We start from the raw sequence: 57,671 nt of genomic DNA, 5'->3' as shown, positions 1-57,671 counted from the left end.
CGCCGAGAAACAGGAACACCACCACGATCACGATCAGCACCGCTTCGAACAATGTTTTGATCACCTCGTTGATCGAGGCCTGGATAAACAGCGTGGCGTCGTAGGCGATTTCACCTTTGAGGTTGGGCGGCAGCTGGGCTTCCAGGTCCGGCATGATCTTGCGCACTTCCCTGATCACGTCCAGGGGGTTGGCGCCGGGCGTGGCCTTGATGCCGATGTACACCGAAGGGGTGCCGCCGAAAGAACTGATCGAGTCGTAGTTTTCCGCCCCCATTTCAACCCGCGCCACATCGCTGAGCAGTACGCGACTGTCGCCCTCGACCTTGAGCGGAATCGCGGCAAAGGCTTCGGCGGACTTGAGTTCGGTATTGGCGTTGATGCTGGTAACGACGTACTCGCCTTTCACTTCGCCGGCGGCGGAGAGGAAGTTGTATTTGCGCACTGCGTCGGTCACGTCGCTGGCACTCAGGCCGAAACCGGCGAGCTTGACCGGGTCCAGCCACAGACGCATGGCAAATACCTGGTTGCCGAGAATCTCGGCTTCGGCCATGCCCGGCAGGGTCGCCAGTTTCGGCTGGATCACCCGCGACAGGTAATCGGTAATTTGTGGGTTGCTCAGCTCCTTACTGAAGAAGCTGATGTACATCAGTGCCGAGGCGTCGGCGGCTTCCTTGCTCAGTACCGGGTCTTCGGCGTCCTGGGGCAGTTGGTTCTTCACCTCGTTGGCCTTGGCCAGCAATTCGGTGAACAAGCGGTCGCTGTTGGAACCGATGCGCGCGTAGATCGAGATCACCGAGAAGTTCTGGCGACTGACCGAGGTCATGTAGTCGATACCCTCGGCACTGGCCAGACTTTGCTGCATCGGTTGGGTGATGTAACCCTGAATGGTTTCGGCGTTGGCCCCGGGGTACGCCGTGGTCACCGTGATCAGGGCGTTTTCCATTTGTGGATATTGGCGCAGCGGCAACTTGCTCCAGGCCTGGAAGCCCAGCAGCACAATCAACAGGCTGACCACGGTGGCGAGCACTGGGCGGCGGATGAACGGGTCGGTAAAAGCCATGGGGATTCCTTGATCAGTCCGCGCGCGGCGGGCTGTTCTTCTCGGCTAAGGTCTTGTCGTCGCTGATCGCAATGTGTGCGCCGTTGTCCAGTTTGATCTGGCCGGCCGTGACCACTTTTTCGCCGTTCTGCACGCCTTTGGTGATCATCACTTGCCCATCGCGGCGCTCGCCGGTTTCGATGAAACGCCGTTCGGCGATCAGGACCGGTTGGCCCTTGTCGTCTTTTTCCAGGCTGCCGTCTTCGGCTTTTTTCTGTGCGACGACATAGAGCGAGTTGCCGTACAGCGTGTAAGTGATCGCGCTTTCCGGCACGACGATGCGCGGCTGCGGGTCAGGCAACAACACTTGCAGGCTGGCGAACATCCCCGGCAGCAGTTTGCCGTCGGGGTTGGCCAGGGTCGCGCGGACCTGCACATTGCGCGTGCTGTTTTCGACTTTCGGGTTGATCGCGCTGATGGTGCCGGGGAAGGTTTGTGTCGGGTAGGCCGCGACAACGATCTGTACCGGTTGGCCGAGGGCGATTTTCGGTATCGACTGCTCAGGCACGAAGAAGTCGACATAGAGGCTGCTGAGGTCTTGCAGGGTGGCAATCATGGTGCCGCTGGCGAGATAGTCACCGATATCCACGTGACGAATGCCGATGGTCCCGCTGAAAGGTGCCAGCAAGCGTTTTTTTGCCAGCGCCGCCCTGAGCTGATTGACCGTGGCCCGGCTCTTTTGCAGCACCGCCGAGAGCCGGTCGAATTCGCCTTTGGAAATGGCCTGGCTGCCCACCAGTTGGCTACCGCGACCGTAATCGAGCTGCGCCAGCCCCAGGTCAGCCTGAGCGGTTTCAAGCAAGGCGGTTTCTACCACGCTATCAAGCAGGAGCAGCGATTGGCCGACCTTTACCTTCTGACCGGATTCAAACTGCAAATCCCTGACGGTGCCGGAAGCTTCCAGGCTCAGATCGACACCTTGCAGCGCCGTGAGGGTGCCGACCGCCGGCAGGCGCGCTTGCCACGGCCGTTCGGTGGCCGTGGCCACGGCGACACTGATCGCCGGTTTCGGCACAGCAAAGCCTTGAATCATCGTATAGATGGAGAAGGCTTTGTAACCGGCCAGGACCAGCACGATCAGCAAAACAACACCCAACATGATCAGCATGCGGCGACGCAGCATATTTCCACTTCCTTGGAGAAAATCAGGTGAGACAGTCGGGCACATTACTCCGAGTGGGAGGTTGATTCCAACTGGCAGAACTAACAGGGTGTAAGGCTATCGATTGGCGTTGGCCTGAAAAGATCGTCCGAACGCTGCCCGAGCCTTCGGACGATCTTTTCGGCGTTATTCACGCCATCAGGTGCAGGTGGTTATCCCAGAGCCCTGCGGGTAGGTCGAGGGGTTTTGCAACAAGGCTTGTCTGGCGGCAGTCGTAGAACCGGCAGCGCCCCTGACCCGAGGTCACGACAAAGCCATCGGCTACCGCGCCGACCCCGGCGCAATCGGGAAGCGGCGCGTCCAGGCGCACTTCACCGCTGTCCAGGTCCCAGATGAAAAAGCGGTTGCCCCGTGGCGCGGTCAACGCCACCAGGCGCAGTTCACTGTGCACCGCGACACTGGCGGTGTAATGCCCCATGGCCTGCAACTGATGCTCAGGCACCGGGAAGGCCATGAACGGCTGGCCGGGACGCTTGATCGCCAGCAGCTCCGACGACTCGTGAGACGGCCCCATGAACTGCTGACCGGCGACGATGGTGCCGTCGCTGGCAATCCCCAAATGACGCACGCTGTTCATCTGCTGGGCGAGGGTTTCCTTGCTCAGCAGGGTGCCATCGCGTTGCATCAGGACCAGGCTCGGTTCCATGGCGTTGAGGTTCATCTCGACGCGGCTTTCGGCCTCGGTGCGAATGCCACCGTTGGCCACCACCAGGGTTTCGCCATCGGGCATCCACGACACCTGATGCGGACCGACACCGTGAGTAGAAATCTCGCCGCTGTGGATAAGTCGCTCACCTTCGAACTTATACACACCCAGCAAGCCACGGCCTGGATCGGAGGTGTCGTTCTCGGTGGCGTACAGCCAGTCGCCGCTCTTGTGAATCACCGCGTGACCGTAGAAGTGCCGGTTCGGCAGCGACACCACGGTTTGCAGCAGTGTGCCGTCGCGCAGGTCGATCAGGTAACTCTCGGTGCCGGGACGACGGGCGACGAACAGCGCAATCGGCAGCGTCGGGTGATTGATGATGTCATGGCAGCGCTGGCCGACCTGAGTGGCGAACACCCGTGTGCCGTCCAGCCGATAGCCGACGGCGTAGTGTTTGCCGTCGGTGTCATCCCGCGCCGAGAGCAGCAGCGGGCTCTTGTCCTTTTGCTTGAACAGCGTCCAGCCACCCAGTGTCACCGCACCCAGCAGCAAACTACCTAACGTCAGAGCCTGGCGTCGCAGCATGGAACTTGCCCTCATTAGTCACCGTCGTTGGCGTTGAAGCCCAGTTGGATGCCCAGCGCCTTGGCCAGTTCGCTTTCGTGCAGGCGGTGGACGACGTTGAGGCTGTCGTAGAGGTCGTTGAGTTGCTGGCGACCGGCATCGTCGTTGAGCATTTCAGTCAGCGAGCGCTGATTGCTGGCGAACAGTTTCAGGGCGGCAGCGTAAGCGGCGTCGATCTTGTCGGCCAACGGTTTTTGCTCGCTCGGCAACAGGCCGCGCAGGCCTTTGTTGTCGACGCCTTCCCACACCGTTTTGGCGGCGGCGAGGCTGGCCTCCAGGCCGGTCAGGGATGACTGGCTGCGCCATGCATCGGCCTGGAACGGTTGCGGGACACCCTTCGTCTGACGGCCCATCGGCGTGCCGAGTTTTTTCTTCAGGCTGTCGAGGGCGGTGACTTGCACGCGCAACAGATCGGCGATTGCTTCGTGGGAATCGGCGTAGCGCTGGTTCGGGAATTTGCTCATTTGCGCGAGCATGCCGTCGGTGTTGTTCCAGGTTTTCAGAATCTCTTCGGCCAGTTGTTTCTGACGCTCGCCAATCGCGATCAGCAGCGGGCAGTACTTGGCTTTCTGTTCAGCGTTGGCCACATCGGGCTTGCTGTCGAACAGGATGTATTCGTAGGCGGAAAGGCCTTGAACCACAACGCTGGACTTGGCCAAGGCAGCGGCATCGATCTGCGGCTGTGCGGTGACCAGTTGCTCGACCTGACGGCCGACGAGGTTTTTCTTGTCCGGCCAGAACTGCACCTGCCAGGCGCGATTGCCTTCGGCCAGCGGCCCGATCAGCAACGGTTGCAGCTCGGCCCAGGCTTTCTGCGCATGAAGGAAGTCGGCGCGGGCGGTGTCGAGATTTTCCTTGCCTTCGCAGTAGGCCAGAGCACTGACGGCCAGTTGGCGATCGGCTTCAACCCAACGCGTGTAGGTCGGCAGGATCACCGACTTGGCGATGGCCGCTGACGTGACGGCCTGCGGATCCTGCGGTGAACAGGCGCCCAAGGCTAGTGCGGCAAGGCTGGTGAACAACAATTTGGGACGGAACATGTCGGGCTCCCGCTATGGAATACGTATTAAAGAGAATTCAAGAACGCCAGCAACGCAGCGCGCTGATCGGCACTGAAAGACAAAACCTGTTGCTGCGCCGCTGCGGCTTCGCCGCCATGCCAGAGCACGGCTTCGAGCAGATTGCGGGCGCGGCCATCGTGCAAAAACTGGGTGTGGCCACTGACCGCCTGCGTCAGGCCGATGCCCCACAACGGCGGGGTGCGCCAGTCGCGGCCACTGGCCTGGAATTCGCTACGGTTGTCGGCCAGACCGTCGCCCATGTCATGCAGCAGCAGATCGCTGTAAGGGCGAATCACTTGATTGGCCAGTTCAGGTTCTGCGGCATTGGCGGCGGTGGTGTATTTCGGGGTGTGGCAGGACTGGCACCTGGCCTGGAAAAACAGGGTCTTGCCGGCCAGCACCTGGGGGGCGCTGACATCGCGGCGGGCCGGTACGGCGAGGTTACGGCTGTAGAACAGCACCAGACGCAGGATGTTATCGCTGACTTCCGGTTCGCCATCCGGGCCGTTGCCGTTGGGCGCTTGCTTGCAAGCAGTTTGCGCGGCGGTGCAATCGTCGACGGTTCTCAGGCTCGTGGTCAGACCCATGTCGCCAGAAAACGCGTGAACGTTCTGTTGATTGAGGTTCGGTTGCCCGGCCTTCCAGCCAAATCGCCCAAGGACGGTTTTTTGCTGCGCGTCATCCCAGACCCGGTTCGGGCGTCCGGCGATGCCGTTTTTATCTTTTGCCTGTGCCTCGGCGTTGGCCAGGATTGCCTCATCAGGAATCGCTTCGAGCAGGCCCAGGCCAATCATTGGCGGTGCAACCCTGGCCGAGAAACGCGTGTCAGGGTGCATCGGGCCGTAGCCGAGCTGGGTGATCTGCAACGTCGGTTTGCGCAACTCGACTTCGGTGCCGTCCTTGAAGCGAATCGGAACGGGCGTGTAATCGACGCGCACTTTGCCTTCCGGCACGACACCCGGCACGGACATGTCCTGGAGTTGTCCGCCGTAGACCGGCTCCGGGACGACACCGAGATGCTCGATGACCTTGGCATAGGCCGGCGCATCGGGAATCGACAGGCGCACCAGCATCGACACGGCGTTCTGCGCATCAGGCGTGGGCGGATGACCGCGGCCGTCCTTGATGTGGCAGCCCTGGCACGCGTTGGTGTTGAACAACGGCCCGAGGCCATCCCGGGCGGTGGTGGTCGACGGCGCGATCACCCAGGGATTACGGAAAAAACTGTTGCCGACACTGAAGTCCACGCGCCGTGAGGGTGGCAGGTTGGCGGACGGTAGGGAAAATGAGTTCTGATCGGATTTGCGCACGGTTGCGCTGCCACCGGACCGGGCTTCACCGGGTTCGGCTTGGGTAAAACGCGGGGCGTCATCGCAGGCACTCAGGCCCAGGGCCAGAAACAGTGCGGACAAGCGAAGAGGCAGCGAGGGCATCAGACATCCAGCAAGACGAGCAAAACAAGGGGCGCAAAGTCTAACAGGGCAGGGGAGATTGAATAAGAGGAATTATCGTTTACTTGATGTGGGGCAGGGTTTATCTGGAAACGGTGATCCCCTGTGGGAGCGAGCTTGCTCGCGATAGGGTCATCACAGCCAACATCAATGTTGAATGAGCTACCGCTATCGCGAGCAAGCTCCCACAGAGGATTGTGTTGTGGCGAACAGGATGAAAAAAGGCAACCCGAAGGTCGCCTTTTTATTCAGACAGCGTTGATCAGAACTCGTGATCAGCGTTGTCCGGGTTCAGGTCGCTGATGCCCAGTTTGCCAGCGGCGGCTTCGATCGAACCGGTCTGCTTGACCAGGGAGGCGATAGCGTCGCGGACGATCTGGTTACCAGCGGTGTTACCGGCGGCGATCAACTGGTCGTAGTGCTCACCCTTGTTGGCGTGATCGACCATGATCTGGATTTTGGCTTCGGTGGCCGCCAGGTCCGCTTTCAGCGCGGTATCGGCAGCCGGATCAGCCTTGGCCACCAGGGACGACAGGCTGGCGCCGGTCATTTTGGTGCCGTCGGTACGGGTGTATTCGCCCAGGTACACGTTACGAATGCCTTTGGCATCGTAGAAGTGCGAGTTGTGGGTGTTGTCGCTGAAGCAATCCTGTTCGTCTTCCGGGGAGTTGGCTTCCAGGGAAACCTTCATGCGCTCGCCCGCCAGTTCGCCCAGGGACAGGCTGCCCATGCCGAACAGCATTTTGCGCAGGCCGGTTTCGCCAGGCTCGGCTTCCAGGGTGGCGCGGTAGTTGTCGGCCACGTTCGGCTTCCAGTTACCGACCATTTCTTCCAGGTCGCTGACCAGCAATTGGGTCACGGACTTCAGGTAAGCGCGACGACGATCGTTGTGACCGCCCGTGGCGCCGGCGCCTTCCAGGTAGTCGGACGCAGGACGATTGCCAGCGCCAGGGCCGGTGCCGTTCAGGTCCTGGCCCCAGAGCAGGAATTCGACGGCGTGGTAGCCGGTGGCGACGTTGGCCTCGGAACCACCCAGCTCGTTCAGGCTGGCAAGTTTTGCCGGGGTGATGTCTTTCACATCGACCTTGTCTTCGCCGACCTGGACTTCGGTGTTGGCGATGATGTTGGCGGTAGCGCCCGGGTTACCCAGTGCATGTTCGTAGGTCTTGTCGACGTAATCAATCAGGCCTTCGTCCAGTGGCCAGGCGTTAACCTGACCTTCCCAGTCGTCGATGATCGTGTTGCCGAAGCGGAACACTTCGCTCTGCAGGTAAGGAGCGCGAGCAGCAACCCAGGCAGCCTTGGCGGCTTTCAGGGTGTCGGCGTTCGGCTTGGCGAGGAACGCATCGACGGCGGTTTGCAGGGTTTTCGCGGTAGATTCGGCATCGCTGTAAACGGCGAAGACCATGTCGGCGTAATGCGCGACCACGGCTTTGGCGGCGGCTTCGTCGACTTTGCCGGCGGCTGGGGCTGCAGCAGTTGTGCTGGTGGCGGGCGTAGGCGTTGGCGCAGCGGCGTTCTTGTCTTTGCCTTCGCCGCAACCGGCGAGGGAAATAGCGATGGCCAACAGACTGGCGGTAGCCAGAGGCATACGAATCATGGCGAACATCCTGCTTTGAAAGGGGGTGGAATGGCGCCGGAGGCGCGCAAAGCTGCGACATAATGCAAATCTTTCGCATTATCTGTAAAGGGTTGTGCTTGTAAATATTTCTTATTCAGGCGGGAGTCGTGCCGTAGATCAAGAGATCGCAGCCTCGTTTCACTCGACAGCTGCTACAGAGTGAAACGAGGCTGCGATCCTTGGATCTTTTACAAAATAGCCGCGTTACTGCGCTGGGCCTGTTTCAGATAGGCACCCAGTTCCCGCGCCGGCAGCGGCTTGCTGTAGAGATAGCCCTGACCTTCGTGACAGCCCTCGGAGATGATGTAGGCCTCTTGCTCGGCGGTTTCCACGCCTTCGGCAATCACCTGCATGCCCAGGCTCTTGCCCAGCTGGATGATGGCCCGAACGATGGTCGCATCGTCGTCGTCATCGAGCAGGTCCTGAACGAAGCTCTTGTCGATCTTGATCTTGTCCAGCGGCAGGCTTTTCAGATAGCTCAATGACGAGTAACCGGTGCCGAAGTCGTCGATCGCGATCAGCGCACCGGAGCGGCGCAGGCTCAGCAGGTGCTGGGCGGCCGTGCTGATGTCTTCCATCAGGCCGGTTTCGGTGACTTCCAGCTCCAGGCTGCGCGGTGGCAGGCGATACATCTGCATCAAATTGTTGACCACCCGTGGCAACTCGGCATGGTGCAACTGCACCGTGGACAGATTCACCGCCATGCGCAGGTCGACGAAACCCTGGTCATGCCAGTCGCGCAATTGCTTGCACGCCTGATCCAGCACCCATTCGCCGATGGCGATGATGGTGCCGTTCTGCTCGGCCAGGGGGATGAACAAGTCCGGCGGAACCAGCCCGTGCTCGGGATGCTGCCAGCGAATCAGCGCCTCGACACCCACCACCCGGTGATCGCGATAGCTGATCTGCGGTTGGTAGACGAGGTAGAACTGGCCACGGGCCAGGGCGTCGCGCAGGTCTTTTTCCAACTCGCGACGGCGGCGCATTTCGGTGTCGACGCTGGCGATATAGAACTGATAACGGTTGCGCGAGCGAGTCTTGGCCAGGGTCATGGTCTGCTCGGCTTTTTGCAGCAGTTTCTCAGTGCTGTCACCGTCCTCGGGGAACAGGGTGATGCCGATGGTGGCGCGCAGGCGAATCTCCTGATGATCGAGGGCAAATGCCGCTTCCAGGTCATCGAGAATGCTTTGGGCCAGTTCGGCCGCTTCGTAGGGTTGTTCGATGTCGGCCTGAACCAGGGCGAACTGGTCGCCGCCGAGGCGGGCGAGGGCGCCAAGGCGTCCGCTGTGAGCTCGCAGGCGATCGGCCAGGGCCAGCAGCAGTTGGTCGCCGGTCTGGTAGCTGAATTGTTCGTTGATGCCCTTGAAGTCGTCCAGGCCGACCACCAATACCGCGACACGACGTTGCAACTTGCCGGCGTCTACCAGGATTTTGTCCAGTTGCTGCTGCAATTGTTGGCGGTTCGGCAGGCCGGTGAGGAAGTCGTACTGGGCCATGCGTAGCAGGCTGTTTTCCGCTTCGTGGCGCAAATGGGTGTTGCGCTCGATGGACTCGAGCAACTGGTTGGCGGTGTTGATCCAGATTCCCAGTTCGTTCTTTTCATGCCCCTTGAGCAGCGGGATTTTGTGTTCGCTGGGGCGATCCGGATTGATTTCCGTGAGGTGTTCGATGATCCGCGACAGCGGCTTGGTCAGCAGCCAGTGATAGACCAGGTACAGCACCAGCCCCATGGCCATCGCACGCAACACGCCGGAGATGAAGATGATCACCGAACTGACGATGAAACCTTGGCCGTAGGTGGCGGTGTCGAGGGTGATGCTCAAGTCGCCGTAATACTCGCTGTAAGGGCCGCGACCCACCAGTTGGGTGGTGAAGGTGCGTTCCTTGCCGAGGATCAGGTCGGTCAGCCAGCGACTGTCGGAATGCTGCAGCTCGCGAGACTTTTGCGCGAGCATGGCTTCGTTGGGATGGCCAATGGAGGCCTTGCGCACAGCGTCGTCCTGAAAAAGGCCTTCGATAACCTGCATACCCATTTCCCGGTCCAGGCTGTAGACGGCCTGGGTCGAGGGGTCGCGGAACATGTCGAGGATGCGTTGGGCATCGCCGGCAACGGCCTGGCGTGTTTTATAGGCATCAAAAACGATCTGCGCGCAGCTCAAGACCACACCGACGATCAATGCCGACAGGAGCACGACCCGGAGCAACTTCACCGACAAGCTGTTCTTGAGTTCCAGCTTCAAAGAGTCATTCCTTGTTCCGTGCGGGTAGCGTCAAGTTGCCATGAGTATTGGCAATCCGGTGATGGCAGTCAAAGGGACAATCAATCACATGGGGTTTTGCCCGTAGCTTGGCTGAAATGCTGTGGTTAGAAGTGTTTGCCTATTCGTACTGTGTCGGTTGTTGGGTCCTTCAACTTGAGGGGGATTTGGACATATTTTCCGTTTGGTTGATGTTAGACGGCTGTGGCGTTGGAGCAAGGGGCTGAAGGCTGGTTTCATCGTGGGAAATCGGCCTGGTTTCTGCGGATGTACACGTTTTGAATGTGGGAGCGAGCTTGCTCGCGATGGCGGCCTGTCAGCCGACCAATCTGTTGGTTGATCGGGTACATATCCATTTCTGCGGTAACGGCCACTTAGGGTTTCGCCCTTACGGCGAGTCCCTTTTGGCAAACGCCCCAAAAGGAACCAAAAGGTCTCGCCCCGAGCGTCCGGCCCCTCGCTTAGGCTCGGCGTTCCTTCGTTCCGGCATTCATCTGGGGGCATCGCCTCCGGTCGGCTTCGCTTCGACCTCCTCTCGATGTGTTCGACTTCGTCGAACGGCGCTGCGCGCCTGCCCCCCAGATGAACACCTCCACTCAGCCTCCCGAAGGGGCGGGTGGATCAAGATCAAGGGCTGCAGGCGAGCTAACGCTCGGCCTGTTGAGTGGTGAGAAGCGAAAGGCGTGCCCGATCCATTGTGGGAGCGAGCTTGCTCGCGATGGCGGCCGCACAGGCAACGGATGCGCCCGTTTAAACAGCGGTAAAAAAACCAGACCTTTCCCACGAGGTTTTCAGGTTGCCCGTAGGAAGTGGGTTCAATAACCTTTTGGGGGTCGCTGAAAAAATCTGCGACCGGGTGTGAGATCCCAGACTAAGCAATTGGAAACCAGTGCAAGGCCCTCCATAATTGCCGGCAGCTTGAGGCTGTCAGCGATGTTTTATGGCGGCTGTGTGCGGGCGGACTTCGGTCCGGCCGGGTTCCTTTTGCCGGTGATCTCACCCTGCACATAGCTGCCACCTCTTCTTCGAGTGAGATCGGGAATCGATGGCGAACACCTCAAAAGGAAATGTAAGTGGATAAATTAATCCCAGACCCACCCTACAAACCCGATCCCATGTTCATGATTGCCCCAGACATGGATACCGAATCCCTCCTGGCCCACGCCTGTGAGTCATTGGCTTCAGCCAACGTCTTGGCCAGTGATTTCGCCACCTACCTGACCGGCTCCCAGCGCAGTACGGCGTTGGCCATTGCGCAGATCGTCATGTTGGCGGACTTAGCCGTTAATCGGGCGCTGGATATCGTCGACCCGCAGGCGACCTGACATTCGCCAGGCAATAAAAAACCCGGCAAAAGCCGGGTTTTTTGACTGGCGTCGATCTTAAGCGGTGAAGGTTTTGCCTTCGAACTGCTCAGCCACGAATTTCCAGTTGACCAGGTTCCAGAACGCTTCGACGTATTTCGGACGAACGTTGCGGTAGTCGATGTAGTAAGCGTGTTCCCAGACGTCGCAGGTCAACAGCGGGGTGTCGCCGTTGGTCAGCGGGTTGCCGGCGCCGATGGTGCTGGCCAGGGCCAGGGAACCGTCAGCCTTTTTCACCAGCCAGCCCCAACCGGAACCGAAGGTGCCGATGGAAGTCTTGCTGAATTCTTCCTTGAACTTGTCGAACGAACCGAAAGAAGCGTTGATGGCTTCAGCCAGTGCGCCGGTTGGTTGACCACCGGCGTTTGGCGCCAGGCAGTTCCAGTAGAAAGTGTGGTTCCAGACCTGAGCGGCGTTGTTGAAGATACCGCCCGAGGAAGATTTGACGATTTCTTCCAGAGTCTTGCCTTCAAACTCGGTGCCTGGCACCAGGTTGTTCAGGTTCACGACATAGGTGTTGTGGTGCTTGTCGTGGTGGTATTCCAGAGTTTCCTTGGAAATGTGCGGCTGCAGGGCATCGTGTGCGTACGGCAGCGGCGGCAATTCGAAAGCCATGATGATTCTCCTAATCAGGTCAGTTGCGGTGGGCGCAAGGCCGATCACGGGCGGCCAGACAAGCGCCGGGGAGTTTGTACTCTTTGCGGCGCATCGGATCGGATCATAGCACCGGGGGTGCGGCATAACCACGCAACAACTGTGTGGGATAGAGGTTCCAGAGCCTTTTGGAATAAATCAGGCGCTGGTGATTAGTTGGGCTGCCACTGTGAACATCATCACGGCCACGAGCAGGTCGAGAATTCTCCAGGTGCTCGGTCGGGCCAGCCACGGCGCTAACCATGCGGCGCCCAGCGCCAGGGTGAAAAACCACAGCAACGACGCACTGGCCGCGCCCACGACATAAGCGCCGGGTTCGGTTTGTTGGGCACCGAGGGAGCCAATCAGCAACACGGTATCCAGATAAACGTGCGGGTTAAGCAGCGTTACGGCCAAAGCGCTGAGCATCACCGCGCGCAGCGAGCGCACGGTCTGGCTTTCGCCCTGTTGCAGGCTCTGTTTCGAGCAGGCCCGACGCAGCGCCAGGCTGCCATACCAAATCAGAAACGCCGCGCCACCCCAGCGGGCGACTGCCAGCAACGTCGGGTTCTGCGCCAGCACCGTCGCCAGGCCGAATACCCCGGCGGCCACCAGCAAGGCATCGCAGGTCACGCAAAGTGCGGCGACGGGCAGGTGATGTTCACGCCGAAGGCTCTGGGCCAACACAAACGCATTCTGAGTACCGATCGCCATGATCAGCCCCGCGGCCACCAACAGGCCGTTCACATAGCTTTGCCACATAAGATGTTTACTCCGCGTTAGCCGCCAGATCCCGCAGCACGTGCAGGGCGCGTTCGGCATCGGCCTGGCCGACGAATAAATGGTCGTGGTAATAGCCGGCGATCACGTTGCAGCTGATGCCGGCCTGGCCCAATGCCGTGGCGAACGCGGCGGTCAGGCCCACGGCTTCGAGGGCCGAATGCACGTTCAAGGTGATCCAGGCCGCGACGTAATCGAAACTGAAGCCGGCCTTTTCGGCGTGGGATCGCTCCAGAATGACTGTCAGGCCTTCCTGCTCGCGGAAACTGCCGACAATCTCAAGGCCTGCCGGCAACTGGCCGTCGCGCAGGGTGCAGAACACGTATTCGCCGACGTTGAGTTGCGGGCTCATGCTGCGCAGCAGGGTTGCCAATGAAGTTTCGCCAGCCATGTCGATGATCCTTGTTCAAGAGTTCTTGCTGGCTATTCTCCGGTGCAAAGCTGTATAAGAAAAACCAATCTTACTGATCGCTCATTAGGAAAACTGATGTTCGACTATAAATTGCTTTCTGCCTTGGCCGCGGTGGTTGAGCAGGCCGGGTTCGAACGTGCGGCTCAGGTGCTCGGCTTGTCGCAATCGGCGATCTCCCAGCGCATCAAATTGCTCGAGGCGCGGGTCGGCCAACCGGTGTTGGTGCGGGTGACACCGCCGGCCCCGACCGAAATCGGCCGACGGTTGCTCAACCATGTGCAGCAGGTGCGTTTACTTGAACGGGACTTGCAAACACTGGTGCCGGCACTCGACGAAGAAGGTCTGCCGGAACGTCTGCGCATCGCCTTGAATGCCGATAGCCTTGCCACGTGGTGGGCCGTGGCGGTCGGGGACTTTTGTGCGGAACAGCATCTGCTGCTCGATCTGGTGGTCGAAGACCAGACTGTCGGCCTCAAGCGCATGCGCGCCGGTGAAGTTGCGGCGTGCGTCTGCGCCAGCGAACGCCCGGTAGCCGGCGCGCGCAGCGTTTTGCTGGGGGCCATGCGTTACCGTGCGTTGGCCAGCCCGGCATTTATTGCCCGGCATTTTCCTGGAGGTGTGCGCGCCGATCTGTTGTCGAAAACGCCTGCGTTGGTGTTTGGCCCGGACGATTTCCTACAGCATCGCTACCTCGCGTCCCTCGGCGTCGATGGCGGATTCGAACACCACCTATGCCCCTCGTCCGAAGGCTTCATCCGCCTCACCGAAGCGGGACTCGGTTGGGGCCTGGTGCCTGAACTGCAGGTGCGCGAGCAACTGGAGCGCGGTGTATTGGTAGAGCTTTTGCCCGATAAGCCGATCGATGTGCCGCTGTACTGGCATCATTGGCGCAATGGCGGTCAGTTGCTGGGGTTACTGACCGATCAGTTGGTGCGTTCGTCGAAGCAATGGCTGGTGCCGTTGGACTGACGGGCAGCGTCAAGACCTCACGCCTTACGCAATATGCAAAACGCAAAACGAAATATTCGGAGCAATTCATGAAGATTCTGGTTACCGGCGCAAGCGGCTTCATCGGCGGGCGCTTTGCGCGTTTTGCCCTGGAGCAGGGCCTGGACGTGCGGGTCAACGGTCGCCGGGCCGAAAGTGTGGAGCATCTGGTGCGCCGTGGCGCCGAGTTCATCCAGGGTGACTTGAGCGACCCGGAACTGGCACGCGACCTGTGCTCAGACGTCGAAGCCGTGGTGCATTGCGCCGGTGCGGTCGGTTTGTGGGGGCGTTATCAGGACTTCCATCAAGGCAACGTGCAGGTCACGGAAAACGTGGTCGAGGCCTGCCTGAAACAGCGGGTTCGGCGACTGGTTCATTTGTCATCGCCATCGATCTACTTCGATGGCCGCGATCATTTGGGGCTGACCGAAGAACAGGTGCCCAAGCGTTTCAAGCATCCTTACGCCGCGACTAAATACCTGGCCGAGCAAAAAGTTTTCGGCGCTCAGGAGTTCGGCCTCGAAACCCTGGCCCTGCGCCCGCGTTTCGTGACAGGGGCTGGCGACATGAGCATCTTCCCGAGACTGCTGAAAATGCAGCGCAAAGGACGGCTCGCGATCATCGGCAACGGCCTGAACAAGGTGGATTTCACCAGCGTGCAAAACCTCAATGAAGCGTTGCTCAGCAGTTTGCTGGCCAGTGGTTCGGCGTTGGGCAAGGCCTACAACATCAGCAACGGCACGCCGGTGCCGTTGTGGGACGTGGTCAATTACGTGATGCGCAAGATGGATGTCCCACAGGTCACGCGCTACCGTTCCTACGGCTTGGCCTACACCGCAGCGGCGCTCAACGAGGGGGTGTGTAAGTTGTGGCCGGGTCGTCCCGAGCCGACCCTGTCCCGCCTGGGCATGCAGGTGATGAACAAAAATTTCACCCTGGACATCAGCCGCGCCCGGCATTATCTGGACTACGATCCCAAAGTCAGTCTCTGGACCGCCCTCGATGAATTCTGCGGCTGGTGGAAGGCCCAGGACATTCGCTGACGCATGGGTTAGCGCCGCCACACTGAACCGAGTTCGGGGTTGTGGGTCAATCGATGCGGCAGTGGGGGTTATACTGCGCCGCATCAAGCCATCACCGCGTTCCACAAAGGTTGACTCAATGTCCATGCGTAACGATGCCAACGACGACTTCGACGATGTACCGAGCCTGCGTGCCGACAGCCTCGACGACGATTTTGTGCCCACTGCTCGCACCACCGTGCATTCGCGGACCACGCCAGTCGTCAAAGTCAAAAGCCCGAGCACCGGCCCGCTGTGGGCGTTGGTAGGTGCCTTGTTCTTTGCCTTTGCAGGCCTTGCCTGGTGGAGCTTTCAGCAGCTCTCGCTGATGGAACAGCAATTGGTGGCAACCCAGGAAAGTTTCGCGCGTATCAGTGAGGATGCGGCGGGGCGCTTGCAGGACATTTCCGGCAAGGTTGTCGCCAGTCAGACCAATGTCAGCAGCGACAGCGAAGCCTTGAAGCTGCAAATCAAACAGCTGGAAAGCAAGCTCCAGGATCAAAGCAAACAACAGCAAGGCGTCCTCGGCCAGACCACCGATCTGGACAAGCGTCTGGCGCAGATGACTGCCCAAGCCACTGATCTGGATAAGCGCTTGGCGCAGATGACCGCTCAGACCACTGAGCAACAGACCGCCACCATTCAATTGCAGGCTCAGGTCAAAGTCTTGAACAGCGATGTAGCCGTGCTGAAAAGCAACCCGGCGGACACAGACAAATTCGACGCGCAACTTAAAAGCCTTGGCTCCGACATCGTTGCACTGAAGAAACAAGGCAACCCGAGCGCCGCCATCGAGCGTCTGGAGCAGGAAGTCGTTGTGCTCAAAAGCCAACAGGACAATCGCCCGGCCGCGACGTCAGGCGGGACCAATACCGCCGAATTCGACGCCTTCCGTAGCCAGGTCACCCGCAACATCAACACCCTTCAGGCGCAGATCCAGAATTTGCAGCAGCAGCTGCGCGCCCGGCCGTAAGAGTCAGCCAGCTGCTATGTATGGACTCGCCCCCGCGCTCAACCCGCTCTTGAAACACCCCATCAGTTGTGTCCAACTTTTGGGGTGCAGACCAGAGTGTGGTGACGATCGGTCGGCGGGGTTATCGGACTTTATCCTCGCGCCCACGCAACACCATGTTCGGCATGGCAATCGCTGCCGCCAGCCCCAGCAGCGACACCGCCGCGCTGACCATCAACAAATTCCGGAAGGTCAGCAGCAACTCAGCGCGCAAGGCGTTCTGCGCATCCCCCGGCGCGGCGTTCAAACCATCGAGCAAGACGTTCCCCGAACTGCCCTCGGCAATCATCGAAGAGCCGGCCAGATGGGCAAAGCTTGAGTCCTGCAACAATGCCAACAGCAGTGCCGACATCAAGGCCACTCCCACCGCGCCGCCCAGTGAGCGGAACAGGTTGGTGGTGCTGGTGGCGACACCGATATCCCGCTGTTGCACCGAGTTCTGCGTTCCGACCAGGGAAGTCGGGAACTGCATGCCGCTAGCGATCCCGCTGATCAACATGAACAGACTACTGAGTACAAATGCCTGGGGAGGGCTGAACGCCATACCCAGAATCGAGATCGGCATGATTAGGGCCCCGGTCAGAATCATGGGTTTGTAGCGCCCGGTCACCGAGGTTCGGCGGCCGGCGAAATACGCGCCAATCGGCAAACCTATCGCTAGCGGCAACAGGCGCAGCGCGGCGCTGTCGGCCCCGGCGCCGGTAACGCTCTGGAAGCGCAGCGGCATCAACACAATCAGCGAGATTGCCTGGAAACTGGTGAAGAAGATCGTGCACCAGCACAGGATCGCGTTGCGGTTGGCGAACAAATGCATCGGCAGCAGCGGCTCCCGGGCCCGGCGTTCATGCCAGACGAACAACGCCAGTACCAACACCGCACAACCGAGCAGGCCCAGCACTTCGGCACTGCGCCACGAATGGCCCTGACCGACCTGGGTGATGCCCAGCAACAAGGCGGTCAAGCCGATGATCATCAGCACCGTGCCGAGGTAATCGATGATCGGTTTGCGTTGCGGCACTGGCAAACCCACCAACGTTCGATTGGCCACCAACCAGGCACCGAGGCCCAACGGCAGGTTGATCAAAAATACCCAGCGCCACGACAGGTACTCGGTCATGTAACCACCGAGTACCGGGCCGGCCACGCTGGCCACTGCGTACATGCTGCTGAAATAGCCTTGATAGCGGCCGCGCTCCCGGGGCGGCACGATGTCGCCGATGATCGCCTGGCTGACCGAAATCATCCCGCCAGCACCGATGCCTTGAAGAATTCGCGCCAGCACCAGCTGCTCCATGCTCTGGGCCATGCCGCAGAAAAACGAAGCGACCGTGAACAACCCCATGCCAAACAGCATCAACGTGCGGCGACCGTACAGATCGCCCAATTTGCCGTAGATCGGCACGGCCACCGTCATCGCCACCATGTAGCCGGAAATCACCCAGGCCAGCAGGCTGACGTCCTTGAATTGTGCGGAAATGGCCGGCATCGACACGGCGACAATGGTCTGGTCCAGCGCGCCAAGAAAGATCGCCAGCATCAGGGCGATCAACACGCTGCGAATGGCCGGTTTTGGCGTTTCAGGTTGGTTGAGATTGGTCACGGGTCAGACCCTGCGGCAGTGATTGACCCGCAAGGTGCAAGGCGAGCGGGGATGCTCGCCAGTGTAAGTCGGTAGCAGGCTATTCGATAGCCTCGTATGGAAGGCCGACGTAATTTTCTGCAATGGTTTTTCGACCGGCCTCGGAGTCGACGAAGTACTCCAGTTCCGACTCGGCAATCCGCAGGCTGAAGGCGTCGTTATCGTCGAAGCGGTGCAGCATCGAGGTCATCCACCAGGAAAACCGTTCGGCTTTCCATACCCGGCGCAAACACACCTCGGAGTACTTCTCCAGCAAATCCACACGGCCTTCTCGGTAAACCTTCAACAGAATGTTGAACAGCGTGCTGACGTCGCTGGCCGCCAGGTTCAGCCCCTTGGCGCCGGTGGGTGGGACGATGTGCGCGGCGTCGCCGACCAAAAACATCTGTCCGTACTGCATCGGTTCGACGACAAAACTGCGTAACGGCGCGATGCTTTTTTCGATGGAAGGCCCAGTGATCAACGACGCTGCCAACGTGCCAGGCAGACGGGATTTGAGCTCATCCCAGAAGCGCTGATCAGACCAGTTCTCGACGTGCTCGTCGGCCGGCACCTGGAGGTAATAGCGAGTGCGGGTGGCCGAACGCATGCTGCACAGGGCAAAACCGCGCTCATGCCGGGCGTAAACCAGTTCTTCGTGAACAGGCGGCGTGTCAGCGAGGATGCCGAGCCAGCCAAACGGATAGACCCGCTCGAACACTTTCAGGCACTCGGCAGGAATCGACTGCCGGGCCACGCCATGGAAACCGTCGCACCCGGCGATGTAGTCGCAATCGAGTCGATACAGCTCGCCGTCCTTCTCAAAAGTCACGAACGTCTCTTCGGTTTTCATCCCGTGAGGAACGACGTTGCCGGCCTCGTAAATCGTCTGCGCACCGGCCTCCCGACGAGCGGCCATCAGGTCGCGGGTGACCTCGGTCTGACCGTAGATCATCACCGTTTTGCCACCGGTCAGGGCTTGCAGATCGATGTGTACGCGGCGTGCGTCGAGGGCCAGTTCGAAGCCAGTGTGGACCAGCCCTTCGGCGTCCATGCGCTGACCCACGCCGGCCTGGCGCAACAGCTCTACCATGCCTTGTTCGAGGACGCCGGCACGGATTCGTCCAAGCACATAATCCGGGGTCTGGCGTTCGAGAATGAGGGTGTCGATGCCGGCGTTGTGCAGCAATTGGCCGAGCAATAAACCGGACGGACCGGCGCCGATGATGGCGATTTGGGTTTTCAGTATTTTCATTGTTTTTATGACTCGCAAGCTTCACGCGACCAGGGCCGGTGAATAATTTTTATGGATCGAGTGCTTGCATTTTTCTCTCGCGAGTCTGTCAATTGAAGGGGAAAACTGAGCCGATACCTGTACATTCTGCCAATCGGTGCGATTATCGCCCGCCTACCCCTCCGAGGCCTGGATTGAAGTGATGAACAAGCCTGACCTACCTTCGATTCCAGTGTTCAAGCTCTACGGTGAAAGCCTGGATTGGCCGACACCGGACTTGCTGCACTGTGAAACCATTTCCAAACGCAGCCGCGAACACCAGTGGGAAATCAAACCCCACCGCCACGCCGATTTGTGCCAGTTGCTCTTCGTATTCAAAGGTCAGGCCGAGCTTGAAATCGAAGGCAAACGTACGCAACTGACCGAACCGACAATCCAGATCCTGCCACCGCTGTCGGTGCACGGCTTCCGGTTTTCCGAAGACGTCGAGGGGTTTGTCGTGACCCTGGCTGCGCCGCTGGTCGCTCATCTTCAGGCGCAACTGGGCAACTCGGTGAACGCCCTGGCCCAAGCCGAAAGTTATCCGGCGGGCAAGGAAAGCGACTACCTCAACAGCCTGTTTTCAGCGCTGCAAGACGAATACACCGGCCACCAGCCGGCTCGCGAAATGCTCATGCATTCGCTGGTCAGCGTGATCATGGTGTGGGTCAGCCGCCAGGTGATTTCCCGTCGCAATGCCAGTCAGCGTCCGCAGCGTGCCCGGGAGTACCTCAACGGGTTTATTCAGTTGGTGGAAGAGACCTATCGCCAGCACGTCAAGGTCGAGGACCTGGCTCATCGGCTGGGGATTTCCGTGTCCCACCTCAACGGCACCTGCCGTGAGCTGGCGGGACAACCGGCGTTGCAGATCATGCACGAGCGTCAGTTGCTGGAGGCCAAGCGTTTGCTGACCTACACCAGCATGACCATTTATGAAATGTCCGACGTGTTGGGGTTCTCTGATCCGACCAACTTCACGCGCCTGTTCCGGCGTCGAGTGGGGATCTCGCCCAAGGCATTTCGCGACCGCTTGAAGGCCGATCAGGACAACGAGGCCTGATCCCCTTCGTTACTTGAGGGCGTTGAGGGTCGCGTTGTGGGGAATGCAGCGCTCGAAGTTACAGCTCGCGTATTCACGGGGCAGTTGTCGCAACTGCTCGACGCGCCAGGCCGCGGTGCCATACAGCGCAAGCGTGGCCGCGCAGGTGATGAAAATCGCGAGGTATCTTCTTGTTTTGATGTTCATGGCGTTGACCTCTGAACGAATACCCTTCGGTACTACTTTCAGCATAGGTCAGTGCGAGTGAGTTGCCACCAAAGCGGCGTTTGCATGTAACTCGGTATTCAGAACGCTGATACCCCCTGTGGGAGCGAGCTTGCTCGCGATAACGGTTGATCATTCAATAACGATGTTGACTGACCCACCGCTATCGCGAGCAAGCTCGCTCCCACATGGGGCCGCTTAAAGACCCACATCCCACGCCGGTTCTTCGGGAAACCTCAGCACCAGAAAATCCAGCATGCTGCGCAACGTCGCCGGCATGTGTTTGCGTGAGGCATACACCGCGTAAACGTTCATTTGCCGGGGTTCAGCATGGGGCAGCAGGCGGATCAGTTCGCCGCTGTGGATATGCACGCCGGCCTGATAACTGGGGAGCATCGCCACCCCGGCGCCGGCCATCGCCGCGCGCAACAACGTGCTGGCTTCGTTGGCGCTGATGTTGCCCTGCACCGGCACTGACACCTGCTCACCGTCCTCCTCGAAATGCCAGAGGCTTTTGCCGAAGTAGGAGTGGGTCAGGCAATTGTGCTGGCTCAGATCCTCGACCCGCAGCGGTGTCGGGTGTTCGAGCAGATAAGCGGGGGAGGCGCAGATCACCGAGCGGCAAACCGTCAGGCGCCGCGCGATCAGGTTCGGGTCCAGGTCGTTGCTGGTGCGGATCGCCAGATCGATGCGCTCATCCACCAGGTTCACCGTGCGGTCGAGCATCTGCAGGTCGATGCTGACGCCGGGGTAACGCTTGACGTAAGCGGCCATGGCATCGGCCAGTTGTGCCTGACCAAACGAAGTGCTGACGCTGATCCGCAACAGGCCGCGCGGCGCATCGTCCGGCTCGCTGACGGCGGCTTGCATGTCCGTGGACAGGTCGAGCATCTGCCGGCATCGAGGCAGGATTTCACTGCCGGCGGCGGTCAGGCTCAGCTTGCGCGTGGTGCGGTGCATCAGGCGTGCGCCGACCCAATCCTCCAGCTCCGCCAGATAGCGCGAAACCACGGGCCTTGACAGGTCCAGGTGATCGGCGGCGGCCGACTGGCTGCCGAGGTCAACCACTGTGACGAACACCCGCATTGCTTGTAGACGATCCATCATTTGCTCACTTTCAGAAACAAACTATGTCCCAGCATCGCATTTTTTGTACTGAGTCATGCAACTAAGCTCTGGTCCATCGCCAAACACGGCATTCGGACCACGGAGTAACAGATGATCGGCTTCACCTCGCTTAAACGTATTTTACTGGCTACTGTCACCCTCGGTTTCGCCGCCCACGCGGCCGCTGCCTCGACCCTGACCCTGGACGTCTACAACCCGGGCGACAAGGCTATTTTTCCGGTGACCTCGGTGTTGGTCAGCGGCGAGAAAGACGCGATTTTGGTGGATGCGCAATTTGGCAAATCCCAGGCCGAGCAAGTGGTCGAAAAGATCCGCGCCAGCGGCAAGCAACTGACCACCATCTACATCAGCCACGGTGACCCGGATTACTACTTCGGCCTCGACACCCTGACTGCCGCATTCCCCAACGCCAAAGTGCTCGCCTCGCAGCCGACCGTGGATCACATCCAGAAAACCGTCGATGGCAAACTGGCGTTCTGGGGGCCGAAAATGGGCGCCGACGTGCCAGCCAAAACCATCGTGCCGGATGTCCTCAAGGGCGACAGCCTGATGCTCGAGGGGCAGAAGTTGCAGGTAGTGGGGCTGGACGGCAAACAGCCGGATCGCAGCTTTGTCTGGATTCCGTCGATCAAGGCCGTGGTCGGTGGTGTCGTCGTCGCGGAAAACATCCATGTGTGGATGGCCGACACCCAGACGCCGCAGTCCCACGCCGATTGGTTGACTACGCTGCATGCCATCGAAACCCTGAAACCGAAAACCATCGTGCCGGGTCATTACCTCGGAGAAAGCGCCCGCTCCCTGGCTGCCGTGCAGTTCACTGCCGAATACATCAAGGCCTTCGACGAAGAAACCGCCAAGGCAAAGGACGCTGCCGCGCTGATCGCCGCGATGAAAAAACGCTACCCGAAGCTGGGTGAAGAAAGCTCCCTGGAACTGAGCGCCAAAGTCGCCAAGGGCGAGATGAAGTGGTAACCCGATTCACCTACTCACACTGATCCACACTGGAGAACGTCATGAGCAAGATCGCAATCATTGGTGCCACCGGTCATGCCGGTAGCCAACTGCTGGAAGAAGCCCTGCGCCGTGGTCACAGCGTTACGGCGATCGCCCGCGACACCTCGAAGATCGGCCTGCGGGCCGGTGTGGTCAGCAGAAATGTGGATGCGCTCGACGCTGAAGCCTTGCAAGCAGCGGTCGCTGGCCATGACGTGGTGATCAGCGCTGCGCACTTCGCGACGCTTCCTGCCAGCGCTGTAATCGGGCCGGTGCAGAAGGCTGGTGTGAAACGTCTGCTGGTGGTGGGCGGTGCCGGTTCGCTGTTGCTGCCGGACGGAACCCGCGTCATCGACAGCGAGGGTTTTCCGCAGGCGTACAAGGCTGAGGCCAGTGCCGGTGCGCTGTTTCTGGAAAACCTGCGGCAGGAAAAACAGCTGGACTGGACCTTTGTGTCGCCGTCGGCAGAGTTTGTCGAAGGTGAACGCACGGGGACGTTTCGGGTTGGCAAGAATGATTTGCTGGTGAGTAGCGAAGGGCGGAGCTGGATCACTTTTGCCGATTATGCGATTGCGATGATCGATGAAGTGGAAGTGCCGAAGCATTCTCGGCAGCGGTTTGCTGTGGGCTACTGAGTTCACGGAAAACTTGTGGGAGCGAGTTTGCTCCCACAGGGTTGTGCGCCAAACCTTCAGGGCTCAGCGACTCTGAGCCTGCTCCACCAACCATCCCATCAATTCGCGTAACTTCGGCGAAGGTGTCGGTTTCTCCGGGAAAACCAGGTAATACGCCAACCCCGTCTTTACCTTCAATTCAAACGGCATGACCAGCCGCCCGGCACTCAAATCATCGCCAATCAACGACCAATCTCCAATCGCCACGCCTGTCCCCTGGGACGCCATCGACATCGCCAGGTCCAGCGTTTCGAAATGCTGACCCTTGCCGACATTGCTCAAGCGTATATCGGCGGTGGCCAGCCAGGCCTTCCAGTCCCGTTCATCCCGGGTCGGGTGCAGCAGCATGTGCTGCTCCAGATCCTCCGGCGTCAGTAGCGGCACCGGACCTTCGAGCAATGGCTTGGAACAGACCGGCGTCAGTTGTTCGTCAAACAGCCGATGGGACGCCAGCGAGGTGTCCGGTGGCACGCCATACACCACGGCGGCATCGAACTGCTCGCGATGAAAATCCACACCGTGCTTGACCGTAGTGGTCAATTCCACCGGTACATCCGGACGCTCCCTTTGCCACTGCAACAGCCGTGGCAACAGCCAGCGCATGACACACGTCGGGGCCTTGAGTTGCAGGGTTTCGCGCTTCTCGCCGATCTGCTCCACCGCCTCGTCGATCAAGCCGAAAATCTGCTGGACCCGTGGCAGCCATTCCCGTCCTTCGGCCGTCAGGTCGAGGCCCCGGGCCTGGCGAATGAACAGTTCATAACCCAGATGTTCTTCCAGCCCGGCGATCTGCCGACTCACCGCACCTTGGGTGATGTACAGCTGTTCAGCGGCACGGGTGAAGTTGCAGCACTGCGCGGTAATCAGAAAAGTGTGCAGCGCCGGCAGGGGAGGCAATCGTTTCATTGGGATCCAAGGTATGACGTGAGGACATGGCTAGTATGACTTTTTATCCATTGTTGCGGCTACGTGTCGCCCGTTCCAATGAGGCCATCCCTGGACCTGCCCGCTCATCATAAACACTGCGCAGGTCCGGCGTCTCAAACGAACAAGAAGGGCAAAGAAATGGCGACGTGCGGCGAAGTATTGGTCAAGTTACTCGAAGATTACGGGGTTGAGCAGGTGTTCGGCATTCCCGGGGTTCACACCGTGGAGCTGTATCGCGGGCTGGCCCGTTCGAGCATCAACCACGTCACTCCGCGTCACGAACAGGGCGCCGGTTTCATGGCCGACGGTTACGCTCGCACCAGCGGCAAACCGGGTGTGTGCTTCATCATCACCGGCCCTGGCATGACCAACATCACCACCGCCATGGGCCAGGCCTACGCCGACTCGATCCCGATGCTGGTGATCTCCAGCGTGCAATCGCGCAGCCAGTTGGGCGGCGGTCGCGGCAAGCTGCACGAGCTGCCGAACCAGAGCGCATTGGTCGGCGGTGTTGCGGCGTTCTCCCACACCTTGATGTCGGCGGCTGAATTGCCGGGCGTCCTGGCGCGTGCCTTTGCACTGTTCCAGGCCGGCCGTCCGCGCCCTGTGCATATCGAAATTCCGTTGGACGTGCTGGTAGAAGAGGCCGATGACCTGCTCGCCAGCGTACCGGTGAACATCGACCGCGCCGGTGCCTCGCCGAGCGCAATCAGCCGCATGACCGCGCTGCTGGCCGGTGCCAAGCGCCCACTGATTCTCGCCGGTGGCGGCGCCATCGATGCCGCGGCCGAGTTGACTGAACTGGCCGAACTGCTGGACGCCCCGGTAGCCCTGACCATCAATGCCAAAGGCATGCTCGAATCCAACCATCCGTTGCTGATCGGCTCAACCCAAAGCCTGGTCGCGACTCGCGCTTTGGTGGCTGAAGCTGACGTGGTGTTGGCGATCGGCACCGAACTGGCCGAGACCGACTACGACGTGACCTTCGCCGGTGGGTTCGAAATTCCCGGCGCACTGCTGCGCGTAGACATCGATCCGGACCAGACCGTGCGCAACTATCCGCCGCAAGTGGCGCTGGTATCCGACTCCCGTAACGCTGCCCAGTCCTTGCTGAGCGCGCTGTCCCACAAGTCGTTGGCCGAGCGCCGTAACGATTGGGGCCAGGTCCGTGCCGCACGCTTGCGCGACGAACTGGCTGCCACCTGGGATGCTCCGACCCTGGCCCAGACCCGCTTCCTGGAAACCGTCTTGCACGAACTGCCAAGCGCAGTCTTCGTCGGCGATTCGACCCAACCGGTGTACACCGGCAACCTGACGTTCAACCCGGAACGCCCGCGTCGCTGGTTCAACTCGTCCACCGGTTACGGCACCCTCGGTTACGCCTTGCCGGCAGCGATTGGCGCCTGGCTCGGCGGCAGCGTTGAAAACGGCGCGCGTCCTCCAGTGGTGTGCCTGATCGGCGACGGCGGCCTGCAATTTACCTTGCCGGAACTGGCCAGCGCCGTTGAAGCGCGCACCCCGGTGATCGTCCTGCTGTGGAATAACCAGGGCTACGAAGAGATCAAGAAATACATGGTCAACCGCGCCATCGAGCCGGTTGGCGTCGACATCTACACCCCGGACTTCATTGGTGTGGCCAAGGCGCTGGGCTGTGCAGCCGAAGCCGTCTGCGGTGTCGAGCAACTGCGCAGCGCTCTGCGCGCAGCTGCCGATCGCCAGGGGCCGACCCTGATTGAAATCGATCAGGCTGTGTGGATGAAGGCGGTGTCGAAATGACTTTCCGCATGACTTTCCCAACGGCACTCAACGGCCTGTTTATCGACGGCCAATGGTCCGCCGGCAACGAACACCTGCGCGTGATCAACCCGGCGACCGAAGCCCTGTTGACCACCGTGAACGGTGGCGATGAACATGCAGTCGATCAAGCCGTCACTGCCGCATCCAATGCCTTCAAGGAATGGTCGAAAACCACCGGCGCCGAGCGCGGTGCGATCCTGCGCAAAATTGCTGCGGGCGTGCAGGCCGGTCGCGAACAGTTGATGCATTTGCAGTCGAGCAACAACGGCAAGCCGCTGTTTGAAGCCGCCATCGATGTCGACGACGTGATCGCCACCTTCGAGTACTACGCAGGTTTAGCCGAAGGTCTCGATGCCAAGCAAGACAGCAATGTGGAGCTGCCAACCGACGACTTCAGCGCTCGTGTGCGCCGCGAACCCTGCGGTGTGGTCGGCCTGATCGTGCCGTGGAATTTTCCGATGGTCACCACCGCCTGGAAACTCGCCCCAGCCCTGGCTGCCGGTTGCTGCGTGGTGCTCAAGCCATCCGAAGTCACGCCGCTGCCGGAACTGGAGCTGGCGACGATCATCGCCGAAGCCGGTCTGCCCAAAGGCGTGTTCAACCTGGTCTGCGGCACCGGCCTGGCCGTCGGCGCGCCGTTGTCCGCTGATCCGCGCATCGCCAAAATCTCCTTCACCGGCAGCAACGCGGTCGGTGTGCAGGTCATGCAACGTGCGGCAGAAACCGTGAAGGGCGTGAGCCTGGAACTGGGTGGCAAATCCTCGCTGCTGGTGCTCAAAGACGCAGACATCGAACTGGCCGTGGAAGTGGCCTGTGGCGGCGGGTTCTACAATGCCGGGCAGATGTGTTCGGCCACCAGCCGCGTGCTGATCGCCGATGAACTGGCGGACGAATTCCTCATCCGTTTGAAGGCCCGCGCCGAAGCCATTCGTGTAGCCGACCCGTTCGACCCGAACGTGGAAATGGGCGCACTGGTCAATCAGGCGCAATACCAGCGTGTGCTGGGCCACATCGATCGTGGTTTGAGTGCTGGTGCCAAGCTGGTTTGCGGCGGCAATCGCCCGGCGGACTTGTCGCGCGGCTATTTTTTGCAGCCGACGATTTTCACCGAAGTGCCCCTCGACAGTGCGCTGTGGTGTGAAGAGATTTTCGGTCCGGTGATCTGCGTACGCAGTTTTGCCACCGAGGCCGAGGCGATTGCCTTGGCCAATGACAGCCAGTTCGGTCTGGTGGCCAGCGTGGTCACCCGCGACGCCGAAGCGGCAGATCGGGTCGCCAACGCTTTGCAGGCGGGGCTTGTGTGGATCAACGCGCCGCAAGTGATCTTCCCGCAGACCGCTTGGGGTGGCTACAAACAGAGCAGCATCGGCCGCGAATTGGGGCCGTGGGGTTTGCAGGCTTTCCAGGAAATCAAACACGTGATTCGAGCGGTCTGACGGCTCGAAAAGGGTCAGCGCATGCCTCGTGATGAGGCATGCGCTGGCGTCATGGCTTCAATGAGTTTTTATCGATAGTCAGGTTTTTTGCACGACCTCAGGATGAACCCGTCGGCTCAGCGCAAACCCCGTGAATACGGGGGCTTGGAGCAGATCTGGCGGCGCAGATGCAACGGTTGCGACCAGCCTCATACCTACAAAAACAAAGGGAGTCCGTAATGGGCGAGCATGATCTGAACAGACGTCAATTCATCAAAACCGTGGGCGTAGCCTCGGTGGCAGCGGCCGCCATGAGCATGCCGTTCATCAAGGCTAACGCCAGCGACACACGCTTTGCGGGCAAGACCCTGCGTTTGCTGACCTGGTCCGATGACACCGGCTTGGCAGCCCTGCGCAACATCGCCGCGACCTTCGAAGACAAGTACGGCTGCAAGGTCATCGCTGACCGCACCGGCAGTACCTCGGAAATGGTCGCCAAACTCAAGGCCGGCGGTGATCGTCCGCAGTACGACATCATCACCCTGGCAGGCGTCGGCGCCGAAGGTCTGGCCGCGGCCAACCTGCTGGAAAAACCCGATCTCAACCGCATCCCGAACCTGGTCGATGTACCGGAAAAATACCGCACCGGCGCCAATGGCCACGGTATCGGTTACCTGCTCTGGTGCAACAGCCTGGTCTACAGCACGCGCACTCAGAAAGAAGCGCCGGACAGCTACGCCGCCCTGTGGGACGCGGACTTGGCACCGAACATCTTCCTGCCGCCGCCAAACTGGACCGAGGCCATGGACCTGATCATCATCGCCGCCAAACTGGCCGGTGGTGACGAACACAACATTGAGCCGGGCTTCAAGAAACTCGCCGAGCTGAAAGATCGCGTGGTAACCCTGGGTGAAAACCCGAACCAGATCGCCGAGCTGTTCCGCACCGGTTCCCTGGACATGGGCGGCCTGTACGCGCCGGCATTCTTCCCGAAACAGATCCGCGATCCGGCCTACGGTCTGAGTGCAACCTTTGGCATGAAGGAAGGTTTCTACACCGACTTGATGCAATCGGTGATGCCGAAGAACCGTCCGGGCGACACCGACATGGCGTACGCCTTCATCAACCACTCTCTGGACCCTTTGGTGCAGGGCAAGATGGCTGAAGACATCTACAACGGCCCGGTCAACGCCAAGGCGATCATCTCCGCCGAAGCGCGCAAGAGCCCGTTCATCCTCACGCCAGAGCAGATTACCGAGAAGGCGATCATGCACGACAACGCCTTCCTGGCCACCGTGCATGACCAATGGATTCGTCGTTACACGGAAATCTTTTCTTCCTGATCCGTAGGAGCTGCCGAAGGCTGCGATCTTTTGATCCTGCTCTTCGGTGGCTCTGAAAAAGATCAAAAGATCGCAGCCTTCGGCAGCTCCTACAGGGCCGGGCGCGAGATATTCCTGATCTGCCATTGACGAGACCCTTGCTATGGAACACCAACCTCTGACTCATCCGGTCGCCGTCGCTCCAGTGCGCACCAATCGGGGTGTTTCGCCGACGACGCGTGCCTGGTTTTTTCTCTCGCCGTCGATGCTGTTTCTGGGCGTATTGATCGCCGCCAGCTTGCTGGTTCTGCGCATGAGCGTGGGCACCAAAGGCGCGGAATGGACCGGGTTCAGCCTGGCCAGTTACGCCCAACTGCTGGAACCGTATTACCTCAAATCCTTGTTGCTGACCCTGCGTCTGGCGCTGATCAGCGCAGTGATTGCGGTCGTGTTGGCGATCCCGGTGGCTTACACCATGTCTCGCCTGACCTCACCGTTCGTGCGACGGATCTTCCTCGCCGCGGTGTTGCTGCCGTTGCTGGTCAACCTGCTGCTGCAAAGCTACGGCTGGCTGGTGATTCTGGGACCTGGCGGGATGCTCAATCAGGCGCTGATGGGCCTGGGCCTGATCAAGCGCCCGATCATGCTGCTCTACAACCAGAACGGCGTACTGATGGGCCTGGTGCAAACCGCGTTCCCGTTGGCCGTGCTGCCGATTGCCAGCGCCATGCGCGGCGTCGCTCGTACTTATGAAGAAGCCGCTGCAACCCTGGGTGCCAGCCGTTTGCAGGTGTTCCGTCAGGTGGTGCTGCCGATGAGCATGCCGGGGATCATCACGGGCGCGACGTTGGTATTCGCCTACAACGCCAGCAGCTTTGTGGTGCCATTGCTGCTCGGTGGCCGACGCGTGCCGATGCTGGCCGTGATGGTCCATGACCAGATCGCCCCGCTGATGAACTGGCCCGCCGCATCCGCTGCCGGTGTGGTGTTGATTGTCACCACGCTTGCGATCATGACCTTGTCCGAATACATCACTGGCCGTCGTCGGCGCATGCTGGAGGCTTCCCAATGAGCACCCTGATCAAGAAACGTTATGGGCTGCTGCCCGGCGAGACCGGCAAGTTTGCCGGCATCCTGTCGGGCTTCATCCTGCTGCTGGCGGTGTTGCCGATCCTGACCATGATCGTGATGTCGTTCAGCGGTGCGTCGAACCTCGACTTCCCGCCGAGCAGCTACAGCCTGCAATGGTACAAGGCTGCCTGGCACACCTTCGTGTCGCCGGATGCCAGCGATGTGCTGAGCCTCGGCAAGGCCATGACCACCAGCCTGATGGTGGCGTGCCTGACCATGGTGTTTGCAACGATCATTGCGGTGCCGGCCGCTTATGCCCTGACCCGTTGCGAGTTCCGCGGCAAAGCCGTGGCGCTGCAATTGATGTCGCTGCCGCTGGTGTTTCCGATGGTGGTGTTGGGCCTGGCGTTGCTGCTGGTGTTCGACAGCCTGCCGTTCCAGATGACCACCTCGCGGCTGGTGATTGCACACGTGATCCTGGCGCTGCCGTTCGTGGTGAAAAACTGCACCGCCGCGATGCTCTCCATTGGCAGCGAAGTCGAAGAAGCCGCGCAGATGCTCGGTGCTTCACCGACCCGGGCGATTATCGATGTGGTGGTGCCGTTGATGAAGTCGGGGATTCTGGCGGGGATGCTGCTGGCGTTCATCGTCTCGTTCAACGAATTCACCGTGACCTACTTCCTTTACACCATCGACGTCATGACCGTGCCGATCTGGATGTACAGCCGCACCGTGTCATCGCTCGACCCTACCGTTTTCTCGTTTGCCGTGCTGATCGTGCTGATCGACTTCGTCCTTATATGGGCGTTGGAGAAGCTGGTTGGTGAAGGTGGCGTTTCGTTCTGATTCTTGAGGTGCAACATGACTGGTCTGATTCTGGAAAACGTCGAGAAACATTACGGCTCGGCCTGCGCGGTAAAGGATGTGAACCTGCATTTGCCTGAGGGCAAACTGGTGTGTTTCCTCGGCCCTTCGGGCTGCGGCAAAACCACGTTGCTGCGAATGATCGCAGGGCTTGAAACCCTGAGTGGCGGCGAGATTCGCCTGGACGGTGAAGACATCGGCCACACCCCGGCGCATCAGCGCAACTTCGGCATGGTGTTCCAATCTCTGGCGTTGTTCCCGCACATGACGGTGGGGGAGAACATCGCCTATCCGCTGAAACTGCGTGGCGTCAGCAAGGCTGATCAGCAGGCGCGGGTGGTGGAGTTGCTCGAGCTGATTCAGCTGAGCGAGATGATTGATCGTCCGGTGGCCAAACTCTCCGGTGGTCAACGTCAACGCGTGGCGATTGCCCGGGCGATTGCCTCGCGGCCGAAAATCCTGCTGCTGGATGAGCCGCTGTCGGCGCTCGACGCCAAGCTGCGTGAATCGATGCAGGTGGAAATTCGTCAGCTGCAACAACGCTTGAACATCACCACCATCATGGTGACCCACGACCAGCGTGAGGCCATGACCATGGCGGATATCGTTGTGGTATTGGGTGAACATCGGGTGCAGCAAGTGGGCACGCCGATTGAAATCTATCGTCACCCGGCCAATGAATTTGTCGCGGACTTTATCGGCTCGGGCAATATCTTCCCGGCCACCGCGCTGGGCAACGGCAAGATTGGGCTGCCGGGTGGCGATGCGCTGGAAGTGCCGATCTGCAGCAGCATCGTGGTGGGTGAGAAAGTGAAGATGCTGATTCGTCCTGAGGACCTGCAACTGTCGCATCCTCAGGCGACGGCGGGTAATCGGTTGCTCGGCAAGGTGACGTTCGTGCGTGATATTGGCGCGACGATTGAGACGACAGTGGAGTGTTCCGGGGTGTCGTTTACGGCGTTGAGTACGCCGTGTCAGGGGTTTGGGTTGAGCATTGGCAATCCGGTGTCGGTGACGTTGCCGGCTGAGGCGTGCCGAGTACTCGGCGCCTGATCCGGATTTGATGCCAGCCTTGCTGGCCCCATCGCGAGCAGGCTCACTCCCACATTTGATCTTTGGTGTTCACAAATTCTGTGTTCACAGGAGATCCACTGTGGGAGTGAGCCTGCTCGCGATGGGGCCGGCAAAACCAGCACAAAAATCAGCTCAAACCGTCAACCGCAACCGCGCTAGATCCCGCAACGGCGGAGCCCCAAACAACCGGCTGTACTCCCGGCTGAATTGCGAAGGGCTTTCATACCCCACCCGATACCCCGCTGCCGAAGCCTCCAACCCTTCCGCCAGCATCAACCGCCGCGCTTCTTGCAGGCGCAGTTGCTTCTGATACTGCAACGGACTCATCGCCGTCATCGCCTTGAACCGGTGATGCAACGTCGACACGCTCAGGTTCACTTCCTTCGCCAGATCATCGATGCGCAGCGGCTGTTCATAGTTGCCGTTGAGCCATTTGATCGCCTGGCTGATGCGATGGCTATGGCTGTTGGCAATAGCGATTTCGTACAGCCGATGACCCTGCTGGCTGCGCAATAGCCGATACAGAATTTCCCGGCGAATCAGTGGTGCGAGCATGGCGATGTCTTTCGGGGCGTCCAGCAATCGCGCCAGACGCAGTACGGCGTCGAGCATCGCGGTGTCGATCCGTTCAACATACAAGCCGCGTCCCGTCGGCCGGGTGGGCACACCGAGAGGACCGGCGTCGGCAATCAGCGCGGTGATTTCCGCCGGGTCGATATCCAGCCGCACCGCGAGGATCGGTTCTTCAGACGTGACATTCACCACGCGCCCGCTCAGTGGCATCGAAACCGACACCACCAGGTAATTCAGCGGATCGTAATTGAAGTATTCATCGGCCAGCCTGACCTCTTTACGGCCCTGCGCCATGATGCACAGCGCGGGTTGCGCCAGTACCGGGGCAAACTCATGGGAGTTGCTATGGCGAGACATGAAGAGCGAGCCGACGGCAGTGGCATAAGTGCCATCCTCCGCCGTGTTACGGCGGATGATAGCGGCCAGTTCCGCGCGCTGTTTCTCCATGTCGGCGTCCAGCGGGGCTTGGAAATGATCGAGCGACGACATGCAAGGCATCCTCGGTGGGGCGTCAGTAATGAGGCGAGCTTAAGTTTGTGCAAGACGAAGCGGTAGACACATCCTGCCTCAACCTTGCCTGATTCTGCACGGAGTGAATTTACGGCACCTCAATGACAGGGCAACCCAGGGAAAACTTGCTTGAAAGCCCTGTTTCATTGGCACGAAGGTCTTGGCAGGTTGTTACAGGTTTTTCGAGACGCCGCGCAGGATTGTGCAACAAGCCGGCAGGAATCGACTAACCGCGCTTCCGCCGGCGCGCTTAACCTTGGATCCTGTCGCAGCCCGTCCCACGGCTGCCACTCGAGTACCTGGGAGGGTTGAACATGTCTACGCAGATCCCCGTCAGTCATATGGCTTTTGTCCGCGCCCGCGCCGGGCGTTCGGCGGAACTCGGTGCGCGCCTGAGCGCCTTGATCGAGCCGTCCCGCAGCGCACCGGGTTGCCTGAATTTTGCCCTGCAGCATTCGCAGTGCGATCCGGAGTTGTGGCTGGTGTCCGGTTTCTGGATGAACCAGCAGGCCATGACCGCTTATTTCAGCACCCCGGCCATGCAGATCTTTGCCGGGTTGGTGCAAGACCTGGTGGTCAACAGCCTGGATTTTCATACCTTCAAGGACGTGTCGGCCGCCCAGGCGCTGGGGCAGTCCCAGTCGTGGGTACACAAAATGGCCGGTTGAGGGTTTAATGGCTCAACTCTCAATCAGCCAGGATCCACGACATGGCACGCAAAGCCTTTGAAACCTTCGAAGCCGTATCTGCCGTAGTACCCCGCGAGGGCGGTTATCACGCCGCAATCGCCACCAAAGCCATCGGTGGTTCGGGTGCACCGCGCTTTCACAAGCTGCTCGAAGAACAGACCTTCAAAACTGCCCGCGAGGCCGATGAAGCCGCCGCGCTGCAGTTGACGCACCTCAAAGACGTCAGCGAAGACGGCGACCTGATCTGGTAATTACTTGACCGCCCCCGGGCGATACATCTTGAACAACGCCTCAGGCCCCAGCTGGAAATAATCCGCTGGCCCGCCGCCGCGCAGGATCGGTTCTGCCGCGGCGGTGTCGTACACCCCATCCTTCAATAGCCACTTGGCGATATGCACGGCGACCACTTCGCCGAGTATCAGCCAGCTCGGCACCACATTCCCGTCGGCCCGCTGCAACTGAATGATCTGCGTGACCTTGCACTCGAAGGACACCGGGCTTTCGGCGACGCGCGGCACCTGAATGATTTTCGACGCTGCCGGGTTTAGCCCGGACAGCTCGAACTCGTTGACCTCAGGCCCGACCATGGCAGAGCACTGGTTCATCTGCTCGGCCAGTGGCCGGGTCGCCAGGTTCCAGGCGAATTCGCCGGTTCGCTCGATGTTATTCAGGCTGTCTTTACGCCCGACACTGGAAAAACCAATGATTGGCGGAATGTAGTTGAACGCGTTGAAGAAGCTGTAAGGCGCCAGGTTCAGGCGGCCATCGGCATCCTGGGAGGAAATCCAGCCGATGGGACGCGGGCCGACGATGGCATTGAACGGGTCATGCGGCAGGCCGTGGCCGTTGGCGGGTTCGTAGAAATGGATGTCGTCGGGCATGGCGTAAATTCCTGGGGGGCTCGGGAGGCGGTCATGGTGCAAGGGCCTGCGGCATAATTCCAGTCCATCTTCGATCAATGTGGGAGCGAGCTTGCTCGCGATTGCGGTCTGACATTCATCATTGATGTCGACTGACCGAACGCTATCGCGAGCAAGCTCGCTCCCACAGGGTTGTGTGTTGGTTCGGCATTTGTGTTCTTCCAGAAACGAGTAAGCCCGGCCGAAGCCGGGCTGTGAACATTCCTCCGGTTATCAGCCAATAGCTTCTGCAGTTCCGGTTTTGTCGAAACCGTCAGCGGCATAGGTATCAGAATGAGCGCGTTCGACGGAGGCGCTGGCTTCGGAGGAGAAATAGGCCGAGCCGGTTTTGTCATAACCATCAGCGGCGAAGGTGTTGGCGGCCAATACGGAAAGGGTCAGGGCGAGGATCAGTTGGATTTTCATGATAGGTACTCCAGGCTCGTTCGCGGTGAATACGTTCAGGCGCTGATTCAGGGCCTGTAACGGATATACGTGCGTCACGTTGATTTGGATGCGGTCAGCTGCAGAATGCTGCGGGGGCATTAACCGATCGTTATCTGCTGGAGGGGGGCGACTTGAAACCGAGGTGGGGCCATCACAGCCACCATCAATGTAACTGTCAGTCCGTCTCGATCCGCGAATGTTTGCGGGTGTCTTTCATGGTCACGTAGACCAGCAACGACACGGCAATACACGCAGTGACATACCAGTAGTAACCGGTTTCCATGCCGATGCTCTTGAACCACAGTGCGATGTATTCAGCGGTGCCGCCGAAGATCGACACGGTCAGCGCGTACGGCAAACCAACGCCCAGCGCACGAATCTCGGTCGGGAACAGTTCGGCTTTGACCACCGCGTTGATCGAGGTATAGCCGCTGACAATGATCAGTGCCGCCATGATCAGGAAGAACGCGCCCCACCAGGTCTGCACGGTGTGCAGGGTGGTCAGGATCGGTACGGTGAATAGCGTTCCGAGAATACCGAACGCAATCAGGATCGGCCGGCGACCGACTTTATCCGACAAGCCGCCGATGATCGGTTGCAGGCACATGAACAGGAACAGCGTGGCAGCGGAAATGGTGGTGGAGTCGGAGATGCTCATGCCGACGGTGTTCACCAGGTATTTCTGCATGTACGTGGTGTAGGTGTAGAACGCCAGGGTGCCGCCCATGGTCAGGCCGACCACGGTCATCAGTTCCTTCGGATGGCGCATCAAGGTGCGCATCGCGCTTTCCTTGGCCTTCTCTTTCTTGGAGAACGACTCGGTTTCTTCCATGCCGCGTCGCAGGTACAGCGCGACCACGGCACACAGCGCGCCGATGGCGAACGGGATGCGCCAGCCCCAGGCGTAGAGCTGCTCGGTGGTCAGGGTCTGTTGCAGCACGATCAGCACCGCCAACGCGATGAGCTGGCCGGAGATCAGCGTTACGTACTGGAAGCTGGAGTAGAAGCCGCGACGTTCCTTGGTCGCCATCTCGCTGAGGTACGTTGCCGAAGTGCCGTACTCGCCACCGACCGACAAGCCCTGCAGCAGGCGGGCGAAAATCAGCAGGATCGGTGCGCCAATGCCAATGGTTTCATAACCAGGGCTCAGGGCAATCAGCAGCGAGCCGAAACACATCAGATACACCGAAGCCATCAGTGCTTTCTTGCGACCGGCCTTGTCGGCGTAGAGGCCCATCAACCAGCCACCGATCGGGCGCATAAGGAAGCCCACGGCGAAGATCGCGGCGGTGTTCAGCAGTTGGGCGGTGGTGTCGCCTTTGGGGAAAAAGGCCTTGGCGAAGTACAGAGAGAAGGCGGCGTAGACGTACCAGTCGTACCACTCGACCATGTTGCCGACAGAGCCGCTGAAGATCGATTTGATGCGACTGGCAGTGGTTCTTTCTTTGGCAGGCGAAGCTGCCGACCCAAGAGGCAGGGCTTGTGAGTTATCCATGACGGATCCTTCATTTAATTGTTTTTGTGGAGCGCGTTGAAACGCAGCCTGCTTGGGCTATAGCAGGAGCTGTGCCAAGGGGAGGAGGGCCGGTTTAGAGGGGGTGCGGGGATTTTGTGAGCGGAAATCCGCTTATGCAGGGCTGGGTGTGAGCGGAAAATCGCCGACGGTCGATTACACAAACATCTCGCGGGTCAGGCCATGCCGCTGCATCTTTTCATTGAACGTCCGGCGCGGCAGTTGCAGCTCTTCAAGCACTGCTTTCACATCGCCCTTATGCCGGGTCAACGCCGCGCGCAAACAATGCGCTTCAAACGCTTCCTGCTGCGCCGCCAGCGATTGCCCAGGATCAATCCCCATCGGTTCTGGCTCGCCCAGCCCCAACACTTGCCGCTCGGCAACGTTCGCCAATTCGCGCACATTGCCCGGCCAGTCATGGCTCAGCAGGTGGCTCAACTGCGGGCCGCTAAGCGGTGGAAACGTGCGGCCCAAACGCTCGGCGGCATTTTGCGCAAACGACTCGAACAGCAGTGGAATGTCTTCACGCCGCTCGCGCAATGGTGGCAGTCGCAACTCTGCCACGTTCAATCGATAGGCCAGGTCCTCGCGAAAACGTCCGGCCCGGGCTTCGTCCAGCAAATCGGGTTTGGTCGCGGCGATGATTCGCAGATCCACGCGGATGCTCTGATTGGAGCCCAACCGCTCCAGCTTCTGCTCCTGCAACACCCGCAGCAATTTCACCTGCTGGGTCAATGGCATGCTTTCGATTTCATCGAGAAACAGCGTGCCGCCATCGGCGTATTCGAGCTTGCCGATGCGTTTGCCCGAGGCGCCGGTGAACGCGCCGCTCTCGTGACCGAACAGCTCGGCCTCGAACAACTGCTCTGGGATCGCCGCACAGTTCAATGCCACAAACGGTTTGTCGGCACGCGGACCGAAGTCGTGCAGACAACGGGCAACCAATTCCTTGCCGCTGCCGGTTTCACCACGAATCAACACATTGACCGGCAGCGTCGCCAGGTCCAGCACTTGCCGACGCAGCGTCTGCAAACCACGGGACACGCCCAGCAGCGTCGCATCGAGTTTGGCGCGGTTGTCTGCCTGCTCGTGCAGGGCGCGGTTTTCCAGCACCAGCCGCCGCTTGTCCAGCGCACGACGCAGACTGCCAAGCAGGGTTTCGGGGCTGAAGGGTTTTTCGAGGAAGTCGTAAGCGCCATCGCGCATCGCTTCGACCGCCATCGGCACATCGCCGTGACCGGTCAGCAGAATCACCGGCAAGTCGGCATCGCGGCGCTGAACTTCGGCCAGCAGTTCCAGGCCGGTCATGCCCGGCATGCGCACGTCGCTGAGGATCACCCCGGGGAAATGCTTCGGCAGCTGCGCCAGGCATTCATCGGCGCGGCTGAACAATTGCACTTCAAAGCCCGACAGGCTCAGCCATTGTTCGACGGCGCTGCGAATACTGCTTTCGTCGTCGACCACCATCACTGAATTCAGCATGAGCCAGGAGCCTCCAGGTCGATGGGCAAGGTCACGGTGAACACCGCGCCGTTTGCATGATTGTCGGCACTCAGGCGTCCGCCCGATTCGTGAACGATGGCAAAGGATACGGCCAGCCCGAGGCCCAGGCCATCACCCACCGGTTTAGTGGTGAAGAACGGATCAAACACATTCGCCAAGTGCTCTTCGGCAATGCCGCCACCGTTGTCGGCGACGGTCAGGCGCCAGAGTTGTTCGTCGGCTTCGAGACGGATTTCCAGGCGTTTGCAGGGTTTGTCCTGCATGGCGTCCAGGGCATTGCGCAGCAAATTGATCAGCACCTGCTCCAGGCGAATCGCATCGCCACGCACCCAGGCCGGACGTGTCAGGTGCAGCACGGTGCTGACCTGTTCGTCACGCAAACGCGCGTCGAGCAGCTGCAACGACTGGTCGACCACCGCCGCCAGGTCCAGACGTTCACGTAAACCGCTGGGGCTTTTGCGGGCGAAGGTTTTCAGGTGACCGGTGAGGGCGGCCATGCGCGTCAGCATCTCATCCACCGGTCTGAGTGCTTTGTAGGCGTCATCGACTCGGCCGTGATCGAGCAGCAGCCTCAAAGTAGCCAGTTGCATGCGCTGGGCGGTCAGCGGCTGGTTGATTTCATGGGCCAGCGCGGCAGACATCTGGCCGAGCGCGGCGAGTTTGGCCGATTGCACCAGACCGTCCTGAGCGGTGCGCAGGTCGCGAGTGCGCTCTTCCACCAGTTGCTCGAGCTCTTCACGACTGCGCTGGCGCAGTTTGGCCAGACGCCAGCGCTGATTGAGGAACAGCAACAGAAACACCACGGCCAGCCACAACCCGGCGGCGGCGAGCCCGGCGTTGCGGCTGTCTTCGAACGCGACTTGCGGGCGGCGCAGCAGGTGCAACGTCCAGCCTTCAGTGCTCAGCGGTAGCGATTCCCACAGGTAATTCGCCGTCCCGTCAGGGCCCACGACCCGCGTCAGGTCACTGTTGTCGTCGAAGCGCCGCACCGATTGATACTCGAGCGGTGTCAGCGGTTGTTTGTCGTATTGGCGGGTAGCCTTGAGTTCGGCGTGATCGCTGTCACTCAGCGGCTTCAACGAGCGATAGCGCCAGCCCGGCTGGTTGGCGATGAAGATAATCCCACGAGCATCGCTGACCAACAGCGTGTCGCTGCCCTGACGCCACTCGCGCTCCAGTTCCGGAAATTCGAGTTTCACCACCATGGCGCCGAGGAACTGGCCGTCGTCACCGGTGACCGCGCTGGACAGGAAGTAACCGGGAATGCCGCTGGTCACGCCCACCGCGTAAAAGCGCCCGGTGCCCTGGGTGCGGGTCTGGCTGAAGTAGGGGCGAAAACCGTAGTTGTGGCCGACGTAGCTGCTGGGCAAACGCCAGTTGCTGGCTGCCACGGCGAGGCCGGTGCGGTCGAGCAGTTCCAGGGTCGAGGATTGCGCCGCGCCGTTGATCTTTTCCAGTTTGCGGTTCAGTGCGTCCTGCTGTTCAGCGGATACCGAGCCATTGAGCGCAGCGCGTAGCTCCGGGTCCAGCGCGAGCACGGCGGGCAGGGCGCGGTAGCGGTCGATCAGGGTGTGCAGGGAGTTGGCGTAGAGCGCCAATTGCTGATTGGCGCGGGCGGCGTCTTCGACCAGGGCCTGGCGTTCGGCGTGGCGCATGGCAAGCCCTGCCACCAGCACGGCACCGGCGAGGATCAGCAAGGTGTACAACGTCAGACGCAGGGTACGAGAGGTCGGCAGCATGCTTGTCGCAAACGCATAAAGGTCGGGGCCGGCACCATAACATGGAGTGACGGCGGCTAATCGGTTTTTGCCAGGCACGTCAGGTGGCGTGCTTTTCAATGAGGTGCAGTGAGACTCATTCGGCAGGCTCGCTGGTGTGCCGTTCTACGCAGTTGATTCACTGTTTCTTCGCTGAAGCTTCTGTATCAGTTTTCTGGGTTTGGGGACGGGCCTGCTTGATGCATGGGGCGCGACTTCGTCAGTCAGTTGTGCGAGCCGCTGGCTAGCGCCCTCTGCCTCGCTTGGCATCTCAGCAACGGTTTTTGCTTTCTCGAGCACCTGAGTGATTGCCTCGAAAGGATCGATACCGCTATGGAGCAGTTTCATTGCCTCACGTTGATTTTCGGAGGTGAGTTCTTCCAGCTGCGTGTAGAACAGGTTCTGAATTCGTTCTGGGTAGGCGTTGATGCTGTCTGCGAAATTTTTGATTTTGTCGATCAGATCCCGGCCTCCGTTGGCAATACTTTGGGCCCCATCGATGACTTTGTTCGTGGTAGCGACAGCAGTGCTCAAGCCATCTTTGATCTCTTGGGTATGAAGTGTTTCCGCCAGCTTCAGGCCCTTCTTGAAAAAGTAATACCTCAGCAAAGGCATCGCTATGGCGCCGACAACCATGCCGACAGCGGCGCCAATTCCGGTGCCGATACCGGGTACGACACTGCCGAGCGCCGAGGCCACTGTGCTACCCGCAATCGCACCTTTCAAAATTGATTTGACGCCATGTTTGGACCGAATGAATTTGCCCAGCGTCATGCTCTGCCGGACCTCGGCAATATCGGCAATATCGGCGCCTTCGGGAATGAGGCCGTCGAATTCAGTGGCCAGGTTGTGTATCTGGTCGACAGCGTTTTTGGCTTTGCCAAGTACGCCGACGAAACCCTTCGCCAGTTCAAACACCGCTTTTGATGTGCCCGACTTGTCGACATACAGAAGCGGGTTGTTGCCGACCATCGCATACAGGTTCAGCCCATCCACAGCCCCTGCCGGGTCGGCACTGACCCAGCGTTGCAACCACGGTGCGTAATAGCGTGCGCCGTAGTAATACAGCCCGCTGTCATCCAATTCCTTGCCCGAATAGCGGATGGTTTTGTAATCGACGTCCACCTCACTTCCCCGCGCATACCAGGCTGTGGCGCCGAACGGGTAATAACCTTCCTCGCTGATCACTTGCGCCTGTTGATCGAGTTCCAGCGCGCAGGAGCCCAAGTGGTCGTCGAGGCTGTAGCGCAATTGGTCGACGGCGATTTTTGCGGGTTTGCCGCTGACCCAGTGCAGGCAACGCACACTGCCGTGTCCGCCGGGCAGGGTGATCACGTGCAGCTCTTCGCCGTTGTCGCGGGTGCGGATTTCCAGCCCCGGCAGGTAGATCACCTCCTGAAAGTGGGTCAGTGACGGCGTGTGGGTTTCATGGCGTTTGTACACGCGCACGCCTTGGCTGTAGCGGTAGAACTCCTGGTCATCGGAGCCGTTGGTGCGTTTGACCAGCGTGACCGATTCCAGTTGGTCCAGGCTGTTCCACGTCAAGACTTTGCCTGGCTGCAAGTCGTTGAGGTTGCCGTGGCGGTCGAACAATTTTTCGAAATCAGGGATCGGATCATCAGGTTTCCAGCGCACGCCACGGTTGCTGCCGGGGTCAATGAACATCTGGCGGGTGTGACAAGCGCCCTCACGCACATGACACAACTTGATCAGGTTGCCGCCGCAATCGTACTCATAGTCTTGTTGGTAGTTGAGCCAATTGCCGGGATCGCCGGGCAGGGGCCGCCCCGGAATGTCCGACGGCGGGGCATCGTCGTAACCGGTGGCACTGGTCAGCCGGTACAGCGAGTCATAGGTGAAGTCGCGGTGGCCGTCGATCAGTTGGTTAGCGAAGTAAATGGGTTTGAAGGTGTGGTCTTCGATGCGGGTGATGTTGCCGACGCGATCGTAGAAATACTCGAAATTTTGCAGCGCCGGTTCGGCGTTTTTTTGCGCGCGTTGCGTGGACAGGTGCCCAGTGGCCGGGTCGTAGGTCCAGGTGCTGAGCACGTCGTTGGCGGCGCGTTGTTCGATGATCTGGCCAGCGGCGTTGTACTGCGCGTCTTTCAGAACCGATTCCCGACTCAAGCCATCTTTGACCCGCAGCTGAACCCGCTGGAGCTGCCCGGCAACGTCGTAACGCAACTGTTGCTGGTGATCACCGGCATCGGTCTGGCTCAACAGCGTACCGAGCGGGCTGTAAATCCGGCTGCTGCGGTAGGCCTTGCCCTCGACCAGGGTTCGGGTTTCGCGCAGTGATTGCCCCAATAGACTGTAGCTGTCGAAGCTCAAGGTGCCGGAGCGGTCGACCTGCCCGGTCAGCTGGCCGCGCCGGTTGAAAGCAGGATCGGCGCAGGCATCGGCGTAGGTAAAGGTTTCGACGTTCTCTTGATCGTTCTGCGCTACGGCAGTCAGGCGCAACTGATCGTCATATTGATTACGCCAGTGATGACCACGGGTGCCCCAACGTTGCAGTTCTTCGCCTGCCACACCGGGCAGGATCACGCGCCAGCCGGCATCGACGCTGTCCACTTTGAGCGGTTCGCCGGTCAGGCTGTAGACGCTGGCGAGGTTGGGTTTGGGGGCGGTTTCGAACAGGCGCGGATCCCATTGGGCAACCAATCGTCCAGCGAGGTCGTGGTGTTGGCGGGTGATGAGACTTTCAACGGGACCGTCGGCCGTTTTGCGCAGGTAAGCAACCTGTCTCGCCGATAACGCTCGAGGGTCATGAACCGACAGGGATGGCGTGTACCGGTGCACTGATCGGTTCACGAGTGGTTACTCCGGGCGCCGCTCATCTTCGCGAGGCCTTGCTGGCGATGGCATTTCTTTGCTTCGCTAAAAACTGATTATCCGTGGTGCCAGCCTCCTTATAGGCGGCCATGGCCCCTTGAAGGTGGCGGATGCTATGAAGCGTTTCCGTGGTTGCCTGTTGCAGTCCTGCACGAGTAATCGGTGCACGCGCTCCATTGGGGCCATTATCCAAGTGGACGGCGTTGGTGCCCAGCGCATCGAAAGCCGCTTCCATCCAGGCGCTACGTTGCAGGGTAGCGCTTTCCCAATCAGCCAACATGCCTTCGATTTTTGCGATCTTGTCCGGGGCGAGCCGGTTCTTGATGTCCTCGGCTTCTACGGCCCGTTGAAACAAATTGAGTGCGCCGGGGAGAATCGATATCCACGCGCCCAGCCCTCGATTTGCGACGAAATCCGGATTGAGGATTGAGTCGAGTGCCGGATGAATCAACTCATCCTTGATGCTGTTCCAGTTGGGCTGTATTTCGTTGGCGGCATCGGGTATACCCAACGCGCTATCGATCGCGGCAACAGACATCTTCGAGGTTTGTGGTATGAGCGGGCCCACCCGTCCTATGTATTCGGTAAGTGTTGCTAAGCGACCGCCCAGATGTTGAGCCTTGTCTTTTAATGCACCGCCCAGCTCTGTCACCGCATCTGTCATTGAACCGGCAATATCACCGCCAAGATTGCCGCCCGTTGCCGCCTCGACATACGGCAATCTTGATGTGCCGCCGACGCTGGTCGCGTGAGGAGCATCCGCAATGAGTTGGCCGGCTTGCTCACCGCCGATGTTGCCTGCCTCATAGCCTAATATCCCAAAGGCCACCACGTTGACAGTATTCGCCAGCAGATTGCGCTTGATGTTCTTTTGACGGGTGACGCCATGGAGTTGTTCGCGCGCTTGCGCGGTATAGCCACCGAGGATGGAAATGAAACCCGAGTAGAGGGTGATTACGCTTTCCGCTTTGGCCCCGCCTTGAGGGTCCACATAACGCAACGGATTATTCCCCGCAAACCCATACAGATTCAGCCCGTCCACATCCCCCGCCGGATCCGCACTCACCCAACGGTACAACCACGGTGCGTAATAACGCGCGCCATAGTAGTAAAGCCCGCATTCATCCATTTCCTTGCCGGAATAGCGGATGGTTTTGTAGCTGACTTGCACGGCCGATTCCGCTGTCAGCCAGGCCGTGCCACCAAAGGGGTAATACCCTTCGTGGCTGATCAGGCTGGCGTTCTGATCGAATTCCATCAGGCTGGAACCGAGGTGGTCGTCGAGGCTATAGCGCAGTTGATCCTCCTCGATGCCGGAGGGCTTCTTGCTGACCCAATGCAGGCAACGCACGCTGCCACGCCCGCCCGGGAGGGTGATGACGTGCAGCTCTTCACCGTTTTCGCGGGTACGGATTTCCAGGCCCGGCAGGTAGATCACCTGGTGAAAATGCGTGGTCGTTGTCGTATGGGTTTCGTGTCGCTTGTAGACCCGATCACCCTGGCTGTAGCGAAAGCGTTCTTCATCGTTAAGGCCGCTGTCACGTTTGACGAGCGTGGCCGAGATCAGTTGATCACGGCTGTTCCAGGACAGTGGCCGACCCGCCTGTAGGGTCTGGAGATTGCCATGGCGGTCAAACAACTTTGCAAAGTCTGGGGCGGGATCTCCCGGTTTCCAGCGAACCCCCCGGTTGCTGGTCGGGTCAATGCACGTTTCGTGGGTGTAGCCACCCACATCACGCTCATGGACCAACTCGATCAGGTTGCCGCCCGTGTCGTACTCGTAGCGCTGTTTGTAGTTGAGATGGTTTTTCGGATCGCTGGGCAGAGGGCGGCCCGGCAGGTCAGAGATCGGGGCGGCGTCGTGACCGGTGGCGCTGGTCAGTTGGTACAGCGAGTCATAAGTGAACTCGCGGTGACCATCAATGAGCTGGTTTTTGAAATACACCGGTTTAAAGGTGAGGTCGTCAATGCGAAGGGCATTACCGACACGATCGTAAGCGTACTGGAGGTGCTGGAGCGGCTCTTCGCTCGGCAGTCCGGCCTTCAGAATGTCGAGACGACCATCGGCAGCGTCGTAGGTCCATTCGCTGACCACCCCGTTGCCGGCGCGTTGTTCGATGATCTGGTTTGCAGCGTTGTACCGGGCGTCCTCCAGAATGGGCTTCCAATCCTCCCCAGGCTTGAGCAGGAGTCGCGATTTTTTCAGCTGCCCGGCGATGTCGTAGAACAGTTGTTGTTGGTGATTGCCGGCGTCGGTCTGAGTCAGTACGGCACCGAGCGGGCTGTAGATCCAGCGGGTGAGGAAGGTGCTGACATCTGCAATCGTTCGGGTTTCACTCAGCGGCGTCCCTTGCAGGCTAAAGCTGCTCAATTCAAGTGAGCCTGAGGGATCGACTTGCTTGATCAGATGGCCACGCAGGTTGTAGTCGGGATTGGCCGTCGCATCGGCAAAGATGAAGCTTTCAACGTTCTGTTGATCATTCTCTTCAACGGTGATGATGCGCAACTGGTTGTCATAGGTGGTGCGCCAATGACTGCCGCGTTGGTCCCAGCGCTGCAGCGTTTCCCCGGCCATTCCGGCCAGGCTCAAACGCCAGCCGGCGTCGACGGAATCGACTTTCAGCGGCTCACCGGAAAGGCGGTGTACTGCGGTCAGGTTGGGGACGATACCGAACAGTCGCGGGTCCCATTGTTCGAGCAATCGCCCGGCGGCGTCATGCCGTTGTCGGGTAATCAGGGTTTCCAGGGGCCCGTCGTTGACCTTGCGCAAGTACGCAATCTGGCGAATCGCTAAGCCCCGGCTATCAATGGCCGTCACATTCGGGGTCCGCCAATGAACTTTGGTTGTCATGGCTTGCCTGCCTTCAGCTCACCTTCAGGTGGCGCAACGTAGGTGTCATTAAAGTCCAGGCTGGTGGTGTACCAGGGGTGGATGATCTCGAGCGCGATATCTCCTTTGGCGTTAATGACTTTGTTCAGGCGACCCAGCACGTCGTAAAAGTTCTGATCGTGATGGCCAAACTCACGGAAGGAATGGTCATTGATATAGCGGTGCCCATTGGCGAAATAAGGGCGAAATACCCGAACGGCCAGTCCTTTGTTGTTGTATTCCACACGTTCGCTGACGCGCCAGCGTTGGTCGGCGTGCGCGACCTTTGGCTTGCCGTCTTCAATCACCAGCTCACCGTTTTCCACCACAAAAGCCTGTCCCGGCTCGACCAACTGTTTGGTCTGCAGTGGGCGGCCAAAACCATCCACAAAGGCTTTAACGATCTGGATTTGCTGCAGCTCATCATCCCAATAGCGGTCGGCGGTGAGGACGACACTGTGCACCGGTTCGCGGGGAATCGAGTGGATCAGGTCGAGCAGCGCTTGTTCAGGCCCGGTCAGGGACTTGAGCCGGGACAGGCGAAGGCGGGCGCTGGCGCGAATGTGCAGACTTGGCAACACGTAGCCTCGTGCGACCCAGGTGGTCAGCCAGTCAGGTGTCTGCCTTACGGAATCGGGGAGTTCGCCCATCCAGCTGAACAGGTCCTTGCGCAATACGCTGGCCGCTTCTTGCAGGGCGCCTTTCGGATCTTCGATGGCAGGGTCCGGACGATGGTCCGCAGGAGGTTCGTGTTCGTTGAGGGGGCAAAAACCCACTTCTTCGCCGTCTTCAGTTCCATAAAAACTGATGGCAAGGGGTTGTCCGGACGGCTCGTAAAGGGCTTCCTCGACATTGTCATTGGCATCGATGCTGCGCATGAGTTGTAGCGCGTGATAGTCATATTCGAAGCGGGTTTCGCAACCATCCGGTTGCACGACGCTTTCCAACAGTAAGCAGTATTTGTCGTATCGAGCGGTCGTGATGCCGTGACTCGGTGTTTCGTTGTACTCAAGAACTTTGTAAAAGTTTTCGGCAACGTCGTACTTGGCAAAACCATACCGGGACGACCAAAGGTTTTTCTCTTTGTCCTCCTCCTTGTCTGCCGCCTCATCCACCCCGAGAACCAGAGGCATGGTCGAATAGCCGATTTTTTCCAATTCGTCCCGAATAACGAGCGACGGCACCGTGTCGTAGGCTTGCAGTGCTGTCTTGTCCAGTTGGGCAATTTCCAGCGGTGCCTGCAGTGCCTCGAACTCGGCTTTGCCATCGGCGAGCGGTGTTTGATCGGCAGTCTTGAGGTAGCGATAGACCGACTGCGTGGTCAGTAGCCTCTGAGCGACCCATTCGGGCGAGGCGTACAGATCGATAAATCCTTCATAGGAAATGTCTGCGGGGGCGAGCCCCCCGGATGCTGGCTTCTTGGGCAGTACCAACGCATTGCCACGTTGCAGATAAGGCAGACCCAGTCGCCAGCCTTGCAGGTCCTCCTGCAAATGAATGAACTGGGCGCGGGATTCGTTCAGGTAATAGGACTGTTGGGCCGGGTCATGGGCATCCGTCCACCATTTTTTTTCATCAGCGTCATCGAACGGCGGATCGTCATCATCCGGGTTTCTGCGCCGGGCATAGCTGACCGTAATGGCATGCACAGGCAGCCCAAACTCGTCGTGGCCCAACGTGATTTCATGTCGGCACAGCGGGTCATTCACGAAGCGTTCGTACTGATAGCTGATCTTTTCCAGCGGCAAGGGCAGCATGATCGGGTAAGCGTCATGCTCTCCCTTTTTGCGCAGCTCGCGGACCTTGTAACGACTTTCCTCCACTGCGAAAGGCACCGCCATGGCCAGGTCATCGTCGCCAGCGTAGGTCTCCACACGCAGCACTGAACCTGCGAGGGCGCGGGCGATTTCGTGGGTGGTGGCTTCATCGGGCGGCGGGATCGGGTCACCGAAAGCGTCGTTGCGGTGATACTGGCAGAACAGCATGGGTTTCAAATCACACGCTTCGGAGTCACGGTCGAAATAGCCATCGCGTGGCAGGTCGATTTGCCGTCCGGTGTGAAACCAGGTGCAGACCAGCGCCGGGGCGGTAAAACCAATGTCATCTTCAATTGCACCGGCTTCACTGTCGGTCTGGCGCAGCAGCCCGAAACCGCGAAACTCCCGGTTCTGCCCATCGTAATAACCGTGCAAGTACTCAAAGATCTGGTTCAGGCAGTTGCCGGTGATTTCATCGAGTTGGCTTTTTTGCTTGACCACCGGTACCGGGAACGGCAGGTAGCAAATCGGCAAGCGTTTAAGCTTGAGTATCTGATGCTTTTCATCCAGCCATTCCTGCGCCGAACTGCGATACACCACCTGCGTGCTGCAACCCATGTTGTTGTTACTGGTCACCAGCATGTAAGGCTTGGCGCTGACGAAATCGTAGCGCCAGTGCTGTGGCTTCATGTGCGGCACGGTCAGGATCAGGCTCGCGCACCCCAGGCCTTGCAAGTCGGCGAGGGTGACATGGCACAGGTTGTCGTAACGGATGCCGTCGGGCCACGGGACCGTTACGGGGATTTGCTCAAGGCCATTGCCGCCGCGATTGAAATAGATCTCGAAACAGTCGGATTTCAGATAAATCAGTGCCGGTGCACCGGAGCCGTCGAGGTCGGCGATCCGCACCCGCGCCGCGTCGAATGTCGCGTAATCGAAGGGCAGGGCACTCATGACAAAACCCTCGCCGAACCGACCGTGACCGAGGTTCGGCCAGCATTTGATTTCGTCGTGTCGGATGCTGCACAGCTCGGTCATGTCGCTGCCCAGCAAGTTGCCCAGCATCACCAGTTCGGTGCGGGAGTTGCTGAACAGCGGCAGGCGATCGGTGTTCGGTTCGTGCTCGACCTCCTGGCCCGGCGCGAAACCTTCCTCGCGCCGATTGGCGTACAAGCGCACGCTTCGCGGGCCGATCAGCGCCATCGAGCTGAGCCCGTCGCCCATCAAATCGCCAGACTGTGAAAGCGCGTGGAAAAACTCCACCGGGAAGGCAGAAAAGGGAATGAACCCTGACCAACTGCGATCGGGATTGAGGGTGTGGAAACCGCTCATACCAGGCGAGGCGAGGATCCAGTCCAGCCGACCGTCGCCGGTCATATCGGTCAGCGCCTGATAGGTCGGTTGATTGCGATCTGCCACGGGAATGCGGTTCAGTTCTGTCCATGGGCCATAGTGGATATCATCCGCCCCCGTCGGCGCGCGCAAGGGTTCGCGGTAATACCAGCTCTGGTCGTAACGACAGAGAAAACCAGGAACGCCTTCACCGAACAGATCGACGCATTGGTGGTTCGCGCCGTCCTCGATGCCGGGCATGTTTTCGAACGGGAAGAACTGGCTCGACTGCTTATTGAGTTCGAAGCCTGAATAGTCGAACTCCACCGGCGGCATGTTTTCCACCGCGCCCCGGGCATCGTACGCTTGATAGTGCGCCGCCACGATTTGGCTATAGGACCAGAGCGCCAAGCTGCGGGGGTACTCGAATACCACACGCCGAACCAGCACCGGATCGGCCCCTGAATCGGGAAATTGATGAAACATCAATACTTGTTGGCAGAGGCGGCGAGTGCCCACTTCAAAGCCTTGGCCATAGGAGGAAAAGGGGTCTGAGCGTGTCAGCCACGGATTAAGTGTGTCGCCGTCATAGACCGGTTTTTCCGTCAGGGCATTAGTGCGCTCGCCGTAGTCGAATACCAGATGGAAGTGCCATGAAGGCGGCGCTAATCTCCGTACGTTCCAGCCATACAAGTGCTGACTCGCTTCGAAGTTGCCATACAGCACGCGATGCAAGTAACGCTGAGCCCGGTAGTCGTGTGGCTGATCCGGGTCCTCAGACGAGTCCTCTGCCTTGTATTCGAAGCAAATGTGTTCACCGTGGGTGTTCATGCTTTCCTGCAACAACCAGGCACCAACGCGTTGCGGGTCCTGCGGATCAGCCCGACGCGAGGTATCGGATTTACCGAACAGGTGAAGACTGCCATCGGCTCCATGCACCAGCCAGAAACCCTCGGCAGTGGTGTCGGAGCGCCAGAGCTCGATCAGATCGAACGAACTCTCGACCCGCGGCCAGTAGCGCACAACGTGGTGTTCACCAATGGGGAGACCGCGATAGTCGGTTACAACACTGGACTTTGGCTTGCCCTCGTCATCCAGTTCGGGCATCAACTCCTCGCCGCCGGGGCCGACCATGATGTCGGTGGCGAGGTAGTCGGGTACACCCTTGCTGGTCCGGCGAGTGATAGCACTGACGCCCAGACTCCAGCCGATGCCGAACGGACCGTTACCGCCCTGGCTGTCATAGGTCAGCGCCATGGCGGGATCGAAACCGCGCCCTGCTGAAAGGGGCAGCGGCAACTCGAACGAGGCACTGCCCGTCACGCCGACCGATCCCCAGCTTTTGCCAATCGTGGCAATGGAAGCACTCTTGGCGATGGAGGGCTCAGTGATGCTCAGGGAGGCTTGCTCTTCCATGGGGCTGATCCTGTTTTCGGCTTTGCGCTCTCCCGTAGCAACGGTGTCGCGTGATAGAGCGACGCTAACAAAATCAGGGAAAGGCGTGACCTGTCAGATCTGACAGGTGAGGCCGGTTTTTTAGACCGATTACCGTGGGAAAAGCTGCGCTATATAGCGAATGGTAAAAGTGACACGCAAAAAAACGGCCGGGTCATCTAAAAGACGACCCGGCCGTATTGGCAGGCTGAAGTGCTTACTGCACTTCCACCGCCAGGCTTTCACTGATCTTTTTCTGCCAGATGGCAGGACCGGTGATGTGTACCGACTCACCCTTGCTATCAACCGCAACGGTAACCGGCATGTCTTTCACGTCGAACTCGTAGATCGCTTCCATGCCCAGTTCGGCGAAAGCCACCACGCGGGATTTCTTGATGGCTTGCGCCACCAGGTAAGCCGCGCCGCCGACTGCCATCAGGTAAACGGCTTTGTGGTCCTTGATCGCTTCGATCGCGGTCGGGCCGCGCTCGGATTTGCCGATCATGCCCAACAGGCCGGTTTGCTCGAGGATCTGACGGGTGAACTTGTCCATCCGCGTCGCGGTGGTCGGACCGGCAGGGCCCACCACTTCTTCGCGCACCGGATCAACCGGGCCGACGTAGTAGATGAAGCGACCTTTCAGGTCCACTGGCAGGGTTTCACCCTTGTTCAGCATCTCGACCATGCGCTTGTGCGCAGCGTCGCGACCGGTGAGCATCTTGCCGTTGAGCAGGACGGTTTCGCCCGGCTTCCAGCTCTGCACGTCTTCCGGGGTCAGGGTGTCGAGGTTCACGCGACGGGCCGACGGGCCGGCTTCCCAGACGATTTCCGGGTAGGCGTCCAGCGGTGGGGCTTCCAGCGAGGCCGGGCCGGAACCGTCGAGCACGAAATGCGCGTGACGGGTGGCGGCGCAGTTCGGGATCATGCACACCGGCAACGAAGCGGCGTGTGTCGGGTAATCCATGATCTTCACGTCGAGCACGGTGGTCAGGCCACCGAGGCCCTGGGCGCCGATGCCCAGTTGGTTGACCTTCTCGAACAGCTCCAGACGCATCTCTTCGATACGGTTGGACGGGCCGCGCTTTTTCAGCTCGTGGATGTCGATAGATTCCATCAACACTTCCTTGGCCATGACGGCGGCTTTCTCGGCGGTGCCGCCGATGCCGATGCCGAGCATGCCCGGTGGGCACCAGCCAGCGCCCATTTCCGGAACGGTTTTCAGCACCCAGTCGACGATCGAATCGGACGGGTTGAGCATGGCCATTTTCGACTTGTTCTCGGAACCGCCGCCCTTGGCCGCCACGTCCACTTCCACGGTGTTACCCGGAACGATGGAGTAGTGGATGACCGCCGGGGTGTTGTCCTTGGTGTTTTTACGAGCGCCTGCCGGGTCGGCGAGGATCGAGGCACGCAGAACGTTTTCCGGCAGGTTGTAAGCCCGGCGCACGCCTTCGTTGATCATGTCGTCCAGGCCCATGGTGGCGCCATCCCAACGTACGTCCATGCCCACGCGAACGAAGACGGTGACGATGCCGGTGTCCTGGCAGATCGGGCGGTGGCCGGTGGCGCACATCCGCGAGTTGATCAGGATTTGCGCCATGGAGTCACGGGCCGCTGGCGATTCTTCGCGCAGGTAGGCTTCGTGCATCGCCTGGATGAAGTCAACGGGGTGGTAGTAGGAAATGAACTGCAGGGCGTCGGCAACGCTCTGAATCAGGTCGTCTTGCTTGATCACGGTCATGAGTCGCGCTCCTCTAAAAGACGGGAACATTCAATAAGGTGCTTGCAGCTTGGGTGCATCGGTCGGTTGCAAGCACCTTTACAAGGCACGCCGGGGCTGCTGGCGCGACGCTAAAAAGGCGCGGCAGTATAACGCGCCTCGGTTCCGGGCACACCCGCCGGTAGTCAATCTCGTAGCGAGGGGATTTATCTGTGGTGAGGGATTTATCTGTGGCGAGGGGATTTATCCCCGTTGGGTGGCGAAGCCGCCCCGAAAGCTGCACCCCGGTGGACCAGGTACACCGCATACGTCGGCTTGACGACTGCTTCGCAGTCGAACGGGGATAAATCCCCTCGCCACAGGTAATCGGTTCGACGGGGTCATGCCTTTGACGCCAGTTTTCCGCCCTTAAAATTCAATGGTCATTTATCAGGCACGCAACTAAAGTGGCATTCGGTCTGTAGAGTAGGACACTCAAACAGCCTCCCTTCGCACGGTGAGTCAACGATTGACCCATAACGCCATCCAACGCCTGTTACTCAAACGCTTTGCCCTCGCAGCCGGCACCTACGCCCTGGCCTTGCTGCTGTTGTGGCTGGCGTTTTTTACCGGTCATTACGATGAACCCCTGGCCAGCGTGGCCATCGGCAGTGCGCTGGTGGTCATCAGTCAGGCGGCGTTGTTCGCGGTGTTTTACAGCGGCTGCAACCTGCGTTTTTCTGACCCCAGCCTGACTGAAGCGCAAGTGTTGTTGGGGCTGGGTTGGCAAACCTGGCTGATCGCCAATCTGGACGAGGCACGCGGCGCGTTCCTGGTGTTCTACGTGCTGATTCTGCTGTTCGGGTTGTTCCATCTTTCGCGCCTTGCCTTTCTGCGGTGCACGCTGTTGGTGTTCGTCAGTTTCAGCGCGATCACGCTGTGGGAGGGCTACCACTTCCAGTTACCGGACCCGGCGCTGGCCGCGTTGCAGGTGTGCGTGCTGCTCATCGTGTTGGTCTGGCTGGAGCTTTATGCCCGTTACGTCCAGACCTCCCGGCAACGCATGCGTCAGCGCCGATTTGCCTTGCAAGCGCATCAGGACACCCTGCGCGGGATGATGCGCCAGCTCGAAGACCTGGTGGCCACCGACGAATTGACCGGGCTGTTTAATCGCCGGCATTTCCTGCGCCTGGCCTCCCGTGAGCTGAAGGCCATGGACGCCGATGTCATGCATGGCCTGGCGCTGATTGACCTCGACCATTTCAAACGGATCAACGATGTGCACGGCCATGCCGCCGGTGATCAGGTGCTGCAAGCCTTTGCCGCCGTGGCCACCGCCTGCTTGCGCGATGGCGATGTTCTGGCCCGTTACGGTGGCGAAGAATTCGTCGTGCTGTTGCCCGATTGCAACGCCGAGCGCTTGACCTCGTGTTGCGAGCGGCTGCGCATTGCGTTCACCGATGTGGAACTGATCGGGCTCAACGTCGCCCATCTCAGCTTGTCGGCGGGCATGACGTTGCTCGAACTGGGCGACGATCTCGATGAAGCCTTGCAGCGCGCCGATCAGGCGCTCTATCGCGCCAAGCGTGACGGTCGCAATCGTTGCGCGGCCGCGTGGGAGAACGTCGATGCCTGAGTTACGGGTCGGCGAACGCCAATGGTCGGTGGCGGCGGGCAGCAACCTGCTCGATGCGTTGAATCAGAACGGTGTATCGGTGCCTTACAGCTGTCGCGCCGGCAGTTGCCATGCCTGTCTGGTGCAATGTGTACAAGGGCTGCCGAGTGACAGCCGCCCCGACGCCCTGAGCGCAGACCAGCGTCAGCAAGGCTGGCGCCTGGCGTGCCAGTGTCAGGTGGTCGAGGACTTGCAGGTGCACACCTTCGATCCTCAGCAGGACGGCCGCCCGGCCGAGGTAGCAGCTGTCGATTGGCTGAGCGCCAGCGTGTTGCGTTTGCGCCTGATCCCCGAGCGTCCGTTGCGCTACAGCGCCGGGCAGCATCTGGTGTTGTGGGCGGGCAACGTGGCGCGGCCGTATTCATTGGCCAGCCTGCCGGAAGAAGACCGCTTTCTGGAGTTCCATCTCGATTGCCGCCAGCCTGGGGAATTCGGCGACGCGGCCCGTCAGTTGAAAATCGGCGACTCGATCCGCCTCGGCGAGTTGCGCGGCGGGGCATTGCATTACGACCCGGACTGGAACACCCGACCGCTTTGGCTGATGGCTGCCGGCACGGGGTTGGGGCCGTTGTTTGGTATCTTGCGCGAAGCGCTACGGCAAGATCACCAAGGTGCCATTCGCGTCATTCATCTGGCCCATGATGCCGAGGAACATTACCTGGCCAAACCCCTGCAAGCCATGGCAGCCAGCCGCCCGAACCTGAGCATTGAGCTGTGGACAGCGGCCGAGTTGCCAGAGGCTTTGGCGCAACTGCGGCTTGTTTCACGGCAAACCCTGGCCTTACTCTGCGGGGCCCCTGACAGCGTCGACGCCTTTGCCCGGCGCATGTACCTGGCGGGATTGCCGCGCAATCAACTGCTGGCGGATGTCTTTGTTCTCCGCGGTTGAGCGCTGATTTTCAGACGCGAGACCGACCATGAACGACGCCATCCAATTTGAACGTGAGCGCGGCCTGCTGACCTTGCGCCTCAACCGCCCCGACAAGAAAAACGCCCTGACCCGCGCCATGTACCACCACTTGGCCGAAGCGCTGAAACAGGCGGATTCCGACCCGGAAATCAACGCTGTGCTGATCACCGGTTCTACCGAGTGCTTCACCGCTGGCAACGACATCGCCGACTTCATCCAGCAACCACCGAGCAACCTCGACAGCCCGGTGTTTCAGTTCATGCTCACCCTGCTCGAATGCCGCAAACCGGTGATCGCGGCCGTGGCCGGCGCGGCGGTGGGCATTGGCACTACGATGCTGCTGCATTGCGATCTGGTGTATGTCAGCCGCGATGCGCGCCTTCGCATGCCGTTCGTTAATCTCGGTCTCTGCCCGGAGTTCGGTTCCAGCCTGATCCTGCCGCGATTGCTCGGGCAGGCAAAAGCCGCCGAGTTGTTGCTGCTTGGCGAAGGTTTCAGTGGCGAGCAGGCCGCGCAGTGGGGCATTGCAACCGAAGCCTTGGACAGTGGCGAAGCGGCGTTGGCCAAGGCTCGGGAGATGGCGTTGCGTTTCGAGTCGCTGCCACCGGAAGCGGTGCGTATCAGCAAGCAATTGATGAAAGCCCCGGACCGCGAGCAACTGCGTAAGGCAATAGAAGAAGAGAGCGCACAGTTCACCCAACGGTTGCGCTCGCCGGAAGCGATTGCGGCGTTGACCGGGTTCATCAAACGCCATTGATTCGCGTTGACCGGGCGGGCCTCATCGTCGGAACGACGCCCGGAGCAAGCTCGCTTCCACCTGGGGGCTGTGGCGTTCACAAAACCCTGTGGGAGCGAGCTTGCTCGCGATGGCGTCAGCCCAGGCAACACATCTTCCGGACCGGAAAGCAAAAAAAGCCCCGCCATTCACATGGCGGGGCTTTTGTTTTTCAGCAACCGGTCAATCAGACCATCTTGTCGCCAACGTGCAGGATTTTCATCCCGTTGGTGCCGCCGATGGTGTGGTAGCTGTCGCCCTTGGTCAGGATGACCCAGTCGCCTTTCTCGACTACGCCGCGCTTGAGCAACTCGTCGATCGCGGCCTGGCTGACTTGCTCAGGCGGCAGCGATGCCGGGTCGAATGGTACGGTGTAGACGCCACGGAACATGGCCGCGCGGGCCTGGGTTTCGCGGTGCGGGGAGAACGCGTAGATCGGCACCGAAGAACGGATGCGCGACATGATCAACGGCGTGTAACCACTTTCGGTCAGGGCGATGATCGCTTTCACGCCCGGGAAGTGGTTGGCGGTGTACATGGCCGCCAAAGCGATGCTCTGGTCGCAGCTTTCGAAGACCTTGCCGATGCGGTGGCTGGAGGTCTTGCTGGTCGGGTGCTTTTCAGCGCCGATGCAGATGCGCGCCATGGCTTGCACCGCTTCCAGCGGGTACAGGCCGGCAGCGCTTTCAGCCGAGAGCATCACGGCGTCGGTGTAGTCGAGCACGGCGTTGGCCACGTCGGACACTTCGGCGCGGGTCGGCATCGGGTTCTGGATCATCGACTCCATCATCTGGGTCGCCACGATCACAGCCTTGTTGTGGCGGCGTGCGTGCAGAATGATTTTCTTCTGAATGCCCACCAGCTCGGCGTCGCCGATTTCCACACCGAGGTCACCACGAGCCACCATGACGGCGTCGGAGGCATTGATCAGCGCGTCGAGGGTTTCGTCGTCGGCCACGGCTTCGGCGCGTTCGATCTTCGCCACCAGCCAGGCCGTACCGCCGGCTTCGTCGCGCAGTTGACGGGCGTATTCCATGTCGGCGGCGTCACGCGGGAAGGACACGGCGAGGTAATCGACCTGCATCTCGGCCGCGAGCTTGATGTCGGCCTTGTCTTTTTCAGTCAGGGCCGGAGCGGTCAGGCCGCCACCGCGACGGTTGATGCCTTTATGGTCGGACAGCGGGCCGCCGATCAGTACGGTGCAGTTCAGCTCGGTGGCATTGGCGGTATCAACGCGCATCACCACGCGGCCGTCGTCGAGCAGCAGCTCGTCGCCCACGCCGCAGTCTTTGACCAGGTCCGGGTAGTCGATGCCGACGATGGTCTGGGTGCCTTCGGTCAGAGGATGGCTGGTGGAGAAGGTGAATTGATCACCGATCTTCAGCTCGATCTTCTTGTTGGCGAATTTGGCGATACGGATTTTCGGGCCTTGCAGGTCACCCAGCAGGGCGACGAAGCGGCCGTGCTTGGCAGCGAGGTCACGCACCAGCTTCGCGCGAGCCTTGTGCTCGTCGGGGGTGCCGTGGGAGAAGTTCAGGCGGGCGACGTCCAGGCCAGCCAGAATCAGCTGTTCGAGAACTTCCGGCGAGTTACTGGCCGGGCCAAGGGTAGCGACGATTTTGGTGCGACGGACGGACATGCATAGACTCCTGAGTTCAAGCGCTGAGTGAGGCTACTATGGTCCGAAGTTGTAGTCATTGTTCGTTTGCACTACTTATTCGTTTATATCTTTAAACGAACAATCTTGAAGATTTCCGCCAACGGGTCGATACAGAGCTCAAGACAGGAGAACCCCCATGCGATTCGTGCTCATTGCCGCCCTTGCCATCAGTGCCCTCAGCGTCACGGGCTGCACCCGTTGGTCGATGAACCATCATCTGAATAACGCCTACAGCGCCTATGACCGTGGCAATTGCGAGCAGGTGACGCTCGAACTGTCCAAAGTCGAACGCGCCAGCAGAGCGCGGCCGTATGTGTGGCCGGAGGTGTCGATGTTGCGCGGCTTGTGCCTGGAACGGCAGAAACTGTTTGTCGATGCGGCGCAAACCTACCAGTTCATCATGGCCTCGTACCCGCAAAGTGAATACGCCTACCGCGCCCGCGCCCGCCTGGAAACCTTGCAGTCGCTGGGCCACTATCCGCTGCGCAGTACTGCTGCGGTCGTGCGCCCGACGCAGTTCTGATTGTCGTAGTTGTTCAAAGGCTGGCTCACCGGCGGTGGTGAGCTATAGTCGAATAGATCGGTTTAGAGCCTTGCCTCTGATCGACGCAACACCTGTGATCGGCAGGAGTAAGCGGCAGCAGCTTTATGGACTGTCGCACCGGGATCGGGGAGAGCGCGCCCATGCCTCTGCATAAAAGAAGCAGGCCCGTTCCGAAGCATTAGTGCGGCTCTGCTTAAGGGCCTTGCTGGGCCATTTGCGCATGTTTACTGACCGCCGGATCGAGCGGCATCAACTGCCGTATTTTCTAAGAGTGTTCAACAGCGTCACTGACAAACCCATCGGCTTTCTGGGCAACGTGTCCGAAGACGGGCTGATGCTGATCAGTCAGTTGCCGATGATGATCGGCGCCGATTTCGATTTGCGCCTGAAAATCCCTGCCAGCGATGGCTGCATGCAGGTCATTGATCTTCAGGCGTGTTGCCTGTGGTGCCATGAAGACACGACCCCACACCACTATGACGCCGGGTTCAGCCTGCAACGGGCACCGCCGGAGTATGGCCAACTGGTCAGCGCCTTGAAGCGATACTTCAGTTTTCAGCCGTTGCCTGCCTCGGCCTGAAGCTCTGCGGTGTCTTCACCACCGCCATCGTCGGAACGCCGCCCGGAGCAAGCTCGCTCCCACATTGGATCTTCTGTGAACACATTATTTGTGAACACCACAGATCCATTGTGGGAGCGAGC

At 59.9% G+C, this 57,671-nt stretch carries 46 protein-coding genes (1 of these 46 running past the window's edge); 20 read left to right on the top strand and 26 right to left on the bottom strand.

What is annotated here, in order from left to right; all coding sequences use genetic code 11:
• From MO767_RS21695 to MO767_RS21665, 7 genes are all read right to left on the bottom strand, one after another.
• Positions 1–1,060, bottom strand: the 5' end (the start) of a protein-coding gene (locus MO767_RS21695) for a multidrug efflux RND transporter permease subunit (protein WP_282482169.1). The gene continues 1,979 nt to the left of window position 1, outside the view; the window shows 1,060 of its 3,039 coding nt (coding positions 1–1,060); its start codon is at positions 1,058–1,060; its stop codon lies off the left edge, out of view.
• 13 nt (positions 1,061–1,073) lie between these two features.
• Positions 1,074–2,222 carry an efflux RND transporter periplasmic adaptor subunit gene (locus tag MO767_RS21690; RefSeq protein ID WP_282482168.1) on the bottom strand — a complete coding sequence of 383 codons (1,149 nt, stop codon included), beginning with the start codon at positions 2,220–2,222 and terminating at the stop codon, positions 1,074–1,076.
• 169 nt (positions 2,223–2,391) lie between these two features.
• Positions 2,392–3,492: a DUF1513 domain-containing protein gene (locus MO767_RS21685; protein WP_282482167.1), complete on the bottom strand. Its 1,101-nt coding sequence runs from the start codon at positions 3,490–3,492 to the stop codon at positions 2,392–2,394.
• Positions 3,493–3,506: 14 nt separating this feature from the next.
• Positions 3,507–4,571 carry an imelysin family protein gene (locus MO767_RS21680; RefSeq protein WP_282482166.1) on the bottom strand — a complete coding sequence of 355 codons (1,065 nt, stop codon included), beginning with the start codon at positions 4,569–4,571 and terminating at the stop codon, positions 3,507–3,509.
• Positions 4,572–4,597: 26 nt separating this feature from the next.
• Complete coding sequence (locus MO767_RS21675) at positions 4,598–6,025, bottom strand: di-heme oxidoredictase family protein (protein ID WP_282482165.1); 1,428 nt, start codon at positions 6,023–6,025, stop codon at positions 4,598–4,600.
• Between the two features lie 280 nt (positions 6,026–6,305).
• Positions 6,306–7,643, bottom strand: a complete 1,338-nt coding sequence (locus tag MO767_RS21670) for an imelysin family protein (protein ID WP_282482164.1) — start codon at positions 7,641–7,643, stop codon at positions 6,306–6,308.
• Between the two features lie 209 nt (positions 7,644–7,852).
• Positions 7,853–9,904 (bottom strand): bifunctional diguanylate cyclase/phosphodiesterase, encoded by a 2,052-nt coding sequence (locus MO767_RS21665; protein WP_282482163.1) that lies wholly within the window; start codon positions 9,902–9,904, stop codon positions 7,853–7,855.
• A 1,091-nt stretch (positions 9,905–10,995) separates the two neighbouring features.
• Between MO767_RS21665 and MO767_RS21660 the strand changes: the two genes are divergently transcribed.
• Positions 10,996–11,247, top strand: coding sequence for a DUF6124 family protein (locus MO767_RS21660; RefSeq protein ID WP_129437976.1), 252 nt, complete (start codon positions 10,996–10,998; stop codon positions 11,245–11,247).
• Between the two features lie 57 nt (positions 11,248–11,304).
• Here the strand turns inward: MO767_RS21660 and MO767_RS21655 are convergent, their stop codons facing one another.
• The 3 genes from MO767_RS21655 to MO767_RS21645 all read right to left on the bottom strand — a co-directional run bounded on the left by MO767_RS21655 (position 11,305) and on the right by MO767_RS21645 (position 13,090).
• Positions 11,305–11,901, bottom strand: coding sequence for a Fe-Mn family superoxide dismutase (locus tag MO767_RS21655; protein ID WP_008034365.1), 597 nt, complete (start codon positions 11,899–11,901; stop codon positions 11,305–11,307).
• Positions 11,902–12,078: 177 nt separating this feature from the next.
• Entirely contained in the window at positions 12,079–12,681 is a 603-nt protein-coding gene (locus tag MO767_RS21650; protein WP_149628383.1) for a LysE/ArgO family amino acid transporter, read from the bottom strand.
• 7 nt (positions 12,682–12,688) lie between these two features.
• Positions 12,689–13,090, bottom strand: coding sequence for an ACT domain-containing protein (locus tag MO767_RS21645; protein WP_129437972.1), 402 nt, complete (start codon positions 13,088–13,090; stop codon positions 12,689–12,691).
• Between the two features lie 96 nt (positions 13,091–13,186).
• On the opposite strand from MO767_RS21645, the gene MO767_RS21640 reads away from it, so the two are divergent.
• From MO767_RS21640 to MO767_RS21630, 3 genes are all read left to right on the top strand, one after another.
• Entirely contained in the window at positions 13,187–14,080 is an 894-nt protein-coding gene (locus MO767_RS21640; protein ID WP_282482162.1) for a LysR family transcriptional regulator ArgP, read from the top strand.
• A 68-nt stretch (positions 14,081–14,148) separates the two neighbouring features.
• Complete coding sequence (locus tag MO767_RS21635; protein WP_282482161.1) at positions 14,149–15,141, top strand: NAD(P)-dependent oxidoreductase; 993 nt, start codon at positions 14,149–14,151, stop codon at positions 15,139–15,141.
• Positions 15,142–15,259: 118 nt separating this feature from the next.
• Positions 15,260–16,132, top strand: coding sequence for an ATPase (locus tag MO767_RS21630; protein ID WP_282482160.1), 873 nt, complete (start codon positions 15,260–15,262; stop codon positions 16,130–16,132).
• A gap of 121 nt (positions 16,133–16,253) precedes the next feature.
• Here the strand turns inward: MO767_RS21630 and MO767_RS21625 are convergent, their stop codons facing one another.
• Entirely contained in the window at positions 16,254–17,771 is a 1,518-nt protein-coding gene (locus MO767_RS21625) for an MDR family MFS transporter (protein WP_282482159.1), read from the bottom strand.
• Positions 17,772–17,850: 79 nt separating this feature from the next.
• Positions 17,851–19,044, bottom strand: a complete 1,194-nt coding sequence (gene pobA, locus MO767_RS21620; RefSeq protein WP_282482158.1) for a 4-hydroxybenzoate 3-monooxygenase — start codon at positions 19,042–19,044, stop codon at positions 17,851–17,853.
• Between the two features lie 181 nt (positions 19,045–19,225).
• Here pobA and MO767_RS21615 point away from each other — a divergent pair, with 181 nt between their 5' ends.
• The gene (locus MO767_RS21615) at positions 19,226–20,122 is read left to right on the top strand and encodes a helix-turn-helix domain-containing protein (protein ID WP_282482157.1); all 897 of its coding nucleotides are present in this window, start codon (positions 19,226–19,228) and stop codon (positions 20,120–20,122) included.
• Positions 20,123–20,131: 9 nt separating this feature from the next.
• Here MO767_RS21615 and MO767_RS21610 read toward each other — a convergent pair whose 3' ends face one another.
• Positions 20,132–20,308 carry a hypothetical protein gene (locus MO767_RS21610; RefSeq protein WP_170206612.1) on the bottom strand — a complete coding sequence of 59 codons (177 nt, stop codon included), beginning with the start codon at positions 20,306–20,308 and terminating at the stop codon, positions 20,132–20,134.
• 216 nt (positions 20,309–20,524) lie between these two features.
• Positions 20,525–21,430 carry a LysR family transcriptional regulator gene (locus MO767_RS21605; RefSeq protein ID WP_282482156.1) on the bottom strand — a complete coding sequence of 302 codons (906 nt, stop codon included), beginning with the start codon at positions 21,428–21,430 and terminating at the stop codon, positions 20,525–20,527.
• A 114-nt stretch (positions 21,431–21,544) separates the two neighbouring features.
• On the opposite strand from MO767_RS21605, the gene MO767_RS21600 reads away from it, so the two are divergent.
• Together MO767_RS21600 and MO767_RS21595 are read left to right on the top strand one after the other, a co-directional pair.
• Positions 21,545–22,426, top strand: a complete 882-nt coding sequence (locus tag MO767_RS21600) for an MBL fold metallo-hydrolase (protein WP_282482155.1) — start codon at positions 21,545–21,547, stop codon at positions 22,424–22,426.
• A gap of 41 nt (positions 22,427–22,467) precedes the next feature.
• Positions 22,468–23,082, top strand: coding sequence for an NAD(P)-dependent oxidoreductase (locus MO767_RS21595; RefSeq protein WP_282482154.1), 615 nt, complete (start codon positions 22,468–22,470; stop codon positions 23,080–23,082).
• Positions 23,083–23,145: 63 nt separating this feature from the next.
• Here MO767_RS21595 and MO767_RS21590 read toward each other — a convergent pair whose 3' ends face one another.
• A complete protein-coding gene (locus MO767_RS21590) occupies positions 23,146–24,027 on the bottom strand; it encodes a LysR substrate-binding domain-containing protein (protein ID WP_282482153.1) in 882 nt (293 codons plus the stop codon).
• A 159-nt stretch (positions 24,028–24,186) separates the two neighbouring features.
• Between MO767_RS21590 and MO767_RS21585 the strand changes: the two genes are divergently transcribed.
• The 6 genes from MO767_RS21585 (at position 24,187) to MO767_RS21560 (ending at position 31,570) form a co-directional block, all read left to right on the top strand.
• The gene (locus MO767_RS21585) at positions 24,187–25,824 is read left to right on the top strand and encodes a 5-guanidino-2-oxopentanoate decarboxylase (RefSeq protein WP_282482152.1); all 1,638 of its coding nucleotides are present in this window, start codon (positions 24,187–24,189) and stop codon (positions 25,822–25,824) included.
• Between the two features lie 8 nt (positions 25,825–25,832).
• Positions 25,833–27,281: an aldehyde dehydrogenase family protein gene (locus tag MO767_RS21580; RefSeq protein ID WP_282482151.1), complete on the top strand. Its 1,449-nt coding sequence runs from the start codon at positions 25,833–25,835 to the stop codon at positions 27,279–27,281.
• Between the two features lie 218 nt (positions 27,282–27,499).
• Entirely contained in the window at positions 27,500–28,603 is a 1,104-nt protein-coding gene (locus MO767_RS21575; RefSeq protein WP_129437944.1) for an extracellular solute-binding protein, read from the top strand.
• Positions 28,604–28,745: 142 nt separating this feature from the next.
• Positions 28,746–29,654: an ABC transporter permease gene (locus MO767_RS21570; RefSeq protein WP_282482150.1), complete on the top strand. Its 909-nt coding sequence runs from the start codon at positions 28,746–28,748 to the stop codon at positions 29,652–29,654.
• The gene (locus tag MO767_RS21565) at positions 29,651–30,499 is read left to right on the top strand and encodes an ABC transporter permease (RefSeq protein WP_129437940.1); all 849 of its coding nucleotides are present in this window, start codon (positions 29,651–29,653) and stop codon (positions 30,497–30,499) included. Before MO767_RS21570 ends, MO767_RS21565 begins: the two co-directional genes overlap by 4 nt.
• Positions 30,500–30,514: 15 nt before the next feature.
• Positions 30,515–31,570 (top strand): ABC transporter ATP-binding protein, encoded by a 1,056-nt coding sequence (locus MO767_RS21560; protein WP_111451947.1) that lies wholly within the window; start codon positions 30,515–30,517, stop codon positions 31,568–31,570.
• Between the two features lie 153 nt (positions 31,571–31,723).
• On the opposite strand, the gene MO767_RS21555 is transcribed toward MO767_RS21560, so the two are convergent.
• Positions 31,724–32,653 carry an AraC family transcriptional regulator gene (locus tag MO767_RS21555; RefSeq protein ID WP_282482149.1) on the bottom strand — a complete coding sequence of 310 codons (930 nt, stop codon included), beginning with the start codon at positions 32,651–32,653 and terminating at the stop codon, positions 31,724–31,726.
• A 335-nt stretch (positions 32,654–32,988) separates the two neighbouring features.
• Here MO767_RS21555 and MO767_RS21550 point away from each other — a divergent pair, with 335 nt between their 5' ends.
• Positions 32,989–33,342: an antibiotic biosynthesis monooxygenase family protein gene (locus MO767_RS21550; protein WP_046049698.1), complete on the top strand. Its 354-nt coding sequence runs from the start codon at positions 32,989–32,991 to the stop codon at positions 33,340–33,342.
• A 41-nt stretch (positions 33,343–33,383) separates the two neighbouring features.
• A complete protein-coding gene (locus MO767_RS21545; protein ID WP_056741355.1) occupies positions 33,384–33,614 on the top strand; it encodes a hypothetical protein in 231 nt (76 codons plus the stop codon).
• Here the strand turns inward: MO767_RS21545 and MO767_RS21540 are convergent, their stop codons facing one another.
• The 9 genes from MO767_RS21540 to MO767_RS21500 form a co-directional block, all read right to left on the bottom strand.
• Complete coding sequence (locus MO767_RS21540) at positions 33,615–34,244, bottom strand: flavin reductase family protein (RefSeq protein ID WP_282482148.1); 630 nt, start codon at positions 34,242–34,244, stop codon at positions 33,615–33,617.
• A gap of 252 nt (positions 34,245–34,496) precedes the next feature.
• A complete protein-coding gene (locus MO767_RS21535; protein ID WP_282482147.1) occupies positions 34,497–34,688 on the bottom strand; it encodes a hypothetical protein in 192 nt (63 codons plus the stop codon).
• Positions 34,689–34,884: 196 nt separating this feature from the next.
• Complete coding sequence (locus MO767_RS21530; protein ID WP_282482146.1) at positions 34,885–36,204, bottom strand: MFS transporter; 1,320 nt, start codon at positions 36,202–36,204, stop codon at positions 34,885–34,887.
• A gap of 174 nt (positions 36,205–36,378) precedes the next feature.
• Positions 36,379–37,704, bottom strand: a complete 1,326-nt coding sequence (locus MO767_RS21525) for a sigma-54 dependent transcriptional regulator (protein ID WP_282482145.1) — start codon at positions 37,702–37,704, stop codon at positions 36,379–36,381.
• The gene (locus tag MO767_RS21520; RefSeq protein ID WP_282482144.1) at positions 37,698–39,464 is read right to left on the bottom strand and encodes an ATP-binding protein; all 1,767 of its coding nucleotides are present in this window, start codon (positions 39,462–39,464) and stop codon (positions 37,698–37,700) included. The genes MO767_RS21525 and MO767_RS21520 overlap by 7 nt, the downstream gene beginning before the upstream one ends.
• A 144-nt stretch (positions 39,465–39,608) precedes the next feature.
• On the bottom strand, positions 39,609–42,293 hold the full coding sequence (locus tag MO767_RS21515; RefSeq protein WP_282482143.1) for an RHS repeat-associated core domain-containing protein: 2,685 nt from the start codon (positions 42,291–42,293) through the stop codon (positions 39,609–39,611).
• A gap of 22 nt (positions 42,294–42,315) precedes the next feature.
• Positions 42,316–45,165: an RHS repeat-associated core domain-containing protein gene (locus tag MO767_RS21510; protein WP_282482142.1), complete on the bottom strand. Its 2,850-nt coding sequence runs from the start codon at positions 45,163–45,165 to the stop codon at positions 42,316–42,318.
• The gene (locus tag MO767_RS21505; RefSeq protein ID WP_282482141.1) at positions 45,162–49,688 is read right to left on the bottom strand and encodes a SpvB/TcaC N-terminal domain-containing protein; all 4,527 of its coding nucleotides are present in this window, start codon (positions 49,686–49,688) and stop codon (positions 45,162–45,164) included. Before MO767_RS21505 ends, MO767_RS21510 begins: the two co-directional genes overlap by 4 nt.
• 235 nt (positions 49,689–49,923) lie before the next feature.
• Positions 49,924–51,447 carry a fumarate hydratase gene (locus MO767_RS21500; protein ID WP_008156025.1) on the bottom strand — a complete coding sequence of 508 codons (1,524 nt, stop codon included), beginning with the start codon at positions 51,445–51,447 and terminating at the stop codon, positions 49,924–49,926.
• Between the two features lie 487 nt (positions 51,448–51,934).
• Between MO767_RS21500 and MO767_RS21495 the strand changes: the two genes are divergently transcribed.
• From MO767_RS21495 to MO767_RS21485, 3 genes are read left to right on the top strand one after another with little or no spacing between them, the layout of a single operon-like run.
• Positions 51,935–53,041 (top strand): GGDEF domain-containing protein, encoded by a 1,107-nt coding sequence (locus MO767_RS21495; protein WP_282482140.1) that lies wholly within the window; start codon positions 51,935–51,937, stop codon positions 53,039–53,041.
• Positions 53,034–53,969 (top strand): iron-sulfur-binding ferredoxin reductase, encoded by a 936-nt coding sequence (locus tag MO767_RS21490; RefSeq protein WP_282482139.1) that lies wholly within the window; start codon positions 53,034–53,036, stop codon positions 53,967–53,969. The genes MO767_RS21495 and MO767_RS21490 overlap by 8 nt, the downstream gene beginning before the upstream one ends.
• Positions 53,970–53,997: 28 nt before the next feature.
• Complete coding sequence (locus MO767_RS21485) at positions 53,998–54,747, top strand: enoyl-CoA hydratase-related protein (protein WP_282482138.1); 750 nt, start codon at positions 53,998–54,000, stop codon at positions 54,745–54,747.
• 205 nt (positions 54,748–54,952) lie between these two features.
• On the opposite strand, the gene pyk is transcribed toward MO767_RS21485, so the two are convergent.
• Positions 54,953–56,404, bottom strand: coding sequence for a pyruvate kinase (gene pyk, locus MO767_RS21480; protein WP_201182980.1), 1,452 nt, complete (start codon positions 56,402–56,404; stop codon positions 54,953–54,955).
• 157 nt (positions 56,405–56,561) lie between these two features.
• Here pyk and MO767_RS21475 point away from each other — a divergent pair, with 157 nt between their 5' ends.
• Both MO767_RS21475 and MO767_RS21470 read left to right on the top strand, forming a co-directional pair.
• Positions 56,562–56,948, top strand: coding sequence for a tetratricopeptide repeat protein (locus tag MO767_RS21475; RefSeq protein ID WP_134417503.1), 387 nt, complete (start codon positions 56,562–56,564; stop codon positions 56,946–56,948).
• A 241-nt stretch (positions 56,949–57,189) separates the two neighbouring features.
• Positions 57,190–57,549 carry a PilZ domain-containing protein gene (locus tag MO767_RS21470; RefSeq protein ID WP_282482137.1) on the top strand — a complete coding sequence of 120 codons (360 nt, stop codon included), beginning with the start codon at positions 57,190–57,192 and terminating at the stop codon, positions 57,547–57,549.
• The last annotated feature ends 122 nt before the right edge of the window (positions 57,550–57,671 follow it).

The organism is Pseudomonas sp. UYIF39, from assembly GCF_029963765.1.
Lineage (GTDB): Bacteria > Pseudomonadota > Gammaproteobacteria > Pseudomonadales > Pseudomonadaceae > Aquipseudomonas.
Note: the sequence above shows the minus strand (reverse complement) of the source record. Positions and strands in the feature narration are given on the sequence as shown.

What these genes read in the sequence shown, in the direction of transcription:
- MO767_RS21690 (WP_282482168.1), bottom strand. Translation starts at nt 2,222, where the DNA reads ATGCTGCGTCGCCGCATGCTGATCATGTTGGGTGTTGTTTTGCTGATC.
- MO767_RS21685 (WP_282482167.1), bottom strand. Translation starts at nt 3,492, where the DNA reads ATGCTGCGACGCCAGGCTCTGACGTTAGGTAGTTTGCTGCTGGGTGCG.
- MO767_RS21680 (WP_282482166.1), bottom strand. Translation starts at nt 4,571, where the DNA reads ATGTTCCGTCCCAAATTGTTGTTCACCAGCCTTGCCGCACTAGCCTTG.
- MO767_RS21675 (WP_282482165.1), bottom strand. Translation starts at nt 6,025, where the DNA reads ATGCCCTCGCTGCCTCTTCGCTTGTCCGCACTGTTTCTGGCCCTGGGC.
- MO767_RS21670 (WP_282482164.1), bottom strand. Translation starts at nt 7,643, where the DNA reads ATGATTCGTATGCCTCTGGCTACCGCCAGTCTGTTGGCCATCGCTATT.
- MO767_RS21655 (WP_008034365.1), bottom strand. Translation starts at nt 11,901, where the DNA reads ATGGCTTTCGAATTGCCGCCGCTGCCGTACGCACACGATGCCCTGCAG.
- MO767_RS21650 (WP_149628383.1), bottom strand. Translation starts at nt 12,681, where the DNA reads ATGTGGCAAAGCTATGTGAACGGCCTGTTGGTGGCCGCGGGGCTGATC.
- MO767_RS21645 (WP_129437972.1), bottom strand. Translation starts at nt 13,090, where the DNA reads ATGGCTGGCGAAACTTCATTGGCAACCCTGCTGCGCAGCATGAGCCCG.
- MO767_RS21640 (WP_282482162.1), top strand. Translation starts at nt 13,187, where the DNA reads ATGTTCGACTATAAATTGCTTTCTGCCTTGGCCGCGGTGGTTGAGCAG.
- MO767_RS21635 (WP_282482161.1), top strand. Translation starts at nt 14,149, where the DNA reads ATGAAGATTCTGGTTACCGGCGCAAGCGGCTTCATCGGCGGGCGCTTT.
- MO767_RS21630 (WP_282482160.1), top strand. Translation starts at nt 15,260, where the DNA reads ATGTCCATGCGTAACGATGCCAACGACGACTTCGACGATGTACCGAGC.
- pobA (WP_282482158.1), bottom strand. Translation starts at nt 19,044, where the DNA reads ATGAAAATACTGAAAACCCAAATCGCCATCATCGGCGCCGGTCCGTCC.
- MO767_RS21615 (WP_282482157.1), top strand. Translation starts at nt 19,226, where the DNA reads ATGAACAAGCCTGACCTACCTTCGATTCCAGTGTTCAAGCTCTACGGT.
- MO767_RS21610 (WP_170206612.1), bottom strand. Translation starts at nt 20,308, where the DNA reads ATGAACATCAAAACAAGAAGATACCTCGCGATTTTCATCACCTGCGCG.
- MO767_RS21605 (WP_282482156.1), bottom strand. Translation starts at nt 21,430, where the DNA reads ATGGATCGTCTACAAGCAATGCGGGTGTTCGTCACAGTGGTTGACCTC.
- MO767_RS21600 (WP_282482155.1), top strand. Translation starts at nt 21,545, where the DNA reads ATGATCGGCTTCACCTCGCTTAAACGTATTTTACTGGCTACTGTCACC.
- MO767_RS21595 (WP_282482154.1), top strand. Translation starts at nt 22,468, where the DNA reads ATGAGCAAGATCGCAATCATTGGTGCCACCGGTCATGCCGGTAGCCAA.
- MO767_RS21590 (WP_282482153.1), bottom strand. Translation starts at nt 24,027, where the DNA reads ATGAAACGATTGCCTCCCCTGCCGGCGCTGCACACTTTTCTGATTACC.
- MO767_RS21585 (WP_282482152.1), top strand. Translation starts at nt 24,187, where the DNA reads ATGGCGACGTGCGGCGAAGTATTGGTCAAGTTACTCGAAGATTACGGG.
- MO767_RS21580 (WP_282482151.1), top strand. Translation starts at nt 25,833, where the DNA reads ATGACTTTCCCAACGGCACTCAACGGCCTGTTTATCGACGGCCAATGG.
- MO767_RS21575 (WP_129437944.1), top strand. Translation starts at nt 27,500, where the DNA reads ATGGGCGAGCATGATCTGAACAGACGTCAATTCATCAAAACCGTGGGC.
- MO767_RS21570 (WP_282482150.1), top strand. Translation starts at nt 28,746, where the DNA reads ATGGAACACCAACCTCTGACTCATCCGGTCGCCGTCGCTCCAGTGCGC.
- MO767_RS21565 (WP_129437940.1), top strand. Translation starts at nt 29,651, where the DNA reads ATGAGCACCCTGATCAAGAAACGTTATGGGCTGCTGCCCGGCGAGACC.
- MO767_RS21560 (WP_111451947.1), top strand. Translation starts at nt 30,515, where the DNA reads ATGACTGGTCTGATTCTGGAAAACGTCGAGAAACATTACGGCTCGGCC.
- MO767_RS21555 (WP_282482149.1), bottom strand. Translation starts at nt 32,653, where the DNA reads ATGTCGTCGCTCGATCATTTCCAAGCCCCGCTGGACGCCGACATGGAG.
- MO767_RS21550 (WP_046049698.1), top strand. Translation starts at nt 32,989, where the DNA reads ATGTCTACGCAGATCCCCGTCAGTCATATGGCTTTTGTCCGCGCCCGC.
- MO767_RS21545 (WP_056741355.1), top strand. Translation starts at nt 33,384, where the DNA reads ATGGCACGCAAAGCCTTTGAAACCTTCGAAGCCGTATCTGCCGTAGTA.
- MO767_RS21540 (WP_282482148.1), bottom strand. Translation starts at nt 34,244, where the DNA reads ATGCCCGACGACATCCATTTCTACGAACCCGCCAACGGCCACGGCCTG.
- MO767_RS21535 (WP_282482147.1), bottom strand. Translation starts at nt 34,688, where the DNA reads ATGAAAATCCAACTGATCCTCGCCCTGACCCTTTCCGTATTGGCCGCC.
- MO767_RS21530 (WP_282482146.1), bottom strand. Translation starts at nt 36,204, where the DNA reads ATGGATAACTCACAAGCCCTGCCTCTTGGGTCGGCAGCTTCGCCTGCC.
- MO767_RS21525 (WP_282482145.1), bottom strand. Translation starts at nt 37,704, where the DNA reads ATGCTGAATTCAGTGATGGTGGTCGACGACGAAAGCAGTATTCGCAGC.
- MO767_RS21520 (WP_282482144.1), bottom strand. Translation starts at nt 39,464, where the DNA reads ATGCTGCCGACCTCTCGTACCCTGCGTCTGACGTTGTACACCTTGCTG.
- MO767_RS21510 (WP_282482142.1), bottom strand. Translation starts at nt 45,165, where the DNA reads ATGACAACCAAAGTTCATTGGCGGACCCCGAATGTGACGGCCATTGAT.
- MO767_RS21505 (WP_282482141.1), bottom strand. Translation starts at nt 49,688, where the DNA reads ATGGAAGAGCAAGCCTCCCTGAGCATCACTGAGCCCTCCATCGCCAAG.
- MO767_RS21500 (WP_008156025.1), bottom strand. Translation starts at nt 51,447, where the DNA reads ATGACCGTGATCAAGCAAGACGACCTGATTCAGAGCGTTGCCGACGCC.
- MO767_RS21490 (WP_282482139.1), top strand. Translation starts at nt 53,034, where the DNA reads ATGCCTGAGTTACGGGTCGGCGAACGCCAATGGTCGGTGGCGGCGGGC.
- MO767_RS21485 (WP_282482138.1), top strand. Translation starts at nt 53,998, where the DNA reads ATGAACGACGCCATCCAATTTGAACGTGAGCGCGGCCTGCTGACCTTG.
- pyk (WP_201182980.1), bottom strand. Translation starts at nt 56,404, where the DNA reads ATGTCCGTCCGTCGCACCAAAATCGTCGCTACCCTTGGCCCGGCCAGT.
- MO767_RS21475 (WP_134417503.1), top strand. Translation starts at nt 56,562, where the DNA reads ATGCGATTCGTGCTCATTGCCGCCCTTGCCATCAGTGCCCTCAGCGTC.
- MO767_RS21470 (WP_282482137.1), top strand. Translation starts at nt 57,190, where the DNA reads ATGTTTACTGACCGCCGGATCGAGCGGCATCAACTGCCGTATTTTCTA.